This window comes from Miniimonas sp. S16, from assembly GCF_057748195.1.
Genome location: NZ_CM173242.1, coordinates 3,619,586 through 3,677,256, shown reverse-complemented (window position 1 = coordinate 3,677,256; position 57,671 = coordinate 3,619,586). Strand labels below are relative to the sequence as shown.

The following is a 57,671-nucleotide window of genomic DNA, read 5'->3' as shown; positions in this document are numbered from 1 at the left end:
CACCGCGATCCAGTTCGTGCAGAACAGCACGACGCTCGCGATGCCCAGGCTCATGGCCACGACGCCGACGGCGTTGCGCGGCGGGCGCTGACCCTGCGTCGCGTACGGCGCGGCGTACTGAGCCGGGGCGCCGTAGGGGCCGCCGGACTGTCCGTACCCGGGCTGCTGCGCGTAGGGGTCGAACGTGCCCTGCCCCGGCGCTCCGCCCTGCCCGCCCCAGGCGGACTGGGGCGGCTGGGTCGGGGGCGTCGGCGAGCCGTACGGGTTCGCTCCCGGTCCCGACTGGGGTCCCTGCGGGCTCTGCGCGCCCTGGCCGGCGGGCGCACCCGGTCCCGCGCTCCCCCACGCCGGCTGCGGCGCGGCGGGGCGCTGGTCCTCGGGCAGGCGGACGCCGTAGCGCGGCTCCTCGGGCGGGGTGGGCGGGGTCGGGGAGTAGCTCATCGTGTGGTGTCGTTCCCGTCGAACGGTCGGGACGCCCGGTCGGGGCGTCGGGATGCTGGGGCTGGTGTGCGGGTGCTTCAGGGTCCGTCTCGGGCCCGACGCGGGATCGACCACGTCCGGCCGGGCCGGGGCCCGTCCCGGGAGGGTGGCCTAGTCGCGCGAGCGCGCGTGCGGCTGACCGTGGCCCGCGGCGCGGAGCGCGGCGCTGCCGATCAGCGTCACCACCACCCCCACGAGCCCGGCGATCGTGAGCGGCATGACGTGCGCGATCAGCCCGGCGCCCACGAGGGCCGAGGTGATGATGAGGCCCCACGTGAGGAACCACCCGGCGAGCGTGCGGCCCTCGTTGTGGAACGGCGACGCGGGCGGGAGCTTGTCGCCCTCGGGTGAGACGAGCTTGAGCTGGCGCTCGGTCACGGGGTCCTCCAGGAGTTCTCGGGCCAGGTGTCAGGCGAGGTCGCGGGCAGGTGTCGGGGCGATCACCGGCGGCTCGGTGGCGTCGACGACCGTCGACTCCCCGCGGGCGCCGGTACCCCTCACCCTACTGGTCAGCCCCGGGCGGACGGGTCCTCGCCCCGCGTCAGCGCGTCCCAGTCGTCCACGGCCGCGCGCGTCGCACGCGCGCGGTCGCTCGCCTCGGGCGGGCCGGCCGCCGTCGCCCGCCCGGTCGCGCCGGTCGCCCCGCGCGAGGCGACACCCTCGCCGTCGGGCGCCTCGCCGTCGGGCACGACGCCGTCGGGCACCTCCGCGACGGCGAGCGACGGCGCGGCGGCGCCGACGCGCTCGAACCGGTCACCCCGGACCGGCCGCGCCGGGGCGAGGGCGAGCAGCACGGCGCCCGCGAGGAGCAGCACCGAGCAGCCGACGGCGACGCCCGGCCACGGCGTCGCGCTCGGCTCCCCCGCGAGCACCGGGACGCCGGTCGCCTCCGCCGCCGCGGTCGCCAGCGCCGACTCGGCCCGGCCCGCGCCGGCCACGAGCTGCTGGACGAGCCCGGCGGCCGCGAGCACGACGAGCCAGTCCACGATCCGCGCGAGCACGCCGCGCGCGAGCAGTCGCGCGACCACCCCGGCCGCGACGACGAGCAGCAGCGGGCCGGCGAGCGGCACCGCGGTGAGCCCGTCGGCCGACACCGTGGAGGACCCGACGGCGTCCACGGGCGCGGTCCACCAGGTCGCCGCCGCGGTCGCGAGGGTGCCGAGGGCGCCCGCGACGAGCAGGAGCACCCCGAGGCGACGGGTGCTCATGCCGGGTCCACGAGCCGCGCCGCGACCTCGATCGCGCGCAGCACCGCCGCGGCCTTGTTCCGGCACTCCTCGTGCTCGGCCTGCGGGCGCGAATCGGCGACGATCCCGGCGCCGGCCTGCACGTACGCGGTCCCGTCCTTGACCAGCGCCGTGCGGATGGCGATGGCCATGTCGAGGTTGCCCGCAAGGTCGAGGTACCCGATCGTGCCGCCGTACACCCCGCGCCGCGCCGGCTCCAGGTCGTCGATGATCTCCACCGCGCGCGGCTTCGGCGCACCGCTGAGAGTCCCGGCGGGGAACGTCGCGACGAGCGCGTCGAGCGCGCCGGCACCCGGCCGCAGCGTGCCCGTCACGGTGGAGCAGAGGTGCATGATGTGGCTGAACCGCCGCACGTCCATGAACTCGCTCACGCGGACCGTGCGCGGGTCGGCGACCTTCGTGAGGTCGTTGCGGCCGAGGTCGACGAGCATGAGGTGCTCGGCGCGCTCCTTCGGGTCCGCGAGCAGCTCCTCCTGCAGCTCCACGTCCTGCGCGGCGTCCTTCCCGCGCGGTCGGGAGCCAGCGATCGGGTACGTCATCACCGCGTCGCCCGTCACCTGGGCGAGCGTCTCGGGACTGGAGCCGACGACGGCGTAGGGCTCGCCGTCAGGCCCCGCGAGGTGCACGCAGTACATGTACGGACTGGGGTTGAGCGCGCGCAGCGCGCGGTAGACGTCGATCGGCTCGGCCGGGCAGTCCACGTCGAAGCGCTGGGACAGCACGACCTGGAAGACGTCGCCGTCGCGGATGTGCTCCTTGGCGCGCAGCACGGCCGCCTCGTACTCGGCGGGCGTGCTCCGCGCGCGCACCTCGAGGGGGGCGCCGCCCGCGGGACGCACCGCGTCGACGGCGGCCGGCACGTGCGCGAGTCCCGCGTGCATGGCGTCGAGCCGTGCGAGCGCCGCGGCATGCGCCTCGTCCACGCGCGCGTCGGTGCCGTCGCCGTTGATGGCGTTGGCGATGAGCCACACCGCGCCGTCGCGGTGGTCGACCACGACGAGGTCCTGCACGAGCGCGAGCGAGACGTCGGGCACGCCGAGCTCGTCCGGTGAGGAGGGCACGAGCGTCGGCTCCCAGTACCGGATCGCGTCCCACCCGATCGACCCGACGAACCCGCTGGTCAGCGGCGGCAGGCCGGCGACCGGCTCGGTCCGCAGCAGGCGCAGCGCCTCCCCGAGCACGTGCACCGGGTCGCCCTGGGTCGGCAGGCCGGCGGGGACGTCACCGCGCCAGACCGCCTCGCCGTCGCGCGCCGTGAGGATCGCGCGCGAGGACACGCCGACGAACGAGTACCGGCTCCACGTGCCGTCCGCGGCCGCGGACTCGAGGATGAACGTGCCGGGCCGCGCGTCGGCCAGCGCGCGGTAGATCCCCACCGGCGTCAGCGAGTCGGCGAGCAGCTTGCGCACCACGGGGATGACGCGGTGGGTGGTCGCGAGGTGGCGGAACTCCGATCGACCCGGCCAGGTGCCGCCCCACTCGAGGTCGGCGGGCAGAGACACGCTCGCGTGGGTCGGGATCGTCACGGCGCGCTCCCGACGACGGCGCCGAGGTCGCCGCCGACCTCGAAGCAGCTGCGCGTGCCGGTGTGGCACGCCGCCCCGACCTGCTCGACCCGCACGAGGAGCGCGTCGCCGTCGCAGTCCAACGCCACCGAGCGCACGTGCTGCGTGTGCCCCGACGTGTCGCCCTTGCGCCAGTACTCCTGGCGTGAGCGGCTCCAGAACGTCACGCGACCGGTGGTGAGGGTGCGGCGGACCGCCTCGTCGTCCATCCAGCCGAGCATGAGGACCTGCAGGGAGACGTCGTCCTGGACGATCGCGGCGACGAGGCCGTCGGCGTCCCGCTTGAGGCGCGCGGCGACGCCGGGGTCGAGCTGTTCGGTCACCGGATCATCCTTCCACGCGGGCGCGGGGCGGCCGGTGGCGTCGCGGTGGAGCGCGGGCGGGGCGCGGACGGAGCACGGGCGGGGCGCGGGCATGGCGCGGCGGAGCGCAGGCGGGGCGCGGTCGCGGCACGGGCGGGGCATGATCGGGTCATGAGCGACGCCCCCACCCTCGACGACGACCTCACCACCGGCCCGCGCGGCACACTCGTCGCGGCGCTGCGTGGCGTCCCGCCCACGGCGCCCACGCTGTGCACCCTGTGGCAGGCGCGCCACCTCGCGGCGCACGTCGTGATGCGCGAGCGCTCGCCGCTGCGGATCGCCGGCGCGACCCTGCGCCACCGCGACGCCGCTCGTGAGCGCGGCGACGAGGTGGCGACCCTGGCCGACTACGAGCGGCTGATCGAGGACGTCGCCGCGGGTCCCTCACGACTCCTGCCGACCGCGTGGTTCCCGATGACGAACGTGCTCGAGTTCCACGTCCACGCGCTCGACGTCGTACGCGCACCCGCCGAGGACGCCGCGCCCGCCGCCTCCGCGCCGGTGCCGCTCGGCCCGCGCACGCGCGCGGCGATCTGGCGCTCGGTGTCGGGGATGGCCCGACTGCGGTACGGCCGCCCGGCGTCCCGGGGCGGCGTCGGCGTCGTGCTCGTCGTGCCCGGCGGTCCGCGCGCCGTCGTCGCGCGCGGGGACGCCTCGGTCGTGGTGACGGGCGAGGAGCTCGAGCTGGCGATGGTCGTCACCGGCCGCGAGCGTGCCAGCCTCGCGACGCTGTCGGGCCCGGACGACGCCGTCGCCGCGTTCCGCGCCGCGACCGGGTGGGACGCCCCCGGATCGGACGCCGCGGCGGGCTGACGAACGCGACCGAGCCCGGCGACGAGCCCGCACGCCGCGCTCGTCCCGGCCCGACTCGTCCCGTGCCGTCTCCTAGGTCGTCGACACCAGCCACGACCGGAACAGGTGCGCGTACACGCCGTCGGCGGCGACGAGCTCCTCGTGCGGCCCGACCTCCACGACCCGCCCGTCGTCGACCACCACGACGAGGTCGGCCTGCTGCGCCGTCGAGAGCCGGTGCGCGATCGTCACCGAGGTCCGGCCCGCGACGACGCGCGCGAGCGCGCGCGAGGTGCGCAGCTCGGTCGCGGGGTCGACGGCGGAGGTCGCCTCGTCGAGCACGAGCACCGGCGCACCCGCGAGGTGGGCGCGGGCGAGCGCGACGAGCTGCCGCTCCCCCGCCGAGAGCTGCTCGCCGCGCTGCCCCACGGGTGAGTCCAGCCCGAGCGGCAGGGTCTCGACCCAGTCGGTCAGGCCCAGCTCGGCGACGGCGCGCACCACGTCCTCTCGCGTCGCGTCGGGCCGCGCGTAGGCGACGTTGCGTGCGAGCGTCGTGTCGAACAGGAACCCCTCCTGCGTCACGGCGACGACGTGGGCCCGCAGATCCTCCTCCGCGACGTCGCGCAGGTCGACGCCGCCCACGCGCACCACGCCGGCGGCGGGGTCCACGAGCCGGGTCAGCAGGCGCGCGATCGTCGTCTTGCCCGACCCGGTGCGGCCGACGACGGCGACGCGCGCCCCCGCGGGCAGGCGCACCGACACGTCGTGCAGCACGGGTGGGGAGTCCGGGTAGGCGTACGTCACGCCCCCCAGCTCGAGGTCGAGCGGGCCGTCGGGCAGCGGGCGGGGCCGCCGCGGCGGCGGCACCGCGAGCGGGGTCTCGAGCAGCGAGAGCACACGGCGCCAGCCGGCGACGGCGTTCTGCAGCTCGTTGAGCACCTCGGTCGCGTTCTGCACGGGGCCCACGAACAGCTGCACGAGGAACAGGACGGCGAGCAGGTCGCCGACGCTCAGCTCGCCCGCGATCCCGAGGAACGCGCCCGCGACCACCACGACGGCGAGCGCCAGTCCGCTCAGCAGCACGCCGACGGAGAACGCGAGCGCGGCGAGCGTCTGGGCGCGCACGGCGGCGTCGCGGTGCTGCGCCACCGCGTGGTCCAGGCGGCGTGCGGTGCGGTCCGCGGCCCCGTACGCGCGGATGGTGTGCGCCCCGACCACGGCCTCGCTGACCGCCGAGAGCATCGCGCCGACGCGCAGGCGGACCTGCCCGAAGGCCGCCGTGAGCCGGCGCTGCGCGCGCGGGGCCACGACCGCCATCGGCAGCAGGCACAGCCAGACGAGGGCCGCGAGCTCCCAGGAGTACCAGGCGATCGCGACCGTCGCCGCCGCGATCTGGAGCGAGGACAGGATCAGCGTGATCCCGCCCCACTGCACGAACATGCTGATGGTGTCGACGTCGGAGGTGACCCGGGACGTCAGCGAGCCGCGCCGCTCGGCGTGCTGGGTGAGCACGGCCAGGTCGTGCACGTGCCGGAACGCGGCGACGCGCAGCTGGGCCAGCCCCGCCTCGGTCGCGGCGAACAGCCGCGCGTTCGCGATGCCGGACAGGACCGAGGCGACGACGAGGACGAGCGCGGCCCACGCCGTCGTGCGCAGGACCACCCCGAGGTCGACGCCGCCCGCGGCGAGCAGACCGTGGTCGGTGGCGCGCTGCACGGAGAACGGGACGACGAGCCGCCCCAGGGTCGCGAGCGTCGCGAGCAGGAGCGTCACGCCGAGGCCGCTGCGCAGCGCCGGGGACTCGCGCAGGCCGCGCCGCACGGTGGCGAGCACGCCCAGCTCGGACGCCGGCGCGATCGTCGCGGCGCTCACGAGCGGTCCCGGTCGTAGGCGGTGAGCAGCGCCTCGAAGCCCGCGTCGCGGGCGAGGAGCTCCGCGACGGTCCCGACGTCGACGACGGCGCCGGCCTCGAGGTGCACCACGACGTCCGCCTGGGCGATGGTCGCGGGCCGGTAGGCCGCCATCAGGACGGTGGGGCCGCCGTCGTGAGCTCCGTGCTGGTCGGGTGCGCCGTCAAAGGTCGCGAGCTCGGCGAGGATCGCGCGCTCGACCACCGGGTCGAGCGCGGACGTCGCATCGTCCAGCAGCAGCAGGCGGGGGCGGCGCAGCAGCGCGCGGGCGATCGCGAGCCGCTGGCGCTGACCGCCGCTCAGCGTGGTGCCGCGCTCCCCGAGCGGGCTGTCCAGGCCGAGCGGCAGCGCGCGGACGACGTCGTCGACGTGCGCACGCCGCAGCGCGTCCCACACGAGCGCATCGGGCACGGGTGCGTCCCCGGGCGCACTGAGCGTGACGTTCTCGCGCACCGTGTCGTCGAAGACGAACGCCTCCTGCGCGACGTAGGCGACGTCGCGGGCGAGCCGGGTGCGAGGGATCGCGCGCACGTCCTCGCCGTCGAGCTGCACGACGCCCGACGTCGCGGGCGTGAGCCGGCCGACGAGGTCGAGCAGCGTGGACTTGCCCGACCCGGTCGGGCCGACGACGGCGACACGTGCGCCGGACGGCACGGCGAGCGTGACGTCGCGCACGAGGTCGAGCGGCCCGGCCGGGCCGGGCACGCGCAGCCCGACGCCGCGCAGCTCGAGCCGGGCGCCGCGGGGCCGGGCGCCGCGGGGCCGGGAGGCCGAGGAACGTCCACCGGGTCCCGCCGGGTGGGCACTGCCTCGGGCACCGGGTCGGCGACTGTGTCGGGCTGGATGTCGGGCTCACGCGGCGCGTCCAGGACGCCGGCGATCCGGGCGTGCCCCACCAGCGAGCGCGGCAGGTCCCCGAGCACGAACCCGATCGCGCGGACGGGGAACGTCATGACGCTGAGCAGGTAGGCGGCCGTCACCACACCGCCCGCCGCGACCCGGCCGACGTGCACGCCCTCCGCGCCGACCACGAGGACGAGCAGCGTGGCGAAGGCGGGGATCGCGTCGAGCACGGGGTCGAACACCGAGCGGATGCGGCCCACGCGCGTGTTGGCGTCGCGCAGCTGCTCGGTCGCGTCGCGGAAGAGCGCGACCTCGTGCGCCGCCGTGCCGAGCGTCTTGACCACGGACGCGGCCTCGAAGCTCGCGTGGGCCACGTCCGCCACGTGCGCGCGCTCGGCCTGCGCGCGCGAGACGGCCGGCGTCATCGCGCGGCGGTACACCGCGTTGGCGACGAGAACCGCGGGCAGCACGGCGATCCCGATCACGCCGAGCCAGACGTCCGCGGCGAGCATCGCGCCCGCGGCCATGACGAGCATGACGGCCACGCCGATCGCGAGCGGGAGCGGGACGAACACCTCGCCGGCCGCCTCGGCGTCGGCGCTGGCGTGCGAGAGGAGTGCGCCCGTGGGGTGGCGGCGGTGCCACGCCATCGGCAGCTCGAGGTAGGCACGGGAGACCCGGCGGCGGTGGTCGGCCTGCACGTCGAACGCCGCGATCCCCGCATAGACGCGCCGCAGCGCGACGCACGCGGCGGTGACGAGGCCGACGATCAGGAGCGCGCCGCCGGCGAGCCAGATGTCACGGTCCGCGACGCCGTCGCCGGTGAGCGCGGGCACGATGACCCCGTCGGTGATCCGCCCGAGCAGCCAGCCGGCGGCCACGCTCGCGCCGCCCCACAGCGCCGAGGCCGCGATGGCGACGGCGAACGCACGCGGGCTCGCGGCGATGCCGCGCCGCAGCAGCGTGAGGGAGCGGCGCAGGAAGCCACCGGTGATCGTCGCCGGCTGGCGAGACGGTTCGTGGGCAGCCCGATGCGTGGAGCCGGGCTCGGCCTCGGGGGTCGGGGCGGTCACTCCCCGGTCACCGGACGACGTGGCCGGCGGCGCGCAGCGCGTCCTTGACCTCGCCGACCGACAGCGTGCCGAAGTGGAAGACGCTCGCGGCGAGCACGGCGTCGACGCCGGTGGCCGCAGCCACGACGAAGTCCTCGACACGTCCGGCGCCGCCGCTCGCGACGAGCGGGACGTCGACGACGTCGCGCACCGCCGTGAGCATCTCGACGTCGAACCCGGCGGTGGTGCCGTCCGCGTCGATCGAGTTGAGCAGGATCTCCCCCGCCCCGCGGTCGGCGGCCTCCGCGGCCCACGCGACGGCGTCGAGCCCGGTGCCCCGGCGTCCGCCGTGCGTGGTCACCTCGAAGCCCGACTCGGTGCGTGTGCCCGCCGGGCAGCGCCGCGCGTCCACCGACACCACGACGACCTGGGCGCCGAAGCGCCGCGCGATGTCGGTGATGAGCTCGGGTCGGGCGATCGCGGCGGTGTTGACGCCGACCTTGTCGGCGCCGGCACGCAGCAGCGCCTCGACGTCGGCCACGGTGCGCACCCCGCCGCCCACGGTGAGCGGCACGAACACCTGCTCGGCCGCGGCCGTCACCGTCTCGAGCGTGGTCGCCCGGCCGTCGGAGGACGCCGAGACGTCGAGGAACGTGATCTCGTCGGCGCCCTCGGCGTCGTAGCGGCGGGCGAGCTCGACCGGGTCGCCCGCGTCCCGCAGGCCCTCGAACCGGACGCCCTTGACGACCCGCCCGGCGTCGACGTCGAGGCAGGGGATCACACGCAGGGCGACACTCACCCGTCCACCCTAACGGGGCACGAGGGCCTATCCGGTGGGTGCGTCGGTGGCGCCCGCGGTGGGGTCGCCACCGGGCTGGCCCTCGGTCCCGGACGGGCCGACCGCGACGTCGCCCGTGGCGAGGATGTCGGCGACGTAGACGAGCGTGTCCTGCCCGTTGCCGTCCGCCGGCGGCACGACGACGAGGACCTGCGAGCCCACCGTCTGCTCGACGAGCCCGGCCAGGAGGCCGGTCGGCAAGTCCGCGAGCGCGACGGCGCGCGGCGCCACGCCCCACGTCGAGTCCGCGACGGCGCCGTCGGACCAGCGCACCGCCACCAGCTGCAGCACCACGGACTGGCCGAGCGTCACCTGGGGGCCCGCACCCTTGATGAGCACGGTCGAGGTGACGCTGACGGGCGGCGCGGCGTCGGGGATCGCGACGGTGGGCGCGCCGTCGTCGGCGAGCGTGACGGTCGGCATCGCCGGGAGCGGCTCGAGCGGCTCCCCCTGCGCACGCAGCGGGAGCAGGTCCAGGACCAGCACGTGGGGGTTCGGGTCGGCGTCGGTGCCGAGCTCCACGCGGAGCAGGCGCGAGCCGATCGTCGCGCCCTCGAGCAGGTCGTACAGCGGCTGGCCGAGGTCGTCGACGCTGAACGTGCGGATCTCGGGCAGGCCCTCGTACGTGTCGGCGACCACCTCGCCCGTCGTGACGTTCTCGGCCAGGTAGTCCGCGAGGACGCTCTGACCGTCCACGAGGACCGGGCCGTCGCCCGTCACGAGCGTGGCGGTCGACGTCTCCCCCACCGTGAAGCCGTCCGGGATCGTGATCGTGGGCCGGATCCCGAAGTCCCCCGCCACCTCGATCGTCGGCGCCGCACCCGGCTCGGGCGCGGTCGTCGGCGTGCAGCCGGCGACGGCGAGCACGAGGGCGCCCAGCACCGCAAGTCCGCCCAGCGCACGCCGGCCGCGGCGCACCGACCGCGCACTCGGCGCGCCCGTGGAGCGGCCGCGCGGCGTCGCGACGGCGGCGCTCACGACCGCATGCTCTCGATGAGCCGGTCCACCCGCTCGTCGTGCGACCGGAACGGGTCGGCGCACAGCACGGTGCGCTGGGCCGCGTCGTTGAGCTTGAGGTGGACCCAGTCCACCGTGTGGTCGCGCCGCGCCTCCTGCGCGGCGCGGACGAACGACCCGCGCAGGCGTGCCCGCGTGGTCTGCGGGGGCTCCTCGGTCGCCGTCTCGACCTCCTCGGGGGTGGTGAGGCGCCGCACGAGCCCGCGTGCCACGAGGGTCCCGAGCAGGCCGTCCGCGGGCGAGATGTCGTGATAGGCCAGCAGCAGCCGGGCGATCCGCGGGTCGGTGAGGCCCACGCCGTGCCGCTCGGTGTAGCGCTGCACGAGGCGCTCCTTGATCGCCCAGTCCAGCTCGGTGTGCACGAGCGTGTGGTCGCCGGTCGCGACGGCGCGCAGGCCCCGCTCCCACAGGTCCAGCACCCAGGCGGTGCTCGCCGAGTCGTCACCCGTGCTCGCGACGAAGTCGCGCGCCTTGCCGAGCAGCTCGTCCTGGATGTCCAGCGCCGTGATCGTGCCGCCCCCGCCACGCGCGAGGCTCGCGCGCCCGGTGATGTCGTGGCTGATGTCGCGGATCGCCCGGACCGGGTTCTCCAGCGTGACGTCGCGCAGGTGCACGCCGTTCTCGAGCATCCGCAGGACGAGGTCGGTGGTGCCGAGCTTGAGCATCGTGGTGGGCTCGGCCATCGTCGAGTCGCCCACGATGACGTGCAGGCGGCGGTAGGCCTCAGCGTCGGCGTGCGGCTCGTCCCGGGTGTTGATGATGGGCCGGGACCGGGTGGTCGCCGAGGACACGGTCTCCCAGATGTGGTCGGCGCGCTGGGAGAAGCAGTACCGCGCCCCGCGCGGACCCTCCAGGACGTGCCCGGCACCGGTGAGCAGCTGCCGCGTGACGAAGAACGGCACGAGCACCTCGGCGGTGCGCGCGAAGTCCGAGCGCCGGCGCAGGAGGTAGTTCTCGTGGCACCCGAACGAGTTGCCCACCGAGTCCACGTTGTTGCGCAGCAGGTGCAGCCGCCCGGGCAGACCCTCGGCGGCCATCCGGTCGTTCGCGTCCTGGGCGAGGTCGGCGAGGATCCGCACTCCGGCGGCGTCCTGCACGACCGCCTGGTGGATGTCGTCCGCCTCGGCCGTGGCGTACTCGGGATGGCTGCCGACGTCGAGGTAGAGGCGGGCTCCGTTTCGCAGGAACACGTTGCTGGACCGGCCCCACGCCACGACGGTGCGGAACAGGTAGCGGGCGGCCTCGTCGGCCGACATCCCGCGGTCGTCGGGGCTCGCGCAGGTGATCCCGTACTCCGTCTCGAGCCCGAAGATCCGCCGCGTCTGCACGCTCGGGCGAGCCACGCCGTCGGGAGCCGCCGCCGCGGCCGGCGCGCTCACGCGAGGTCCTGCGACGTGCCCCGCGAGACACTTTGCAGCACCGGGTCGTGCGGGCCGAGGCGACGGAACGCCCGGCCGGGCACGCCGCGCTCGAGCACCGCGGCCTCGAGCTGCTGCGCCTCGATCGGCGCCGGCGCCTCGCCTTCGCGCGCCTCCAGCGCGGTGCGGGCCAGGGCGAACGCGTCCGCGAGGCTGAGCCCGGCACGCCAGCCCTCGCCCACGAGGCGCGTGCGCAGCTCGGCGTCGCCGCCGATCACCACGAACCCGGGCTCCTCGCCCAGCGCACCGTCGAACGAGAGCCGGTAGAGCTGGTCGTCCGCGGGGGTCGGGCCGACCTCCGCGACGACGAGCTCGACCTCGTACGGCTTGGTCTCGGACGTGAACACCGAGCCGAGCGTCTGCGCGTAGGAGTTGGCGAGCGCGTGCACCGTGACGTCGGAGCGGTCGTAGGAGAAGCCGCGCAGGTCCGCGTAGCGGATGCCTGCCACCCGCAGCGACTCGAACTCGTGGTACTTGCCGACCGCGGCGAACGCGATCCGGTCGTAGATCTCCGAGATCTTGTGCAGCGCGCGGGAGGGGTTGTGGGTGAGGAACAGGATCCCGGCGTCGTACGTGAGCACGACGACGGAGCGACCCCGCGCGATGCCCTTGCGCGCGTAGTCGGCCCGGTCCTTCATGAACTGCTCGGGCGAGACGTAGAACGGCGTGCTCATCGGGTCGCTCCTCAGTCCCGTCGCGCCTGGCTGCGCAGCGCCAGGATCCGTTCGACGTGCCCGGCGAGCTCGAGGTCGCCGATGCGCCGGTACCCGCCCTCGTCCACGACGGCGACGACGGGGAAGATGCCGCGCACGAGGTCGACGCCCCCGGTCGCCGAGTCGTCGTCGGCGGCGTCCAGCAGGGACGCGACGGCGATCTCGACGCCCTCGGACTCGGTGAGGTGGGTGTGCCAGAGGTTCTTCAGCGTGCCGCGGGCGAAGATCGCGCCCGACCCGATCGCGTGGTGGTTGCGCTCGGCGTAGCGCCCGCCGACCGCGTCGTAGGAGTACAGGCGGGCCGCGGCCGCCGCGGCGTCGAAGCCCGCGAGCAGCGGCAGGGCGAGCAGCCCGCGCGCCGCGAGCTCGAGGTTGGCGCGCACGAGGTGCGCGAGGCGGTTGGCCTTGCCCTCCAGCGACAGCGGGGTGCCGACGATCTTCTCGTAGTGCTCGAGCTCGAGCTGGAAGAGGCGGACGAGCTCGAGGCCGATGCCCGCGGTGCCCGCGATGCCGATGACGCAGGAGCGGTCGGCGGGGAACACCTTCTCGATCTCCCGGTGCGCGATCATGCTGCCGGCCGTGGCGCGCCGGTCCCCCGCCATCACCACGCCGCCCGCGTAGGACAGCGCGACGATCGTGGTCGCGTGGGTCTGCTCCGGCGCCGGGGCGACGTCGAGCCGCGCACTCACGACGTCGGGCGCCACGACGCGGGCGAAGTCGAGGAACGACGTGCCGGACACGTCGAGGTAGGCGGGTCCGAGCCCGCCGCGGGCGCCCGAGCCGTGACCGGCGGTCACTGCCCGCCCTTCTGGACGAACCCTCGCACGAACGACTCCGCGTTCTGCTCGAGGACGTCGTCGATCTCGTCGAGCAGGTCGTCGACCGCCTGCGTGTTGGCCTGCACAGCCGCGGGGACCGGGGCGTCGGGCTCCTCGCCGTCGCCGCGGGCGGGGGTGTGGTGCTGCTGGGTCATGGCCGTCTCCTCCTGCCGAACGGGCTCGTCGATCCTATGCCGAGGCGGGCGCGGCGGACGGGGGGATCGCCTCCGGCGTCGCGCCGGTGAGGCGCGCGAGCAGCGCTCCCGCGTCGGGCGAGGCGTCCAGGAGCGGCCCCAGCAGCGCGCGCGTGCCGCGGGTCGGGTCCGTCATCGGCACGCGCACCAGCGTGGGCTCGCTCGGCACGTCGAGCACGAGCCCGTTCCAGCCGGCGGCGGCCACGGCGTCGGGGTACCGGCGCACGGCCTCGCCGCGGAAGTAGGCGCGCGTGTCGACCGGGGGGTGCACGACGGCGTCGCTCACCTCCTGCTCGGTGGCGAGGGTCGCGACGGCGCCGGCGGCGCGCAGGCGGGCGTAGAGGCCGCGCTCGGGCCGCACGTCCGACCACTGCAGGTCCACGGCGGCGACCTTCGCGTGGTCCCACGCGAGGTGGTGCCGCGCCCGCAGGGCCTCGAGCACCTGGAGCTTGGCGAGCCACTCGACCTCGCGCGCGGCCGCCGGGCGGTCGCTGCGCAGGAGCCCGAGGAGCCGGTCCCAGGTCGCCACGACGCGCGCCTCGTCCTCGTCCAGCCGGTCGGTCAGCACCTGGCGCACCCCGTCGAGGTAGGCGCGCTGGATCTCCCAGGCCGTCGCCGTGCCGCCGTCGGCCAGCTCGAGCCCCTCCTCGAGGGTGAGGTCGCGGCTGACCCGGTGCACGGCGTCGACCGGGTCGGCCAGCGCCAGGCCGGCCCACGCGTCGGGCACCGCGAGGACGCCGGGAGTGTCGCCGTCGGCGGCGGGGTCTGCCGAACCGCCCAGGACCGCGGCCTCGAGCACCCCGAGCACGAGCGACGTCATCCCGAGCTTGAGGTAGGTCGCCGTCTCGGAGCAGTTGGCGTCGCCGATGATGACGTGCAGGCGGCGGAACCGCTGCGGGTCGGCGTGCGGCTCGTCGCGGGTGTTGACGATGGGGCGCCGCAGGGTCGTCTCGAGCCCGACGTGCGCCTCGATGTAGTCGGCCCGCTGCGAGAGCTGGAAGCCGGGCTCCTCCCCCGCCTGGCCCAGGCCCACCCGGCCCGCCCCCACGAGGATCGTGCGGGTGACGAGGAACGGGGTCAGGTAGCGCACGAGCTCGTCGAACGGCACGTCGCGCCGCACGAGGAAGTTCTCGTGGGTGCCGTAGCTGGCGCCCTTGCCGTCCACGTTGTTCTTGTACAGGTGCACCTCGGGCGTGTGCGGGTTCGCCGCGAGCGTGCGCACGGCGGACAGCATGACCTCCTCGCCCGCGCGGTCCCACCGCACGCCGTCCAGGGCCGAGGCGACCTCGGGGCTGGAGTACTCGGGGTGGGCGTGGTCGACGTAGAGCCGTGCGCCGTTGGTGAGCAGCATGTTTGCCGCCGCGGGGTCGTCACGCTCGAGGTCCTGCGGCCGGTGCCGCCGCAGCAGAGGGCCGTCCAGGTGGCCCGGGTCCGCGTCGTCGCCGCTGGGCGCGGGCCGGTCCGGGTCGTCGGTGAGCTGGCTGGGGTGGGCCGCGGCGCGGTCCAGGCGCCACCCGCGCGCGTCGCTGAGCGGGTCCTCGCCCTCGTAGCTCCACCGCGTCCGGCTGCGCCGGCCGCTCGCCTGCGCGTACGCGGCCACGACGAGCGCCGAGAGCGCCATCGGGTTCTGCCGCACGCCGTCGCCGCCGAGGATGCCGTACTCGGTCTCGATTCCCATCACCCGCACCCGACCAGGCTACGTCTCCGCCGACACCGACCCTCCCGCTCGGGCGCGACGCCCTCGCGGAGCGGCGCGACGCCCTCGCGGAGCGGCGCAACGCCCTCGAGGAGCGGCGCAACGCCCCCGCGGAGCGGCGCAACGCCCTCGCGGACAGGGAGGAGGGTCAGAGGTACTGGCCGGGGTTCGCGATCGTCTCCACCGAGCGGGGCGCCGGCACGGCGGCCGAGCCCGCGATCTTCTGCACGATGGTGCGCACGAAGACGATCCGCTCACCCTTGCGGCCCGAGACACGCGCCCAGTCGTCCGGGTTGGTGGTGTTCGGGAGGTCCTCGTTCTCGTGGAACTCCGCCGTCACCGCGGTGAGCAGGTGCTGCACCGAGACCCCGCGCGGAGCGCCCGCGAGCACGTCCTTGATGGCCGACTTCTTCGCGCGGTCCACGATGTTGCGCATCATGGCGCCGGACGCGAAGTCCTTGAAGTAGAGGACCTCCCGGTCCCCGCTCGCGTACGTGACCTCGAGGAACTCGTTCTCCGCGCCCGTGGAGTACATCCGCTCGACGGTGGCGTCGATCATCGCGGCGACCGTGGCGTCGGCGTCGCCGCCGTGCCGCGCCAGGTCGTCCGGGTGCAGCGGCACGGTGGGCAGCAGGTACTTGGCGAGGATGTCGCGCGCGGCCTCGGCGTCGGGCCGCTCGATCTTGATCTTCACGTCGAGGCGCCCCGGGCGCAGGATCGCCGGGTCGATCATGTCCTCGCGGTTGGAGGCGCCGATGACGATGACGTTGTCGAGGCGCTCCACGCCGTCGATCTCGGCGAGCAGCTGGGGCACGACCGTGGTCTCGACGTCGGAGGAGATGCCGGTGCCGCGGGTGCGGAAGAGCGACTCCATCTCGTCGAAGAAGACGACGACCGGCACGCCCTCGGCGGCGCGCTCGCGCGCCCGGGCGAAGATCAGCCGGATGTGCCGCTCGGTCTCGCCGACGAACTTGTTGAGCAGCTCGGGGCCCTTGACGTTGAGGAACGACGAGCGCACCGCGCCCTCGCCCGCCGCCGCCGAGACGGTGCGCGCGAGCGACGCCGCGACGGCCTTGGCGATGAGCGTCTTGCCGCACCCGGGCGGCCCGTACAGCAGCAGGCCCTTGGGCGGGGTGAGGCCGTGCTCGCGGAAGAGCTCGGGGTTGCCGAACGGCAGCTCGACGGCGTCGCGGATCGCCTCGATCTGGTCGGCGAGGCCGCCGATGTCGGTGAACTCGACGTCGGGCACCTCCTCCAGGACGAGCTCCTCGACCTCCGAGCGCGGGATCTTCTCCAGCACGAAGCCCGATCGCGTGTCGATCGTGAGGGCGTCGCCCACGCGCACGCCGGTCTCGGCGAGCTGTCCCGCGAGGCGGGCCACCCGCTCCTCGTCGGCGCGGCCGACGACGAGCACGCGGTCGGCGCCCATGACCTCCTTGACGCTGACGATCTCGCCCACGTTGTCGAACCCGCCGACGGCGACGAGCGCCATCGCCTCGTTGAGGCGCACCTGGACGCCGGGCGTCAGCCGCGCGCGGTCGACGGCGGGCGAGACCTGGACGCGCATCGTGCGGCCCGCGGTGACCACGTCGGCGGAGGAGTCCTCGTTCGCGGTCAGCAGGACCGCGTAGCTGCCCGGCGGCGTGGTGAGCTTCTCGACCTGCTCCTTGAGGTCGACGAGCTCCTGGCGCGCCTTGACGAGCGAGGCGACGAGCCGCTCGTTCTTGGCCGCGATCGACGCGAGGTTACGCCTGGCCTGCTCGATGTCGTCCGACACGGACCTCTCCTCTCGGCTGGCGGTCAGGGCCTGCCTCCAGGGTAGGCCGACTCGCGCGGGGAGTTCAGTCGGTCTCGTCACCTGGGCGGGCCGTCGCGGCCGACCGGGCCGCTGCGGCCCGCAACGCCGCGCTCTCCCGGCCCGCCTTGCGCGCCTTCTTCTCGGTCACCACGGGCTCGCCGAAGTCGGCCGGGCTCCAGTCGTCCCCGATCTGGACCCGGGCCGCGTCGGCCGTGAGCTGCTCGGCGGCCGCGGCGTCCTCGGTCTGGGTGGCCTTCTGCGGGCGACGGCGCCGCAGCGGCGGCTCGACCCCGGGCGCCATCCGGCGCGCCGTGACGAGGAACCCGGTGTGCCCGACCATCCGGTGCTCCGGCCGCACGGCAAGCCCCTCGAGGTGCCAGCCGCGCACGAGGCTCTCCCACGCCGTCGGTTCGGTGAACCGCCCGTCGGCCTTGAGGTCCTCGGCGAACCGGGACAGCTGCGTGGCGGTGGCGACGTACGCGATCACCACCCCGCCGGGCGCCAGCGCGTCGGCGACGACGTCGATGTTCTCCCACGGTGCGAGCATGTCGAGCACCACGCGGTCCACGCTGCCGGGCACGCGCAGGCGCGGCAGGACGTCGGCGAGGTCGCCCGTGGCGAGCTCCCACGCGGGGTGGTCGGCGCCGAAGAACGCCTCGACGTTGCCGCGCGCGATGACCGCGAAGTCCTCGCGGCGCTCGACCGACAGGAGCGAACCACCGTCGCCGACGGCGCGCAGCAGCGACATCGTCAGCGCACCCGAGCCGACGCCCGCCTCGACGACGCGGGCGCCCGGGTAGATGTCGGCCATCGCGACGATCTGGCCGGCGTCCTTGGGGTACACGACCGCGGCGCCGCGCGGCATCGACAGCACGTGGTCGGCGAGCAGAGGGCGCAGCGCGAGGTAGGCGACCCCGAGGGTCGTCTCGACGACGGTACCCTCGGGCCGGCCCACGAGGTCCTCGTGCCGGAAGTAGCCGCGGTGAGTTTGGAAGGACCCGCCCGGGGTGAGGGTGATCGTGGCGGGCCGGCCGCGCGGGTCGGTGACCTGCACGCGGTCTCCCCAGCGCAGCGGGCCGCGGCGCAGCGCGGCTCCGGTGGGCTCGGCGCGCGGCTCGCCGTCGTGCGCGGCGCGCGGCTCGCCGTCGTGCGCGGCGGCCGGCTCGCCGTCGTGCGCGGCGGTGGACGCGCCGTCGAGAAGGTCCACTGCCTCGTCGTCGTGCTGGTCGTCGCTCGGGTCGGTCACGGGCGACGAGCCTACGGGAGGCCTCCGGCGGCTCGAACGCGCACCTCGAGCACCCCACCCATTCTCGCGACGGGTGGGCGCACGATCGAGCCACCCGATCAACGGTCCATCCGCTCATCCGTGCCGCGAAGGCGCTGCGCGCTACCGCCCCGGCGGCTGCAGCGCGGCGAGCAGGACGTCCCGCGGAACCACGCCGAGCACGCCGTGCTCCGAGACGGCGACGAGAACGTCGCTCGCCCCGATCCCCCGCGCTACCTGGCCGAGCGCGGCCGATCCCTGCAGCGCCGTGACCACCGCGGTGGCCGGCAGCGCGCGCGCCACTGCGGTGAGCGGCGTGCTCGGCCGGACCGGCCCCGGGACCGCGGCGAGGGCAGCGGGATCCGCGACGCCCACGACGCTCCCCGCGGGGTCGACGAGCACGATCGCCGGCGGGGCCACGCCCCACGGCGCGGCCGGGACGGCGGCCACGCTGGCGCGCACGTCCACGACCTGCGCGGGCCGCAGCAGAGGTCGCAGGTCGAACCCGGCGGCCGACCGACGCGCGCGGCCCAGCCGGATCGACTGCGAGGCGCCGCTCCAGACGAGGTACCCGATCACGGCGGCCCACGCCGCGCCCGTGAGAGTGGGCTGGCGACCCTGCGCGAGCGGCACGAGCAGGAACCACGCGACGATCACGCCGGCGAGCACGCGTCCGACCCAGCCGGCGCCGATGGCGCCGGTGTCCCGGTCGCCGGTGACCTTCCAGACGAGCGCCTCGAGAATGCGTCCGCCGTCCAGGGGGCTGCCCGGCAGGAGGTTGAACACCGCGACGATCGCGTTCGTGTAGGTCAGCGACGCGAGGATGACGGCGGGCAGGCCCGGCTCGACCACACGCAGCAGACCCCAGCCGACGACGGCGAGCACCCCGTTCGCCAGCGGTCCGGCGGCCGAGACCAGGGCCGAGACGCCCGGGGTGCGCAGGTCCGACCCGAAGCTCGTGTGACCGCCCCAGAACGTGAGCACGTACTCGCGCACCGGCAGCCCGAGCGCCTTCGCCGCCCCGCCGTGGGCGAGCTCGTGCGCGAGAACGGAGGCGAACAGCAGGATCGGGAAGCTCGTCGCGGCCAGCACGGCCACCGGGGTGGACAGCCGCGGCGCCGCGAGTTGCACGGTGGGCAGGAAGAGCAGCGTCAGGACGGCCGCGACGAGGAGCCAGCTGGGCGCGAGGTAGACGGGCGTGCCGCCCACGCTGCCCAGTCGCCAGCGTCGGGCGCCACCCCCACCGGCGATCGTCACGAGAGCTCGGCGGGCGGGGTGCTGGGCTCGTCGGGAGCGTCCGCTGCGTCGCCCGCGTCTTCCGCGCCGGCGGCGGCCGCGAGCAGCCCGGCCAGGTCAACGCCGTCCAGCGTGCTCAGCCGCGCGAGGCCGGGTCGGGCGGGTACGTCCACGAGGTAGGGCACCGCGACGGTGCGGGCGCCGGACGCGAACGCTGCCTGCACCCCGGTCGCCGAGTCCTCGACGGCGACGCAGTCCGTGATGGCGACCTCGAAGAGCTCCGCGGCCCTCAGGTACGCCTCGGGGTCGGGCTTGCCCCGGGTGACCATGTCCCCGGCGACGATCTCACCGATCGCACCCGCCGGCAGCACCGCGGCGACCACCTCGGCCTGCACGCGCCAGGACATCGTGACGATCGCCTGCGGGATCCCGGCAGCGTGTGCCTCCTCCACCAGGGATCGGGCGCCGGGGCGCCACACGGGCCCGTCTCGCTCGACCCTCGCGTTCACCTCGCCGACGAGCCGGCGGGCGATCTCGAGCGGGGGCAGGTCGACGCCCCGGTCGCGCATGATCTCGGCGCTGACGAGGAGGTCGTTGCCGACGAGGGTGAGCCCGTCCTCGTGGCTCCATGGCACGCCGTGCGAGGCCATGAAGTCCGTCTCGGCCTGGATCCAGATCGGTTCGGTGTCCACGAGAGTGCCGTCCAGGTCCCAGAGGATCGCGGCCGGGCGGGGGGTGCGGAAGGCGTCGGTCACCGGGCCATTCTCGCAGCCGCGCGGCGCCCTCCCCGAGCTCCGGGGACCGACTCGTACGCTAGGCGGGTGACCGACCTGAAGCCGATCCTCGTGCTCGCCGCCTTCGAGGGGTGGAACGACGCCGGGAACGCCGCGAGCGACGCCGTCGCCCTGGTGGCGACCGCCTGGGACGCCCGCACCGTGGCCACGCTCGACCCGGAGGACTACTACGACTTCCAGGTGAACCGGCCGATGGTGACGCGCGGCGACGCCGGGGCCGAGCTCGCCTGGCCGTCCACCCGCGTCTCGGTCGCCACCTCGCCCGTGACCGGCCGGCGGGTCCTGCTCGTCCAGGGCATCGAACCCTCCATGCGCTGGCGGCAGTACACGGACGCGCTGCTCGACGTCGTCGCACAGTGGTCCGGCGAGGCGGAGGGCGTCCCGACCGTCGTCGGGGTCGGCGCGCTGCTGGCGGACGTCCCGCACACCCGGCCGATCCCGGTGCAGAGCACCTCGGACGACCCGGCCGTGCAGGAGTCGCTCGGCCTGGACGCGTCGGAGTACGTCGGCCCGGTCGGGATCATCTCGGTGCTCACTCACCTCGCGGCGCAGCGCGGCATGCAGAGCCTGTCGGTCTGGGCCGCCGTGCCCCACTACGTGGCGCAGCCGCCCAGCCCGAAGGCGACCCTCGCGATCGTGTCGGCGCTCGAGGAGGTCCTGTCCGAGCCGCTGCCGGTCGCCGACCTCGTCGACGAGGCGCGGGCGTGGCAGCGCGGCGTGGACGAGCTCGCCGAGGAGGATCCAGAGATCTCCGAGTACGTGCAGCAGCTCGAGGAGGCCAAGGACACGGCCGAGCTGCCCGAGGCGACCGGCGAGGCCATCGCCCGGGAGTTCGAGCGCTACCTGCGCCGCCGCGACCCCGGCCGCTGAGCCGGTGCGCTAGAGCGCGACGCCGAGCAGCGCGTCCACGGCGTCGCGCACGAGCCGCGGGGCATCGGGGTCGACCGGCTCCCCGACCGCGGTCCCCATCCCCCCTGCCGACGGTCCCGTGACCTCGCCGACGACGGCGCAGCGCGCCCAGGCGTCCACCGCCACCAGCGCGCGGGGTGCGTCGAGGTCGTCCGCGAGCGCGGCGCGCACGGCGTCCAGGAGCGCGGCGCCGTCCGGACCGGAGGGCTGCGCGACCGCGGCGCGCCAGAGCGCGAGCCGCCCGCGCGCCGCGAGGAGGTCGCTGTCGGCGTACTCCCAGCCCTCGCGGTAGTGGTGCGCGAGCACGGCGAGGCGCACGGCCATGGGGTCCTCGCCGTCGGCGACGAGCCGGGAGACCAGCACGAGGTTGCCGCGCGACTTGCTCATCTTGTGGCCCTCGTACGCGATGAGCCCGACGTGCACGTGCGCGCGCACCGGCCGCGCCGCTCCGGTGAGCAGGCGCAGGTGGCTCACCGACATGGCGTGGTGCGGGAACGCGAGGTCGGCCCCGCCGCCCTGGACGTCGAACGGCGCCCCGAGCGTGCGTGCGGCGATCGTCGCGCACTCGATGTGCCAGCCCGGCCGTCCCGCACCGAGGGCGTCCCCGTCCCAGGCGGGCTCGCCGTCGCGCTTCGTGCGCCACAGCAACGGGTCGAGCGCGTCGCGCTTGCCCGGCCGCTCGGGGTCCCCGCCGCGCTCGGCGAACTCGGCGAGCCGCTGCTCGCGCCGGGCGGGATCGGCGACGTCGAACGCCGGGTCCGCGGCGAGCGCGGCGTACACGTCGCCCTCCCCCGCGCCGTCGGCGGCGTCGGGCGGGGCGGGCACGGCGTACCCCGCGCCGTCGGCGACGAGCCGCTCGACCGCGCGCACGACGTCGGGAATCGTCTCGACCGCGCCGAGGTAGTCGGTGGGCGGGAGCACGCGCAGGTGCGTCATGTCGGAGCGGAAGAGGTCGGTCTCGCGCTCGGCGAGGGCGCGCCAGTCCTCGCCCGTGGCGGCGGCGCGCTCGAGCAGGGGGTCGTCGACGTCGGTGACGTTCTGGGTGTAGCGCACGTCGTAGCCCAGGTCGCGCCACGTGCGCACGAGCAGGTCGAACGTGAGGTAGGTGGCGGCGTGCCCCAGGTGCGTCGCGTCGTAGGGCGTGATGCCGCAGACGTAGAGGCTGGCCCGCTCGGGGCCACCGACCGGGAGGCTCGCGCCCGTGACGGTGTCGGTCACGCGGACGGGCCGGGAGGGGCCGGCGGGCAGGACGGGGACGTCGGGGGTCGGCCAGGAACGCACCGGAGAACCCTAACCGCGCGGCCGCGCCAGCTCCGCATCGCGGGTGCCGCGGGCCGCCACCTCGCGGATCGGCTGTGCGACCACGTGCGCGACCACGTGCGCGACCACCGGCATGGCCGCCCGCACGACGGCGGCGCCCCGTCCGTGCCGAGCCGAGCGCCTCTGCGCGTCGCGCGCGGCGGCGCACACCGCCGGTCGCCGCCGGGCGCACAATGACCCCGTGCGCACCGAGTACCGACTGACCGACGAGGGTGAGCTCCTCGACCCGCGCACCACGCCGCCGGAGGTCTTCGCCGCGGCGCGGCGCCGGTGGATCGTCGAGCTCCTGCCCACGGACCCCCGTCGGTGGCGCTCGATCCAGACGGACGCGCTCAGGGAGTGCGGCATCAGCACCGATGCCGGGATGTCGCTCAAGCACCTCGCGGACACCGTCCTGGGCGCGCACGTGCCCGCGTCGATGCCCGACGACGTGATCGCCATGCGGGTCGCGATGCCGAAGCTGTCCGACGGCGTCTCGCCCGTGAAGGCGCCGATCGTGAACATCATCACGCAGCGCGACCGCGCCGTGACGTCCTCGACCGACTCCGGCGCGCTCAAGAAGCTCGTGGAACGCGTGCGCAGCCTGCCGCCGGCGCGCCGGCGGGGCGCGTTCGTCGTCGTCCGCTCGCTGCTGTCGCTGTCCCTCGAGCACGCGACCGACGTCGCCGACCGCGTCACCGCGCGCACGGCCGAGCTCGAGGACCAGGTGTTCTCCGACGTCGACGACGACGACGTCACCACCGACATCTACCGCCTCAAGCGCGCGATCGCCGACGGTCGCCGTCGCCTGCTGCCGGTCATCAACCGGCTCAGCCTCGTCACGGAGGTGGACGACGCCGAGCTCGGCGAGGACGCCGTGGCCCACCTCGAGCGCATCGAGGCCGGGTTCCGCCGGGTGGCCGACGCGCTCGACACCGACGACCGCCTGCTCGGGGACATGCTCACCGCGCAGATGACGCTCGTCCAGGTGCAGCAGAACGGCGACATGCGCCGCATCTCCGCCTACGCCGCGCTCATCACGGTGCCGACGCTGATCGCCGGGATCTACGGGATGAACTTCGACCACATGCCCGAGCTGCACTGGCTGCTGGGCTACCCGGCCTCGCTCGCGCTCATGCTGGTCGTGGTGCTCCTGCTGCGGCGCGCGTTCCGCCGGTCCGGCTGGCTGTAGCGCGCCTCGACGCCGGGCCGCCCGGCGTCGTGCCTCAGCTCCCCGCGGTCGGCGTGAGCGCCCCCGTGAGCAGGAGCAGGACGATGAAGCCCGCGAGCGCGAACCGGTAGACCGCGAACGGCACGTAGCTGCGGGTGGAGACGAAGCGCAGGAACCACACGATGACCGCGAAGCCGACCACGAACGCCACGATCGTCGCGAGCAGGGTGGCTCCGCCGCTCACCGCGAGCGTGGTGTCGGTGTGCCCGCCGAGCGCCTTCGCCAGCTGGTACAGGCCCGAGCCGAGCACCGCGGGGATCGCGAGGAGGAACGAGTACCGCGCGGCCGCCTCGCGGGTGTAGCCCATCGCGAGGCCGGCGGTGATGGTGCCGCCGGACCGGGACACACCGGGGATCAGCGCCATCGCCTGCGCGAAGCCGTAGAGGATGCCGTCCCGGCCGTCGAGCGCCGTGAGGTCCTTCGTCTGGCGCCCCCACCGGTCGGCCAGCCACAGCAGCGCACCGAAGAACGCGAGCGTGAACGCGGTGAAGCGCAGGTCGCGCAGCGCGCCCTCGATCGCGTCCTGGAAGAGCACGCCGAGCACGACGATCGGGATCGAGCCGGCGATGATCAGCCAGCCCATCCGGGCGTCCGGGTCCTCGAGGCGGAAGGGGCTGCGCCAGCCGTCGGGACCGCGCAGCTCGCGCAGCGTCTGGAACCAGCGCGTGAGGATCCGCCAGATCGTGTACCGGAAGTAGACGATGACCGCCAGCTCCGTGCCGATCTGGGTCACCGCGGTGAACGTGGCGCCCACGTCCTGCCCGTCGAGCATGAGGGCCCCGACGATGCGCAGGTGCGCCGACGAGGAGATGGGGAGGAACTCCGTCAGGCCTTGCACCAGGCCGAGCACGACTGCTTGCCACCACGTCACCCGGTCAGGGTAGGGGTCTCGTAGGCTCCAGGGATGCAGCCACGGCGATCAGGATCCAGTGGGCTGAGTCTCTCCCCCGTCGGCCTCGGCACCATGACCTGGGGCCGCGACACCGACGTGCACGAGGCTCGGGCCCTGCTCGAGGCCTACCTGGACGCGGGCGGAAAGCTCCTGGACACGGCCGCCGGCTACGGCGAGGGGCGCGCCGAGGCGACCGTCGGCGAGCTGCTGGGCGACGTGGTCGCCCGGCGCGACGTCGTGCTGTGCAGCAAGGCGGGCGTGCGCACCACGCGAGACGGGGTGCGGATCGACGCGGGCCGCGGAGCGCTGCTGGACGACCTTGACACCACTCTGGCGCGCCTGCGCACCGACCACCTGGACCTCTGGCTGGTCCAGGCGCCCGACCCGCGCACTCCGGCGGAGGAGACGGTCGGCGCGCTCGTGCACGCCGTCGCCACGGGGCGCACCCGGTACGTCGGCCTGTCCAACCACCCGGGCTGGGCGACGGCGCAGCTCGCCACCCTCGCACGCGCCGCGGGCGTGCCGTTGGCGGGGGTGGAGGTGGAGTACTCGCTGCTCGAGCGCGGCATCGAGCGGGAGGTGCTCCCCGCGGCGGACGCGCTGGGGCTAGGGGTGCTCGCCTGGTCGGCGCTGGGGCGCGGGGTCCTCACCGCCAAGTACCGGCGGGTGCGCCCCGCCGACTCGCGCGCGGCGTCCGCGCACCTGCGTGCGTTCGTGGAGCCCTACCTCACCGAGCGCGCCGCGCGCGTCGTCGAGGCGGTCGCGACAGCGGCGTCCGGGCTCGGGCGCAGTCCCGCCCAGGTGGCGCTGGCATGGGTGCGCGACGCGCCCGGGGTGACGTCCGCCCTGGTCGGGCCGCGCACCGCGGCCCAGCTGGCGGACGTCGTCGACGCGGCCGACCTGGTGCTGCCCGAGGAGATCCGGGCGGTGCTGGACGAGGTGACCGCGCCGCCCGCGGGGTACCCCGAGCGTCGCTGACGCGTCGTCGCGAGGACGAACGGCGGGGCGTCAGGCCTCGTCGCCGTCGAAGTCCTCGTCGTCGTAGTCCTCGTCCGAGTCGCCGTCCTCGTCCTCGTCACCCTCGTCGTCGTCCTCCTCCTCGTCGTCGTAGACGTCAAAGGGGGTGTCCACCCCGTAGGCGGTGAACAGCGCGTCGTCGTAGGTGTCGAAGGCGTCGGCGAGGGTGCCGGCGGTGGTGAGGACGGGTTCGGCGTCGGGATCCCGGTTGATGCGGGCCGCCTCCAGGTGTGCCTCGAAAGCGGCGACGAGGCGGTCGAGGGCGGCGCGCGGGTCCGTAGCCATGCCACAACCCTATCGGTCCGTCCGGCACAATGGCACGACCACGACCCCGCGGGAGGAGCCACCTTGGACGCAGTGCCCACGACCTCGTCACGCGGCGCCACACCGCCGCCGCCGCAGGAGTTCCGCGTGCTGACGCTTCCGCGCGAGGCAAGCCGCTCGGAGGTCAGGACACTGCTCACCCAGGAGGCCGAGTACGGCCACTGGGAGCTCGCGCGCTCGGTGCTCTACGTCGGCGGGGTGCGCAAGGTCTGGCTGCGCCGCCGACTGCACCGGGTCGCCTCCACGCTCTGAGCCCGGCCAGCCGGCGACGCACCGGGTGCGCGGCCGGCAGCCACAACCCCGCGCCGGGCACGCGCCGCGCAGCAGTCAGCAGGTGCGCAGCAGCCGGTCCAGCACCCGCGTCCCGAACGTGATCGCGTCGACCGGCACGCGCTCGTCCACCCCGTGGAACATGCCCGCGAAGTCCAGCTCGGGCGGCAGGCGAAGCGGCGCGAACCCGTAGCCCTCGATGCCCAGCAGCGAGAGCGACTTGTTGTCCGTCCCGCCCGAGAGCATGTAGGGCAGCACCCGCGCACCCGGGTCCTCGGCGTCGATCGCCGCGACCATCGCGTCCACGAGGTCGCCGGTCGCGGGCGCCTCGAGCCCGATGTCGACGTTGATCTCCTCGATCCGCACGCCGTCGCCCGCGAGCGTGCGCAGCGTCTCGAGCGTCTCGCGCTCGCGCCCGGGCAGGAACCGCACGTCCACGACGGCGGAGGCCTGGCCGGGCACGACGTTCGCCTTGTAGCCCGCGGTGAGCTGGGTGGGGTTGGCCGTCGTCGCGAGCGTCGCGCCCACGAACTTCGACGTCGTCCCGAGCGCCGCGATGAGCCCGTCCGCCGAGGCGGGGTCCTCGGGATCGAAGGACGTCCCGGTGAGATCCGCCACGCCGTCGAGCAGGGCGCGGACGGTCGGGGTGAGCTCGCGCTCCCAGCGGTGCGCGCCGATCCGCGCGACCGCGCCGGCGAGGCGGACCACGGCGTTGTCGACCGGGACCTGCGAGCCGTGCTGGGCCGTGCCGTCGGCCACGAGGCGCAGCCAGGCGAGGCCCTTCTCGGCGGTCTGCAGGAGGTAGGCGCGCCGGCCGTCGATCTCGACGGAGAAGCCGCCGACCTCCGAGATCGCCTGCGTGGCGCCCTCGAAGTAGTCCCGGTGGTGCTCGACCGCCCAGTGCGCGCCGAACCGGCCACCGGCCTCCTCGTCGGCGAAGAACGCGACGACGAGGTCACGCGGAGGCTTGCGCCCCGTGCGCGCCATGTCGCGCAGGACCGCGAGCATCATCGCGTCCATGTCCTTCATGTCGACGGCGCCCCGGCCCCAGATCAGGCCGTCCATCTCCTCACCGCCGAACGGGTCCATCTTCCAGTCGCTCGCCTCGGCCGGCACGACGTCGGTGTGGCCGTGCAGCACGAGCGCCGGGCGGGAGGAGTCCTCGCCGTCGATGCGGAGCAGGACCGTGGTGCGCCGCGGCTGCGACTCGACCACGAGGGGGTCGTAGCCGACCTCCGAGAGCAGCGCGGCCACGTGCTCGGCGGCCGCGCGCTCCCCCGGCCCGGACCCGTCGCCGTAGTTGGAGGAGTCGATCCGGATGAGCTCGCGGCAGATCCGGACCGCGTCGGCCTCGACGGCGCCGAGGCGGCCCTGCTCGCCCCTCGCCTCGCCCGCGCTCACTGCAGGCCCCGGCGCACGAGCAGCGGCGTGAGGTCGGCGTCCCGGCCGCGCAGGTCGCGGAAGAAGCCGAGCGGGTCGCCGGTGTGGCCGCGGGACAGCAGCACCTCGCGGAAGCGTCGCCCGCGCGCGGCGTCGAGCCCGCCGTTCTCACCCTCCTCGAACCAGGCCTGCGTGTCGGCGTCGAGCACCTCGCTCCAGATGTAGGAGTAGTAGCCCGCGTCGTACCCCCCGCCGAACGTGTGGTTGAAGTACGTGGACCGGTAGCGCGGCGGGACCTGCGGCACGTCGACGCCGTACCGAGACAGCGCCTGCACCTCGAAGGCCGCGACGTCGGCGACGTCGGTCGGGACCTCCTCGGGCGTGAGCTGGTGCCAGGCCTGGTCGAGCAGCGCGGCGCCGAGGTACTCCGTGGTGCGGAAGCCCTCGCCGTACCGGGCGGCCTCCTGCAGGCGCGCGACGACGTCGGCGGCGAGCGGCTCGCCCGTGGCGTGGTGGCGGGCGTAGCGCGCCATGACCTCCGGGTGCGTGGCCCACATCTCGTTGACCTGCGACGGGTACTCGACGAAGTCGCGCGGCACCGCGGTGCCCGAGAGGCTGGGGTACGTCGCGTCGGACAGCAGGCCGTGCAACGCGTGGCCGAACTCGTGGAACGCCGTGTTGACCTCGTCCCACGTGAGCAGGGTGGGCTCGCCCTCGGGCGGGCGCGGCACGTTGAGCGTGTTCGTCACGACCGGCCGGGTCCCGAGCAGGCGGGACTGGTTGACGAAGCTCGTCATCCACGCGCCCCCGCGCTTGCCCTCGCGTGCGTAGTAGTCGCCGAGGAAGAGACCCAGCCCGGCGCCGTCGGCGTCGCGCACCTCCCACACCCGCATGCCGTCGGCGTAGGTCGGCAGGTCGAACCGCTCGGTGAAGGTGAGCCCGTAGAGCTGGGTCGCGGTCCAGAACACGCCGTGCTCGAGCACGCGCCCCAGCTCGAAGTAGGGCCGCAGCGCCGCGAGGTCGACGTCGTAGCGCTCACGCCGCACCCGCTCGGCGTAGTGCGCCCAGTCGGCCGCCTCGAGCGTGGCGCCGGGGACGTCGACGGCGAGGCTCACCTGCAGGTCCTCGGCCTCGGCCCGCGCGTTGCGCACCGCGGGCGGGGCGAGCTGGGTGAGGATGCCCATGACGGCCTCGGTGCTGCCCGCCGTCGCGCCGGCCGCGACGTACGCGGCGTGGTGGGGGTAGCCCAGCAGGCGGGCCCGCTCGGCGCGGGCCCGGGCGAGCGCGAGGATCGCCTCGCGGGTGTCGGACGCCGGGTCGACGCCGCTGCCCCTGCTCTCCGAGGCCCGCTGGACTCGACGGCGCAGCTCGCGGCTGTCGGCGTCGACCAGCACGGGCTGCGGGGTCGGCAGGATGAGGGTGACCAGGTGGTCGGCCGCGCTGCCTCGGTCGACGGCGGAACGGTGCAGCGCCGCGCGGTCGCCCTCCGACAGGCCCGCGAGCTCCTCCCCGGAGTCCACGGCCACGGCGGCCGCCGCCATGCCCGCCACGACGCGCTGACCGAACTCGGTCTGGCGCGCGGTGATCTCGGCGTTGAGCTCGCGCAGCCGCGCCGTACCGGCCTCGTCCAGGCCGACACCAGCCCGCCGGGCGACCTCGCGCCGGCGGTGCAGCAGCCAGGCCGCCTCTGGCTCGAGCGGGGGGTGGGAGCCGTCCTCGACGGCGGCCGCGAGCGCGTCGTAGCGCGCCAGCAGACGGGGGTCGAGCTCGAAGGAGTCCCAGTGCGCCGAGAGCAGCGGGCTCAGCTCGGCGTCGAGCGCGTCCAGCTCCGCGCCGCCGACCGAGGACGTGTACACCCAGAACGTGCGCGTCGCCCGCGCGAGCAGCTCACCCGAGCGCTCGAGCGCCTCGAGGGTGTTGGCCAAGGAGGCGGGCGCCGGGTCGGTCGCGATCGCCTCCCACTCGGCGCGCTGCTGCGCGATGCCGGCGAGGATCGCGGGACGGAAGGAGTCGACGTCGACCCGGTCCAGCGGCGGGAGCCCGTACGGCAGGTCCGACGGCTGCGCGAGCGGGTTGCTCGGGTCGAGCTCGACCTGCCCGTCGAGCGCGTGTGTGAGCGAGGGCACAGGGTCGGTGGGGACGGCGTCGGGCAGTGCTGCGGACTCGGTCTCGGCGGGCATGGCTCCATCTTGCCGCGCGGACCGACCTGACCGTGCGATGACCGAGGGCGCACCGGACGTTGCCGGACCGGGGATCCCGCACAGACTCACGCTTGACCTGGGCTCGACCAGGCCCGCACGACGTCGACGAACGACCCGCGCTCAGCCCTGGTGTCCACGTGACGAGACGCCGCTCTCACGAGCGTGACGCACGTCTCGGGGCCGGTAACCGGCGGGTTTCGCGCGTGTGGAGATCCGGCGCGCGCGCTTGCACAGGCACCGAAGTCCTGTCACTTTGGTAGCGGCCGGGGGGTCGCCGCTGCGGAGTCCCACCGACCGTGACACCCAGCACGACCGGAAGCAGGCGGCACCGTCTGCTCGAATCAGCACCACCCGCACGACCTGTACCGCGGTCCCCGTGCGGACCGCGGTCGGCACCGGAGCCAATGCGAACGGCTCCGAGGAGTCGGTCGCCGCCCGACTTCTTCCAGCCGACAGGAGCGCCGCCGTGACGACGTCCCCGACCCCTTATGACCGCCTGATGGAGCGCGAACGCCTGCGCGACGCCGACGGCGCGACCGATCTCGAGCCGCGACGCCGCTCGACCTCACCGGTCGAGTCGCCGTCGCTCATGATGCTGGTGTTCCTCGCGACCGCCGGCGTCCTGGCCTACTGCATCTTCCTGCTCAACCCGGCGAACCGCGGTGACCTCATCCCGTACGTCCTGGTGATCACCGCCGAGAGCGTGGTGGTCTTCCACGCCCTGCTGTCGATGTGGACGATCCTCAGCTCCGGCTACGATCCGCGGCCGTTCGGCTTCTACCAGGCGCAGCGCACGCTGTACGACACCGCCCGCATCACGCGGCGCCAGCAGCAGCTCAAGCCTCACGAGTGGCGCATGTTCCTGGACCAGAAGGAGATCTCGGTCGACGTCTTCATCACCACCTACGGCGAGGACCTCGAGACGATCGAGCGCACGCTGCGCGCCTGCCTGGCGCTGCAGGGCCGGCACGAGACGTGGGTGCTCGACGACGGCCGCAGCGACGAGGTCCGTGACCTCGTCGCGCGCGTCGGCGGCCGCTACGTCCGCCGGCTGTCCAGCCACGGCGCCAAGGCCGGCAACGTCAACCACGCGCTCTCGATCACGAGCGCGCCCTTCTACGCGATCTTCGACGCCGACTTCGTGCCGGAGCCGGAGTTCCTCTACGAGACCGTCCCGTTCTTCGAGGACGAGAAGGTCGCGTTCGTCCAGACGCCGCAGACGTACGGGAACCTGCGCTCGGCGATCTCACGCGGCGCGGGTTACATGCAGACGGTGTTCTACCGCTTCATCCAGCCCGGCCGGAACAAGTTCAACGCGGCGTTCTGCGTCGGTACCAACGTGATCTTCCGGCGCAGCGCCATCGCGTCGATCGGCGGAATGTACACCGACTCCAAGTCCGAGGACGTGTGGACCTCGCTCAAGCTGCACGAGCAGGGCTGGAAGAGCGTGTACATCCCGATGGCCCTCGCCGTCGGGGACACCCCCGAGACGATCGAGGCGTACACCAAGCAGCAGCAGCGCTGGGCCACGGGCGGGTTCGAGATCCTGATCACGCACAACCCGTTCTCCCCGAGCCGCAAGCTCACGTTCGACCAGCGGCTGCAGTACTTCGTGACGGCCACGCACTACCTCACGGGCATCGCCCCGCTCGTGCTGCTCCTGGTCCCGCCGCTGCAGATCTACCTCGACCTCGCGCCCATGAACCTCACGATCTCCACCGGGCAGTGGGTCCTGTACTACTGCGGGTTCTACGTCATGCAGATCATGATCGCGTTCTTCACCCTCGGCTCGTTCCGGTGGGAGGTGCTGCTGCTCGCGAGCGTCTCGTTCCCGATCTACGTCCGCGCATTCTGGAGCGCACTCACGCGCAAGGACCAGAAGTGGCACGTCACCGGCGCGACCGGTCGGCGCACCACGCCGTTCGCCTTCATCGTGCCGCAGCTGCTCATGTTCGTGTTCCTGCTCGTCACGTCGGTGGTGGGGATCCTCAAGCAGGAGCAGACCGGCATCTTCACGTTGGCGCTGGCCTGGAACATCACGAACACGCTCATCCTGTTCGGCTTCCTCCTCCAGGCCATGCGTGAGGAGAGCGAGCGCCGGCGCCCGACGGCGAGCACCACCGCCCCGGTCGTCAGCGGTTCGCGCCGTGGTCGCCGCGCCGCGGGCGGCCGTCCCGATGCCGGCCAGACGACCGAACCGACCACCGACCCGACCGACCCGACCACCGACCCCACGCTCGACCCGGCATCCGAACCGATCGACCTCGACGACGAGACCCCCTCCCCCATCGCCGCCGCCACCGCGACCCCTCGTTCGGGTCAGGGCGGTCTGGCCCAGCCCCAAGGAGTGTGACTCGCCATGTCCCTTCGATCTATCCTCTCGCTCACCGTCGGGCTGCTGCTCGTGCTCGCGGTGACCGCCGGCGGCACACTGCTGCTGGACCGTCGCCTCGCCCAGGCAACCAGTGAGACAGCGTCCGTCGCGGCCGGCACGCTCGACGTCGGCACCGACTTCTCCGGAACGGTGAGCGACACGCTCGTCGCGACCGGCGACGAGGTCACCGTCGGTGAGCCGCTGTTCACCGTTCAGGCTCCCCAGCTGCAGAAGGCGCTCCGCGAGGGCTCCTCGATCAGCATGAGCACCGAGGCCTACCAGGTCGCCGACGACGGCACGGTCACGTACCTGTCGCCGGGCAACGGCGTCGTCACTGCCCTGACCGCCACGGACGGCACGTTCGTGGCGACCGGGACGACGATGGCGACCATCGCCGTCGACGACTCGCTGTACGTGTCCGCGACGTTCGACCTCACGCCGCGCGAGTACGCCCGGATCGAGCAGGGCGCCGCGGTCGAGATCGCGCTGCCGAACGCGACCACCGTGGCCGGCGCCGTCGAGTCGGTCACCGTGCAGACGATCGAGGGCCGCGCCCTCGCCACCGTGACGGTCGCCTCGCCCGAGCTGGCCGCGGAGTCGATCTCAGGCTTCTACTCCCCCGGCACCCCCGTCGTCGCACGGATGGCGTTGGAGGACACCGGGCCGCTGGCGGTGCTCGCGGATGCGATCACCAACTTCGGGAAGAAGATCGGCCTATGAGGCGCGCACGCGTGATCGCGCTGACCGCCGGCTGCTCGCTCGCCCTCGCGGCGTGCACGACGTCGGCCGCGGAGCCCGGCACCGACGCCGCGTCGAACGCCGGCGCAGCGGGGTCGTCGGACGCCGGCTCGGCGCTGGCGGCCGGAGACCTGGGCGTGCTCGCTCCGGCGAGTCAGGACGAGGCGCTCGAGGCACTTCCGGCGGTGTCGCTCGCCGAGCTGCCCACGCCGCGCCTCGCCGACGGCGTGACGCCGCCGACCAACCGGTGGTACTCGAGCCTGGCGTTCGGCGAGGTGGGGCTGCCCGTCTTCCCCCTCCCGATGTCCGTCAAGGCGACCGAGGCGGGGTTCGCCGTCGGGCTTCCCGAGGTGACGGCGACCGAGACGACCATCGCGGGCGCGCACGTCGACCGCGTGGCGGTCGACCTCGGCGCCACCTCGTACGTGGTCTCGGCCGCGGACCCGGTCTCGGTGACGCTGGACTACCTCGACGGCGCCGGGACCGTGCTCGCGCACGTCCACCTGGCCGCGGGCTCGCCGTACGTGTCGGTGACGGCCGCGTCCGACCTCGACCTCACCCTCGCCTCGGCGGACGGCACGGCGTGGACCGAGCAGGACGCCGGCGACGCCGACGGAACGCTCGCGACCACGACGTCGGGCACGGGCACCTACGCGGTGCTCGCGCCCCAGGCGCCGTCGGCCGACGGCGCGCTGTCGCTGGCTGCCGGGGCCTCAGCCGTGCTCTGGGCGCTCCCGCCCGACGGCGAGCCCGCCGACCTCGCGCCGTACGCCGCGGTCGTCACGGGCGTCGACGTCGGGGGCAGCGTCTCCGACTCCGGCGCGACCACGACGCTCACGTACCGCACCGAGGGGGACGCGACGACCGCCGTCGTGCGTCTTCCCCACCAGGGCGGCTGCACGGACGGCGACCCCGTCGGCACCTACGAGGGGATCTACGGGCCGATGCCCGTGTGCGTCGGCTCGGCGCCGTCGTGGCAGGTGCCGACGGTCGACGTCGCGACGGGTCTGGACGTGTCCGGGCTGACCGGCGACGAGCGCGCGGAGCTGGCCACCCAGGTGGCGGCCGACCTCGACGCCACAGACGTCGCGGCGCTGGCCGCCGACACGTACTTCGGCGGGAAGGCGCTCTACCGCCTGGCGCAGCTCGCGGAGCTCGCCCAGGGCCTCGGTGACGACGAGCTCGCCACGCGTGCGCTCGGGATGCTCAAGGACGGGATGGAGCCGTGGACGCAGGTCGACGGCTGCACGGAACGCTCGGAGCGCTGCTTCGGCTACGACGCGACGTGGAAGGGCGTGGTGGGACAGGCGACGGCGTTCGGCTCGGAGGAGTTCAACGACCACCACTTCCACTACGGGTACTTCCTCTACGCCGCGGGCGTGCTCGGCTCGCTCGACCCGAGCACCGTGTCCTCGATGCAGCCCGTGATGGACGCGCTCGCCGCGGACATCGCGGCGACCACGGGCTCGGACCGGGTGCCCGCGCTGCGGGTGTTCGACCCGTACCAGGGCCACTCGTGGGCCTCGGGCATCTCGCCCTTCGCCGACGGCAACAACCAGGAGTCCTCCTCCGAGGCCGTCACGGCCTGGGCGGGCCTGGAGCTGTGGGGCGAGGCCAGCGGGAACGCGACGCTGGCGGACCGCGGGGCGTGGCTCGTGGCCAACGAGGCCGCCTCGGCGCTCGCCTACTGGGTGGACCCGAACACCGCGGACATCCCGGGCGCCGAGACCTTCTCGCACGAGGTGGTCGCCATGAACTGGGGCGGCAAGCGGGACTACGCCACGTGGTTCTCGCCCGAGCCGGCCGCGATGGCGGCGATCCAGCTGATCCCGCTCTCGCCGTCGGCGGGGTACCTCGGGACGTCGGACCCGGAGCACATCCGGGCGGTCGTGGCGGAGGCGTTCGGGGGTTCGGTGGACCTGCCGAGCTCACCGCCGCAGTTCAGCGACTACCTGCTTGCCTACCGCGGGCTCGCAGGAGCCGACGACGCGGCGACGGCGCTCGAGCAGGCGCGCACGCTGCCGGAGGACTCGATCGACGACGGGTTCTCGCGCTCCTACCTGCTGGCGTGGCTCATGGTGCTGGCGGCGCAGTAGTCCTCTGCAGCGAGCGCGCCGAGGTGATCGCGAGGGGCGGGTGTCCGGCGGGGCGCCCGCCCCTCGTGCGTCGGGGCGGCGTCGAGCGGTCAGCCGCGCCGAGCTGTGCCGCGCCCGTCCGCTGGTGCCCGACCCCGCGAGCTCGCCCGGGCCGCCGCCGATTTCAAGTCACGGCTTCCCGCGTGCTAGGGTCTTACCCGCTGCCTGGGGCCCGACGGGGCCCAGGAAGCACCACTCGTCCGGGTGGCGGAATTGGCAGACGCGCTAGCTTGAGGTGCTAGTGCCCGTATAGGGCGTGGGGGTTCAAGTCCCCCCTCGGACACGGTGAAAGGCCCGGAACCGCAACGGTTCCGGGCCTTCGTCGTACTACCCGGGCCGGCGTGGGTGCACCCGCCTCGCCCGCAGCAGCCCGACCGCCGCGTCTCCCGGCGGCCCCTGCGGTTCCGGCCTGTCCAGCCGTTCGCGTGCGCTCTCTCGGCCGCCACACCGTGGCGCGGCACGTGCGACGCAAGCGCGTTCTCCACCCGTCGGACAGGCGCGGCAGGATGGCGCACGTGGAGACCAATGTCCGGACCCCGATGCAGATCTTCAGCCTTCCGCAGCAGCTGGTGGTCCCGCTCTTCCAGAGGCCGTACGTGTGGGAGCAGGAGGAGCAGTGGGCACCCCTGTGGAGCGACATCCGTCGTCTCACCGATCTGCGGCTCCGCGACCCGTACTCCACGGCCACGCACTTCCTCGGGGCAGTCGTCGTCCAGGCCCACGAGGGCCAGCTCGGCACCATGCAGTCCAGCAACATCATCGACGGACAGCAGCGGCTCACCACCCTCCAGGTCGTCATGGACGCCACAGCGGCTGTCCTGGAGTCGGTCGGCCTCGACTCCCTCGCCGGGCAGCTCCAGAGCCTGACCCACAACCAGGCCACCTTCGTGCCGGCGGGCGAGTCCAGCCTGAAGATCCGTCACACCAACCGTGACCACGCCGTGTTCGACGAGGTGATGGACGCCGACCCGCCCGTCGACCACTCGGCCCTGAAGCACGCCACCTCCAGGATCACTCGAGCGCACGAGTACTTCACCGACGAGATCACGACGTGGCTGGGCGAGACCGACGAGGCAGACCGCGCCGTGCGGGCGAACGCCCTCGTCGCTGTCCTCACCAGCGGGCTTCAGCTGGTCGCGATCAACCTGACCGCGGCGGAGAACTCCCAGGAGATCTTCGAGACCCTCAATGCGCGGGGCACTCCGCTCACGGCCGCGGACCTGATCAAGAACTTCGTCTTTCAGCGGCTGGCCCTTGAACGCGCCGACACCCACCGCGCCTACGCGGAGCACTGGCCGTTCGACACCAAGTTCTGGGAGACCGAGGTCAGCGTCGGGCGTTACCGGGTCAGCCGCGGCTCCCTGTTCCTCAACCAGTGGCTCGTGTCCCGCCTGGGTGAGGAGATCGGCCCGCAGCAGACTTTCACCCGGTTCAAGGCGTACGTCGAGCACGACGCCGTCCAGACGATGACCGACCTGCTGCCGACCATCAAGGAGCAGGCCGATCTTTACCAGGCCTGGACCGTCGCCGCGGATGAGAAGGACCGGCAGCTGTCCGTGGTGGAGATGTCCGTCTACCGGATGAGGGCGAGCGACCTGGAGCTGCTGAAGCCCCTCCTGATCTGGCTCCACGCGCCCGGGCGGCAGCTGCCGCAAGCCGTGGTCGATGGTGTCGTTGCTGCGGCCGAGAGCTGGATCATGCGTCGCATGTTCCTTCGCCTGACGACGTCGGATCTCGGTCGCGTCGTCGCCGAGCTGATCCGGGTGCACGGCGACGCCCCGGCAGTTGAGTTGGTGGAACGGGTCCGCGGCCACCTGTCCCGGATCAACGTCACCAGCAGCTACTGGCCTGGTGACGAGGAGATCCGAGCGGCGTTCGCCGAGGAGGCCGTCTACCGCCGGTTCAAGGTGGCGCGCCTGCGCCTGTTCCTCGAGGCGGTCGAGAACGAGTACCGCCGTGGCACCAACCAGCCGCAGGTGTCACGCCGCGGATACCCCATCGAGCACGTCCTCCCGCAGAGCTGGCAGGAGAACTGGCCCGTCAACGGACTCGACGCCGAGCTCGACCGCGCGGCCCACGTCCACCGACTGGGCAACCTGACACTGCTGACCACCTCGCTGAACTCGAAGGTGTCGAACTCGGCGTGGAGCCACAAGCGTGAAGCCCTGCGCGACCACGACACGCTGCTGCTGAACAGTCGGCTGCTGAGCCAGTCAGCCGACCAGGAGTGGACGGAAGGCCTGATCGATGCCCGCTCGACGCAGCTGATCGAGACCCTGCTGGCCGTGTGGCCCGTCCCCGAGGGTCACACCGGGGAGGTGGTCGACCCCCGCGACAAGACTCAGGAGTGGGTCGAGGTGAAGCACCTCGTCGCAGCGGGGCTGCTCGAGCCCGGTACCCGCCTCACGCCGCGTCAAGGAAGCTGGGCGTCTCGAGATGCTGTGGTCGGTGCAGACGGGCTGCTGGACGTCGACGGCAAGCTCTTCGGCTCACCCTCCGCGGCAGGCCACCACGTGAAAGGCAGCGTGACGAACGGCTGGACCTTCTGGCGCATGCCCGACGGCCGCCGGTTGATCGACGTCCGAGCCGTGTTCCAGGGCGAGAAGCCCTCGGAGATCCGCTGGGCCGCCGCGCTGCCGCGAGTCGAGTGGACCGAAGAAGACCTCGCGCAGTACGCCAGCGAGGCCCAACCGCTGACTCTGCGGCTGCTCGACCACGTCGCCCTCGAGCGACCCGACGAGCTGCTCACGGGCGCGGACTTCGCGGCCCTCGGACTCGCTCCCGAACAGTTCGCCGGGTTCACCGGCGCGATGGCACGCAAGGTCTACAACGACTACGAGCGGTCGAACCCGCCGATCGAGTTCGTGGACTCCGACGGACGCTGGCACTACCGAATGCCGCGAGACACCGCCGAGGCCTGGCGTTCGGTGCGCATGCTCGGGACCACCTCGCGAAGCTCGAGCACGGCCTGAACTCTCCTAGTCGCTCCTCGGCGACGTCAGTGGTCTGTGCCGCTTGCGGATCTCGGGACGGCGTGGATCCCGGTCTTGAGCGGCACCGAACGCGCACCGTGCGCGCCGCACCGATGGCGCCGAGTCTCGCCTCAGCCCGGATCCGCCGGTGTGGTTGGCGGGTCGTGAGACGCGAATGCCCTTCTGACCTGGAACGATAGGACTTGTCGACGGTCCTGTTCGTGCCTGGAGAAGGGCATCCGGTAAGTGAGAGTCTGCCACGTGAAGTCCGCGGTCTTCGATGATCCGAACCTGGTGTCGGCCGCTGGTTTGGTGCCGGTGATGGCGCTGGCCGATCGGGCCGGTCTCGGCGCGCTGGTCGCCGAGCACGTGCGGGTGCCGGGGTCGGCCGGCGCGAACGGCCCGGGCAAGGTCGCTGCCGTGGTCGCGGGGATGGTTGCCGGTGCGGACAGCTTCGAGGACTTGGCCGTGCTGCGCCACGGCGGGATGGGCCGGCTGCTGGCCGCGGCGCCCGCGCCGACAACGCTGGGAACGCACCTTCGGGCCTACACCTTCGGTCACGTGCGTCAGCTCGACGCGGTCGCCTCCCGCCTGCTGGCTGCGCTCGCCGCGAGGACCCCGGTGCTGGCCGGGGTCGGTCAGGTCGCCTGGATCGACGTGGACGACACGATCAAGGCGATGCACGGCTACCAGCAGCAGGGAGTGGCCTACGGGTACTCGGGGGTCAAAGGGCTCAACGCCCAGCTCGCGGTGCTGTCCACCCCGATGGACGCGCCGCTGATCGCGGGTGTCCGGTTGCGCAAGGGCAACGTCGCCTCCGCGCACGGGGCACCCAAACTCATCGGCGACGCGGTCGCCACCGCCCGCCGCTGCGGCGCCGTCGGGCTGCTCACCGTCCGGGCGGACTCCGCGTACTACCAACGTGCGGTGGTGGCCGCGGCCCGCGCGGCAGGCGCCCGGTTCTCGATCACCGCCCGGGTCAACCCCCAGATCACCAAGGCCATCGCGAGCATCGCCGAGCACGCGTGGACGGCGATCAGGTACCCGAACGCGGTCTTCGACGAACAGGCCGGTGGGTGGGTCTGCGACGCGAGCATCGCCGAGGTCGCGTTCACCGCGTTCACCTCTCGGCCCGCCGCCGAGCACGTCACCGCCCGACTCATCGTGCGCCGCGTCAAACGCCTCAACCCGAGAACGAGCGCCGGGCAGGGCGAGCTGTTCCAGACCTACCGCTACCACGCGATCTTCACCGACTCACCCGAACCGATGCTGGACGCCGAGGCCCACCACCGCGACCACGCCATCGTCGAGCAGGTCATCGCCGACCTGAAGGCCGGGCCGCTGGCCCACCTGCCCTCGGGGACGTTCACCGCGAACGCCGCCTGGACCACCCTGGCCACCATCGCGTTCAACCTCACCCGCGCCACGGCAGCGATCGCCGGCACCACCATGGCCAGGGCAACGACAGCGACCATCCGCCGCCGCCTGATCCACATCGCAGCCCGCGTGGCCAGCACCGCCCGCCGCCTCCACCTGCACCTACCCGCGGCCTGGCCCTGGGCGCCCGCGTTCACCACCGTGTTCGAGGCGACCTGCCGACCACCACGAGCAGCCTCACCCTGACCACCCCGACCGAAACGGCCCCGAGGAACGACCCGCAGTGGAAACGCCGGGCACACCGGCGAACCCCACACGCCCCACACTCCCGACGACGATCAAGCCCCGATCAACGACCCCCACGAAACGACACCGGCGGATCCGGGCTCAGCCGAACGGCCAGCGGCGTCGCTTCTTCTCGGGCTCCGCGGGCGCCGCGGCCTGCGCGGGCTCCGCGCGCGGCGCGGGTGCGGCGGCAGGCACCAGCTCGAGAACCGGCAAGCCGGAGGTGAGGCTCACGCCGTCGACGGCCTCGTGGTGGACGCCACCGACGTCGAGCACGTCCCCGACGGCGAGCAGTCGGTCAGCGCGGAGGCAGTCGGCGAGCGCGAGGCGCAGGTGCCGGTACAGCAGCGCCGGCTCGCCCGACCGCCGAATCTGCACCTCGGGACTGCCCAGCCCGTGCAGCCCCGCGCTGAAGGCGAGCGAGGTGCCCGCGGCCTGGTCGAGCCACATCGCGTGCACGCCGGCGAGCACGAGCGCGGGGTCCCGCTCCATCTCTCCGATGAACAGGACGTCGGTGGTGACGGTCCGCTGCTGCGGCAGCCACACCACCTTCGCCCCCAGGTTGTCCACGAGGTACGCCAGCACGTTGGCCCACGTGACCATCGGCCCGAAGAACCCGGACGTCGGTGGTGCGATCTCGAGGGTCACGGCGCCCCGATGGGCGGCGACGTGCGGATCGAGATGCTCGCGCATCGGACTGACCGAGAGGTCGGCGAGGAGCCGGTCGTTGGTCACGGCGCCACCGAACGCGCCGATCCGCAGGTCCGCCCCGTTGACCGTCAGCCCGAAGGCCGGGAGCAGAGGAGTGCCGGCCAGCGGGTCCCCCATGCCGGGCTGGATCGCCGAGAGCACGACTCCCATGTCGGCAGGCGGCTCCGCGAGAAGAACGATCGCCTGGATCGCCGAGCTGGGCCGGGAGTCGGTCATCGGTCCTCCACGGTCGACGAGCCGGGCTTGACTGCCTACGGTACGAGCCGGCCCGCTCGACCGACAGTGCGAACGCCCACCGAAGCCTCGACCCCACCCTCCCGACCCACCGAGACGGCGCATCCCGCGTCGTGGCTCCGCTGCCGACGGCGTCATCGTCGACGGCCCGCTCGACGGCAGACCCGCTCTCACACCGGCGGCCACGGGATGGCCGGCATGTCACCCTCGGGCGCCGGGAACCGCCGCTCGCGCACCAGCCGCTCGCAGCGCGCGGCGAACGCCTCGACCTCCTCGGGCTCGAGCAGCTGCGCCAGCCGCGCGCCGAGCGCGCCGTCGAGGTCGGCGAGAAGCCGCCGCACGCCATCGACCTCCTCGTCGTGCAGCGACTCCCCGACCCAGCCCCACAGGATCGTGCGCAGGCGTGGCTCGACGTTGAACGTGAGCCCGTGGTCGACGCCGAACCGGTGCCCGTCGGCCTGCTCGAGCACGTGCGCGCCCTTGCGGTCGGCGTTGTTCGTCACGACGTCGAGCACCGCCATCCGCCGCAGCGGCGCCGAGTCCTCGTGCAGCAGAGAGACCTCGCGGTCCTCCTCGTCGAGCCCGTCCAGCACGTGGCGCCAGCCCGGCTCGAGCGGCGCGCCAGAGGGAACGACGCGGACGGCCGGCGTCACCACGCCGTCGGGCTCGCACCATCGCTGCAGCATCCCCGGCCCGTACGGACCCTCGCCCAGCCACGTGGGCGGCACGACGTTCCAGCCGAGGGCCTCGGAGACCTCGTACGTGGCGACCTCGCGCAGCGCGAGGGTCGCGTCGGGGAAGTCCCACAGTCGCCGCTCCCCCGCCGTGGGCTTGTAGACGACGTCGACGCCGTCCAGCCGGGCCAGGAACGTCGCGTTCGACGCCGAGACGATCCGACCGACCAGCTCCACCTCACCGGTCGGCGGTCCGGCGTCACTCACTCGAGCTCGTCGGGGACCGGGCAGATGTGGCCAGCCGGGTCCATCGGCTCCTCGCAGATCGGGCACAGCGGCCTGCCCTGTGCGATCACCGACCGCGTGCGCGCGGCGAACGCCCGCGCCGCACCGACTGGGATGCGGACCACGAACATCTCCTCGACCGGCTCCTCGCCTGCGAGGCCCGCGAGTGCCGCGAGCTCACCCGCCTCGGCGAGCGTCGCCTCCTCCTCGTCCGTACGCAGCCGCATCGCCTGGACGACGATCTGGTGGGTCGAGGCGTCCCACGACAGGCGCATGTCGCCGACCCGGAACAGCTCCTCGACCGGTTCGGTGAGCGGGCCGTCGTCCGCGAGCCCGGCCGGCGCCTGGGCGGGGATGCCGTACGGGTTCCCGTCCGCCATGAGCTGGTCCAGGACGGCGTCGACGCCGTCGGCGAGCGCCGCCGACTGCTGCTTCTCCAGCGCCACGCTCACGACCCGCCTGCCCTCCTCGGCCTGCAGGTAGAAGGTGCGGGCGCCCGGTTCGCCGACGGTTCCGGTGACGAAGCGGTCCGGCCAGTCGAATCCGTGCACGAGAGCGGCCATGTGTCCATGCTAGGTCGTGCTGCTAGGTCGTGGCTCGGCCGGCCGGCCCCGCCCCGCCGCCGACCTGCGGCGCCTCGGGTGCGCCCGCGCCGAGCCAGGACAGGTCGCCGGCCAGCGTGTTGACGCCGAGCACGTGGGGCCGCGGGCCGCCGTAACGCACGATCGAGATCGAGGCCGGGGCGACGTCGAGCCGTTGGAAGACGTCGAGGTGCATCCCGAGCGCGTCGGCGAGCACCGCCTTGATCACGTCGCCGTGGCTCACCGCCACCCAGACGGCCTGCGGTCCGGCGGCGCTCACGACGCGCGCGTCGTGCGACCGGACGGCCGCGACGCCGCGCGCCTGCATCCGCGCCATCGACTCACCACCGGGGAACGCCGCCGCCGACGGCTGGTTCTGCACGACCTCCCAGAGCGGCTCCTTCGCGAGCTCCGCGAGCGCCCGGCCCTGCCACTGGCCGTAGTCGCACTCCGTGAGGTCGTCCTCCACGACCACCTCGCCCGCGCCGTCGGCCGGCTGCTGGGCGAGGATCGCCGTGGCGGTCTGTCGGCACCGTTCGAGCGGGCTGCTCACGACGTCGGCCAGCGGCAGCGCCGCGATCCGCCGGCCGGCGTCGCCGGCCTGCGTGCGCCCGGACTCGTCGAGCTCGACGCCCGGGGTGCGCCCGGCGAGCAGCCCGGAGGCGTTGGCGGTGGTCCGGCCGTGCCGGACGAGAAGGACGGTCGCCACGAGCGTTCCCTGACCCGGCGACGCGGTCAGGCGACCGGCAGGTGCGCGGCGAGGAACGCCTTCGTGCGCTCCCAGGCCAGCGCCGACGCGTCGGCGTGGTGGAAGGCCGGGTGGGGGTTGTCGAAGGCGTGGTTCGCGCCCGGGTAGGTGAACCACTCGAGGGGGTGCTCGCCGTCGAGCACCGCGCGCGTCGCCTCCTGCGCCTCGCCCGGGATGAAGGCGTCGACCTCGCCCCAGTGGTGCAGGCTCGGCACGGTGACGGCGCCGGCGCGCTCGGCGTCGGCCTCGGCCTGCGCCGGGATCGACGAGCCGTAGTACGACACGAGCACGGCCGGGTCTGCCGCGTCGGGGTCGGCGGCCCGCGCCGCGGCGACGGCGAACGCGACTCCCCCGCCGAAGCAGAACCCGATCAGCCCGACGGGCCCGGTGACCGCGGGGTGCGTGGGCAGCCAGGCGAGCGTGCGGTCGGTGTCGGCGACGGCGTGCTCGAGGCCGAGCCGTTCGGCGGCGGACATGCCGGCGCCGAGGACGTCCTGGATGTCGCCGTCCTCCGGTGTCGCCGCGAGCCCGATCCGCCAGTAGAGCTCGGGCACGGCCACGACGTAGCCGAGGGCCGCGAGGTCGGCGGCGCGCGCCTCGACGTAGCGGGAGACCCCGAAGATCTCCTGCACGAGCACCAGGCCCGGTCCCGTGCCCGACGACGGGAGGTACAGCCGGACGGGGAGCTCGCCGTCGGGCGTGGGGATCGAGGCGATGTCGTCGGCGGGCGCGCTCGCTGCGCCGGGGCTGCTCGGAGTGCTCGGAGTGCTCATGCGCGTGATCCTCGCACCTTGCGGCTGCTCGCAACTGCCGGGCACCTGGGCGGGTGCACCGGCCCAAGCCTCGCGACCGTCCACCGACGTCCCGTCAGGGACCGATGGACCCAGGGTTCTCCCAGCCTCCGTGAGGCATTCTTGGATCGTGACCTCCACCGCGCCGCCCGCTCAGCCCGACGACGCCCTCGGCTCCGAGGGGACGCTCGACCCGCACGAGGTCGCCGACGGTGACGACGACCTCGACGACGCGTACGACGACGAGCTCGACGACGACCTGACCGTGGCCGACGGCGCCGGACGCTTCGTCGGGTGGCGGCACTCCCACAGCTTCCTGTTCGCGCTCATGGGCCTCTCGGCGATCGCCTGCATCATCGCCTCGGCGGTCCTGTCGGTCGAGGCGTACCACCTCGCGCTGAACCCGGACGCGGTGCTGGGCTGCGACATCAACGCGGCGATCAGCTGCGGAACCGTCGCCCAGTCGTGGCAGGCGCAGTTCTTCGGGTTCCCGAACGCGTTCATCGGGCTGGCGACCGAGCCGGTGGTGCTGACCATCGCCGTCGCGGGCTTCTCCGGGGTGCGCTTCCCGCGCTGGTTCATGTTCGCGGCCCAGATCGGCTACACCCTCGGCCTGATCTTCGCGTACTGGCTCTTCTACCAGTCCTACGTCTACATCGGCGCGCTGTGCCCGTGGTGCCTGCTCATCACCGTGTTCACCACGGTCACGTTCTTCACGATGCTGCACATCAACGTGGTGGAGAAGAACCTGTTCCTCGGTGCACGCGCACAGGCGGCCGCGGACCGGCTCGTCCGGATCGGCCTGGACCTCGTGATCCCCACCGTGCTCATCGCGGGCATCATCATCGCGATCCTGCTCAAGTACGGGACCGTCATCTTCAGCTCGTGACGCGCGTCGGCTCCCCGTCCGCCGCCCGTCCCCATCCGTTCCCGCCCGTGCCCAGCGTGGAGGTGCCGCCGTGCTGACGACCGTCGCCGTCGCCGGCTACCGCTCCCTGCGTGACGTCGTGCTGCCGCTCGCGCCGCTCACGGTCGTCACGGGCGCGAACGGCGCGGGCAAGTCCAGCCTCTACCGTGCGCTGCGCCTGCTGGCGTCGGCCGCCGAGGGCGACCTCGTCCGCGACGTCGCCCGGTCCGGCGGCCTCGAGGCGCTGCGCTGGGCCGGGCCGGAGAACCCCCGCGGCGCCATGCGCCGCGGGGAGGTCCCCGTGCAGGGCACCGTGCGGTCCGGTCCCGTGCGCCTGCTGCTGGGTGTGGGCACCGACGAGCTGGGCTACGCCGTCGACCTCGGGCTCCCGACGCCGAGCGAGGCCGGGCGGTTCCCGCACGATCCCTCAGTGAAGGCCGAGGTGGTGTTTGCCGGCTCCTTCGCGCGGCCCGCGAGCGTGCTCGTGGAGCGCCGAGGGGCGCGCGTGCGGCAGCGCGGCGACGGCGGTTGGGAGCCCGTGCCGGACCCGGTCGCGGCGAGCGCGTCGATCCTCACCGAGCTCGCCGACGCGCGTACGAGCCCGGAGGTGGTCGGGGTGCGCCGGATGCTGGGGCGCTGGCGGTTCCACGACCAGCTGCGCGTGGACGACGGCGCACCCGCCCGCCGCCCGCAGGTCGCCGTGCGCTCGACGGTGCTCGCCGACGACGGCGCGAACCTCGCCGCGACGCTCGCCACCATCGAGGAGATCGGCCGCGCGGACGTGCTGGCGGCGGCCGTGGCCCGCGCGCTCGACGGGTCGAGCATCGAGGTGCGCGACGTGCGGCTCGGGCACGGCGACGTGCGTGTCGGGCACGAGGGCGCGGGCACCGGGCACCTCGAGCTGGTTCTGCGCCAGCCCGGCCTGCTGCGGCCCGTGCGGGCTCCGGAGCTGTCGGAGGGCACGCTGCGCTTCCTCATGCTCGCGGCCGCCCTGCTCTCGCCCCGACCCCCGGAGCTGCTCGTCCTCAACGAGCCCGAGGGCAGCCTGCACCCGACGCTGCTCGCGCCCCTGGCTGCCCTCATCGCCGACGCCGCTCAGGAGACACAGATCCTCGTCGTCACGCACGCCTCGGCGCTCTCGGACGCCCTCGCGCGACACGGCGCCGAAGGCGTCGAGCTCGTCAAGGAGGGCGGAGAGACCCGGGTCGCGGGCCTCGGGACGCTCGAGCAGCCGCCCTGGCGCTGGCCCGAGCGCTGACCGGCAATCGCCCGGTCCTACGATCGAACCGATGTCCCAGCCGCACGCCGCTCCCGAGCGCACCCGCCGTCCGATCGCGCACGTCGTCTTCTACGAGCCGTGCATCCCCAGCAACTCCGGCGCCGCGATCCGGCTCGCCGCACTGACCGGCGCGGTGCTGCACCTCGTCGAGCCGCTCGGGTTCGACATGTCCGAGGCGAAGCTGCGGCGCGCCGGGCTGGACTACCACGACCTCGCGCACGTCGAGCTGCACCCCGACCTCGACGACGCGCTCGCGGCGTGCGGGGTCGGGGTGGCCGACGGGGCCGACGGAGTGGCCGGCGGGGCCGACGCCGAGTCAGCGGTGGGCGGACGCGCGGGCACGGGCGGGGGCACGGGCACGGGCACAGGCGCCTCGACGCCGAGCGTGTGGGCCTTCACCGCGAACACGGACGTCACCCTGGCCGACGCCGACCTCGCGCTGGGCGACGTCCTGCTCTTCGGCCCCGAACCGACCGGACTGCCCGACCACGTGCTCGAGGACCCCCGGGTCACCGCGCGGGTCCGGATCCCGATGCGCCCGGGGCTGCGCTCGCTCAACCTCGCGAACGCCGCCACGGTCGCGCTGTACGAGCTGTGGCGGCGTGCGGACTACGTGGGGGGCGCGTGACCGGATCCCCCGGCCTGCCCGCGAGCCTCCCCGACGGCCTGGCGCGCCTGGTCGCGACGCCCGAGGGCGCAGCCTGGCTCGCGCGCGTTCCTCACCTCCTCGCCCGCGCCGTCGAGCGGTGGGACCTCGAGCTGGCCCCGCCGTTCTCGGCGGGCAGCGCAAGCTGGACCGCTCTGGCGCGCCCGCGTGGTGGCCGGACCTGGCGCTGGGTCCTCAAGATCACGTACCCGCACCCCGAGGCCGCCCGCGAGGCCGACGGCCTCATGCACTGGCACGGGCACGGTGCGCCCCGGCTCGTCGACGTCGAGCCCGACGACTGGGCGCTGCTCATGGAGGCGGTCATCCCGGGCACCCCGCTTGCGGCGTCGCTCTGGCCAACCGAGCAGGCGCTGCGCACCGGAGCCCGCACCCTCGCCGAGCTGCACGCCGTGCCGCTGCCGGAGCGGCACGCCTTCGAGGACCTCGGCGCCACGACCCGCGCGTGGGCGCAGCTCGTGGCGCAGAGAGCCGAGGCGATGCCGTGGGCCGGCGCCGACCGCGACCTCGTGGCGGACACGGTCACGCTGCTTGCCGAGCTGCCGGCGACGACGACTCGCCGTGCCCTGCTGCACGGCGACTTCAACCCGGGCAACGTGCTCGCCGCCGAGGACGAGCACCGCACGCGCTGGGTGGCGATCGACCCCAAACCGGTGGTGGGCGACCCGGCGTTCGACCCGTGGCCTCTGCTCGAGCAGGTCGGCGACCCGTTCGCGGCCCGCGACGTGCCGGCGGAGCTCGCCCGCCGCTGCTCCGCCGTCGCGCCCCTGCTCGAGGTCGAGGCGTGGCGCGTGGCGGCGTGGTCGTTCGCCCGGCGCGTGGAGTCCAACCTGTGGCTCGCGGCGACCACGCCCGCCGATCAGCGCGAGGAGCTCGAGCTCCCGCGGCAGTGGGCGGAGGCCCGGGCGTGGCGCTCGACCGTCGCGCTGCTCGACCCGTCGCGCGCGTAGCCGCACGGCTGAGCGCCTGGCCAGACCCCGCAGCAGTGCGCGGGCGTAGCTGGTCGCGGCGCGTTCGGAGCCGTTCCCCCGGACGGGGCGTAGGTTCAGACACCATGAGGCTCAACTCCGCAGGGGTCCGCCGGGCATTCGCCCGACAGGGAGTAACGCAGCACGACCGAGACGAGTCCGACGTCGTCGATGCGGCGGTGGACACGGCGTCGTCGGGTTCCGCGTCCAGCCGAGGAGCCGCGCGCAGCGGACAGCGATCGCGCTGGGTCACCGAGCAGGGCTCCCAGACCATGCGGCCCGGTCGCGCGTCGCGTCGGGGAGGCCACGACCAGGTGGTGTCCGCCGCCAGTCTCGGTGACGGGACGCCGCTGTGGCTCGTGAAGGCCGGTGGCTACTCGTGGCGTTTCCTCGTGGTGGTCGCGGCGGTCGCGATCACGGTCTTCGCCGTCCTTCAGGTCAAGCTCGTCCTCGTCGCGGTGTTCCTCGCCCTGGTGATCACGTCGGTGCTCGAACCGGCGGTCACGTTCCTCGCACGCTTCATGCCCCGGGCGCTCGCGACCGCCCTCTCGCTGGTGTTCTCGATCCTGTTCTTCCTCGGCCTGCTCACGTACGTCGTCTACTCCGTCTCGATGCAGGCCTCCTCGCTCGCGCGGCAGTTCAACAACGGCATCAACCAGATCGTCGACTGGCTGCAGAACGGTCCGCTGCCCTGGAAGATCACCAACGACGACATCACGGGGTGGATCTCGGACGGCCAGACGTGGCTGCTGCAGCACTCCGGCGACATCGCCAGCACGGTCTTCGCGAACGCCGGCGGGGTGTTCGAGGTCTTCACGGTGCTCGCGCTCGGCACCTTCACCACGATCTTCTTCCTCGCCGTCGGGCCGAAGATGTGGGTCTGGTTCATCAACCAGCTGCCGTCGCGCAACCGGATGACGATGCACAGCGCGGCAGGCGCGGGCTGGTACACGTTCGCCGGCTACGCCCGCGGGACGGTGATCATCGCCGTCATCGACGGGATCCTCGCCTATCTTCTGCTCACGATCGTGGGGGTGCCGCTCGCGGCCCCGCTCGCGGTGCTGGTCTTCATCGGGGCGTTCATCCCGCTGATCGGTGCACCCGCTGCGATGATCGTCGCCGCGGTCGTCGCACTCGCGGCCAACGGTTTCATCGCAGCGCTGATCGTGACGGTGGGCATCGCACTCATCGGCCAGATCGAGGGTCACCTCCTGCAGCCGCTCATCATGGGCAAGCAGGTGTCGCTGCACCCGGTGGTCGTCGCGCTCGGCGTGACGGCGGGCACGTTCCTCGGCGGTCTGCTCGGCGCGATCGTGGCGATCCCCGTGATCGCGGTGACGTGGACGGTGTTCAGCCAGCTGCGCACGGTCGACCCACCGATGGAGGAGCCGCTGCCCTCGGTGCGCAGCGTCGCCCGGCCAGCCGTCGACGACTAGCCTCCCTTCGCCTGACCCGCGCCGACCTGGAGACCGATGCCGGCGAGGAGGAGGTCCAGTCCCGCGGCGAACTGCTCGGTATCGTCGTGCGCGGCGAACTCGTCGGCGATCTGGCGGAGGAAGGGGAAGTCGTCCGCGTCGCTCGACCGCATCTCCGCGCGAAATTGGGACACGAAGTCCTCCAGGTCCACGCGACCGTCCCGCACCTCAGGCGGCGGGTCCTGACCGCGATCCGCTGCTACCCCGACGGCGTACCCCATGAGCGCAGAGACCGCATCGAAGCGCTGGCGCACCGTGAGGTCGAGCCGCATGAGCTGCCGTCCGACGCGGTCGTAGAAGACGAGGCCGTTGGGCTGCGTCCCGGCGTCGCGCATGAACCACGCGCCGAGCCAGGGTCGGCTCGCCGTCGCGCGGTAGAACGCCATCATGAGCGCGCGGGTCTCGGCGAGCGGATCCGTCCCACGGCCGACGTCGGCGGTGTCCTCGAGGATGTCGGCCAGCACGCTGTCCGCAGCGCGGCCGAGCAGCTCGTCCTTGCTGGAGACGTACCAGTAGATGCTGGCCACCCCACCGCCGAGCCGGCTCGCCAGGGTGCGGAACGTGAGCGCCGGCTCGCCCTCTTCGTCGAGGATGGCGACGGCCGCGCGCACCACGGAGTCGAGCGAGTGGCTCGTGCGGCGCCGGCCTCGTGACCGCGATGCCGCGGCGTTCGGGGCCGGTGCGGTCGCGGCCGGTGCGGTCGGGGCACCCACTCTCGCGGCACGCGCAGCGAGGGCTTTGGACGTCTGGTCCGTCACATCTCCACCGGTCACGGTTGCACTCTATCGAACGACGTTCTAGAGTCTCGAACAGCGTTCGATACTCGAACGCCGTTCGATAGGAGGACGTCATGACCAGCACCCTCAGCACCACGTCGTTCGTCCCGTCCCGGCAGCTGAGCTACTCGTCCCTCCGAGCGGCCTGGATGCCCCTGGCTGCCCTGTGCCTCGCGTTCTTCGTCGAGATGGTCGACAACACCCTGCTCACGATCGCGCTACCGACGATCGGCCGTGACCTCGGTGCCGGCACGACGGCGTTGCAGTGGGTCACCGGCGCCTACTCGCTCACCTTCGGCGGGCTCCTGCTCACGGCTGGGTCTGCTGCCGACCGGATCGGCCGCCGCACGGTCCTGCTCTGGGGTCTGGCGGCGTTCGGCGCCCTCAGCCTCCTCGTGCTCGCCGTGCACACGTCCGGTCAGCTCGTCGCGCTCCGTGCCGCGCTCGGCATCGCCGCCGCCGCGATGGCCCCGATCACCAACTCGCTCGTCTTCCGGCTCTTCGACTCCCAGGAGCTGCAGATGCGGGCGATGACCGTGATGATCGTGGTCGGCATGAGCGGCTTCGTGCTGGGTCCGCTGCTCGGTGGCACGGTTCTCGCTCATCTCAGCTGGCAGTGGCTGCTCCTCGCCAACGCACCGATCGCCCTGCTCGCCTGGATCGGGGTGCGCCGGGGCGTCGCTGCCGACGATCCGGCCGGGCTCACGAGCGACCGGCTGGACCTGGCGGGCTCGGCCCTGAGCATCGCCACGATCGGCCTCGTCTGCTACACGGCCACCAGCGGGGTCGAGCACGGCTGGGGATCGCCGATCACGTGGGCCCTCGGGGTGGGTGCAGTCCTCGCGCTGGGCGGGTTCGTCTGGCGTGAGCGCACCGCTGCCCAGCCGATGCTCGACCTCTCCGTCTTCCGCAGCGGGATCGTGCGTGGCGCGAGCATCGCCCAGATCGGCACCTCCGTCGCGATGGCCGGCGTGATGTTCGGCATGATCCTGCACTTCCAGTACGCGTTCGGCTGGAGCCCGATGCGGGCGGGTCTCGCGAACCTCCCGCTCATCGTCACGATGGTCGCCGCGACCCCGATCTCGGAGGCGCTCGCGCGCAGGTTCGGCCATCGGATCGCCTGCCTCGTCGGCTCGGTGCTGCTCGCGGGCTCGCTCGCGGGCTTCGCCTGGGGTGTCGAGCACGGGTACGTCGCCATCGCTGCGCTCATGGTCACGTTCACCATCGGGCTGCGCACGGTGATGACCATCTGCGCCGTCGCGCTCGTCGATGCGATGCCCGAGAACCGCACGTCGCTCGGCGCCGCACTCAACGACACCGCGCAGGAGGTCGGCACGAGCCTGGGCACGGCTGTGGTCGGCACGCTGATCGCGGTCCTCGTCACCACCGTCCTGCCCGACGGGGTGTGGAGCAGCGAGCTCGTGGCGTCCTTCTTCCATGGTGAGCGGATCGTGTACACCGTGCTCGCCGTGGTCGTGGGGATCATCGCGGTGGGCGGTTCGCTCAGCCTCAGCAGCTCACGGTCGGCGGAGGAGGCGCACTGAGCCATCCCGCGCACCCCGCCCGTGTGACACCCCGCGCGGTTCACCCCCTCCCAACCGCGCCGGGCGTCACACCGGTGGGGCCTCGGGTTCCCGTCGGCCTCACTGGAAGTCCCGGGACGACGTCGCGACGCTGAGCGGGAGCGGACGCATCCCGTCCGCCAGCAGGTTCACCACCCCGTCGGTGCGCTCCACGACGCCGCGGACGATCAGTCCACGACTGCGCACTGCTGTGCGGCGGTGCCGCGCCCACAGACCCGCCGAGCAGACCACGTTGAGCATCCCGGTCTCGTCCTCCAGCGAGAGGAACGTGACGCCCTGCGCGGTGCCGGGGCGCTGACGGTGCGTCACCACCCCGCCGACCTCCACGCGTGTCCCGTCCTGGACCATGACGAGCGAGCTGACCGGGCGCACCCCCTCGCGACGCAGTCGTGGCCGGCTGAAGTGCGTGGGGTGGTGGTCCGGTGAGACGCCACTGGCCCAGACGTCGGCGACGGCCGTCTCGGCCGCGCCCATGCCGGGCAGCGGGGGCGCCTGCGTGCCGACCGTCGTGCCGACGAGGACGTCCTGGACCCAGGTGCTGCCGGCCACGCTGCTGGAGCGGCCTCCCTCGTCGGCGAGCGCACCGGCCGTCCAGAGCGCCTGACGACGGGTGCCGCCGAAGCAGCGCAGCGCACCGGCCGTGGCCAGCGCCTCGAGCTGGGCAGCGCTCAGTCGGGCACGACGGGCGAGGTCGGCGGCGTCGGTGAACGGCGCGTGCTCGCGCGCCGTGACGATCCGCTCGGCCGTCCGCACGCCGATGCCCCGGATCGGGGCGAGCCCCAGCCGCACGGCGAAGGCCCGACGGCGAGCGGCGCCCGAGGAGGCTTCCTCGCCGTCGTGCGGCGCACCATCGCCCGGTTCGGCTGAGTCGCCCGGGTCGGCGAGGCTGCCTGCGATGCCGGTGGGGTCCGGGCGGTCGGTTCCGGGCGAACCGGCACCGACCGGGACGGCCGGCATGGCTGCGACGCTTGCGGGACCCGGGTGGTCCGCCGGGTCGTCGTCGGGGACGTCCCACGTGACCGTGTCGGTGTCGTGGTCACTCTCGGCGAGCCGGCCCGCGTCCTCCAGCCAAGTGGCCCGCGCGAAGGTGGGCCGCGGGACGAGGCCGCGCTCGCCGTCGGGCACGCCGTCGGGAGCGTCGGGGGGGCGACCGATGTGCTCGACGTGCGCGTGCACGCGCGAGTCGGCCACCGTGGCGCGGCGCACCACGATGCCGTGCCGCCGCGCATCGGCCACGAGCGAGGCCGGGGAGTAGAACCCCATCGGCTGGGCGCCGAGCAGCCCGGCGTAGAACGCCTCCGGGTGGTAGCGCTTGAGATAGGTGGACGCGTAGACGAGGTAGGCGAACGAGAACGCGTGCGACTCGGGGAAGCCGAAGTCGGCGAACGCCTTCAGCTTGTCGTAGATCTGAGCGGCGACGTCGCGGGAGACGCCGTTGTCCGCCATCCCCTGCATGAGCCGGTCCTTGAGCGCCTCCATCTTGTCGATCGACCGCTTCGACCCCATCGCGCGGCGCAGCTGGTCGGCCTCGGACGCGCTGAAGGAGGCGACGTCGATCGCGATCTGCATGAGCTGCTCCTGGAAGAGCGGCACGCCGAGGGTCTTGCTCAACGCCGGTTCGAGGAGCGGGTGCAGGTACGTGACCGGTTCCTGGTGGTTCTTACGGCGGATGAAGGGGTGGACCGAGTTGCCCTGGATCGGGCCGGGTCGGATGAGGGCGACCTCGATGACGATGTCGTAGAAGCACTCGGGCTTCAGCCGCGGCAGGGTGGCGATCTGGGCGCGCGACTCGACCTGGAACACCCCGACGGTGTCTGCCGTCTGCAGGAGCGCGTAGACGCCGGGGTCCTCCTGCGGCAGGGAGTGCAGCTCGAGCGGACGCTCCAGGTCCGGCTCCGTCTCGGTCACCAGGTCGAACGCGAGGCGGAGCGCGGTGAGCATGCCGAGCCCGAGCAGGTCGAACTTCACCAACCCGGCGTCGGCGCAGTCGTCCTTGTCCCACTGCAGCACGGTGCGGCCCGGCATGGTGGCCCACTCCACGGGGCAGACCTCGATGACGGGGCGGTCGCACATCACCATGCCGCCGGAGTGGATGCCGAGGTGCCGCGGGAGGCGCAGCATCCGCTCGGCGACGTCGATGACGTGCTCGGGGATCTCGCCGATGTCCTGCGCGCTGGCGGGGGCGTGCCGCGGCGGGGCCGGGTCGTGCGGGTCGACGCCCTTCTCCCGTGGGGCGGGAACGGCGGCGGCACGGCCGGCGTCACGGTCCGAGGGGGCGCGGTCGGGCGACTCCCCCTGCCACCACGGGCTGCTGGGGGCGGTGCCGCGCAGGCTCCCCCACCGCTCCAGGCCCTTGGACCAGGCGTCGCGCTGCCCGATGTCGTAGCCGAACGCGCGGGCGGCGTCGCGCACCGCGGAGCGCGGTCGGTAGGAGATGACGTTGGCCACCTGCGCCGCGTACTCGCGGCCGTAGCGGTCGTAGACGAACTGGATCGCCTCCTCCCGCCTGCCGGACTCGATGTCGAGGTCGATGTCCGGCGGGCCGGCACGACCGTCGGAGAGGAACCGCTCGAAGAGCAGCCGGTGCTGCACGGCGTCGACGGCGGTGATGCCGAGCGCGTAGCAGACGGCCGAGTTCGCCGCGCTGCCTCGGCCCTGGCACAGGATCCCGCGGCTGCGGCAGAAGTCCACGATCTCGGCCACGATGAGGAAGTAGCCCGGGAAGTCCAGCCGGGTGATGAGCTCGAGCTCCTTCTCCAGGGTCGGGTACGCCTGGGGGTGGCGGGGGGACCCGGGCGGTCCGTACTTCTGCCGGGCGCCCCGCATCGTGAGGGCGCGCAGCCAGCTCGCCTCGGTGTGCCCCTCCGGCACAGGGTGCGGTGGCAGGTTGGGGGCGACCAGTTCGAGGTCGACGGCGCACTCCGCGCCGAGCCGGGCGGCCGCGGCCACCGCCTCGTGGTGGCGGTGATGCCGGGCGAGCATCTCGACACCCGAGCGCAGGTGCGCCGGGGCCGGGGGCAGCCAGGGGTCGATCTCGTCGAGGGTGGCGCGCGCGCGGACGGCCGCGAGCACGTCCGCGAGCGCAGCGTCGCGGGGCCGCGCGGCATGCACCGCACCGGTCACGACGGCGGGCAGGCCGGCGCCCCGTGCGAGGTCGACCAGCACGTCGCACCGCTCGGGATCGTCCGGTCGGCCGTGGTCGGTCACCTCGACCGCGACGTTGTCCCGGCCGAACAGCGCGGTGAGTCGATCGAGCTCGGCGCGGGCGGACGGGACGTCGAAGCGTCGCGGGGCCGGCTCGAGCGCCCTGCGGACGGGTCCCTTGCGACACCCGGTGAGCACGAGCCAGTGACCCCCCGCCTGCTCGGCGAGCACCTCCATCGGGTCCAGCCCCACGCCGCGGCCGTAGTCGCACTCACCCTTGCGCCCGGTGGCCAGATGCGCGGTGGCGATGGCCCGGGAGAGCCGTGTGTAGCCCTCGATCCCGCGGGCGAGGACCACGAGATGGGTGGCGTCCGGGTCCGGCACGCCGGTGGTGGCCGTGCGCTCCGCCAGGCTCAGCTCGGCCCCCAGCACCACCGGCAGCTCGGCCGCGCGCGCCGCCTTCGAGAACCGGACGACGCCGTAGAGGCCGTCGTGGTCGGTGAGAGCGAGGGCGTCCAGCTCCAGCCGTACGGCCTCGGCCACCAGCTCCTCGGGCTGGTTGGCACCGTCGAGGAAGCTGAACGCGGAGTGGCTGTGCAGCTCGGCATACGGAACGCGCGCGGACGGGAAGCCCCTAGTCATGAACGCCCTCCACCCACCAGGCGCCGTCGTGGAAGGCGAGCAGCACGACCCCGCCCCGGGCAGCTCCGCTCCGCACGACCCCGTCTCGGACGACACCCTCTCGCTCGGCCGCACCTCGCACGGCCCCGTCGTCGACGACGCCTTCCCCGACCCGGGCCACCTCGACCTGAAGCCAGGCTCCCGCGCGGCCGCGTGCGGTCCACCACCGCTCGGTGACCTGCCACGGGCCTGCGCTCGTGAGCACGCGATGGACCCCGGGGACGAGCCAGCCCACGCCACCCGCGCCTGCCGCACCACCCGCACCAGGTCGCGCCGCGACGCCGCCGGCACCAGCGGCGCCGCCGGCGCCAGCGGCGCCGCCGGCACCAGCGGCGCCGCCGGCACCCGGTCGCGCCGCGGCGCCGCGCCCCCGCGATGCGGCAGCCGCCGGTCCCGCCGTCACGTGCAACGTGGCGGGCACGCCGAGGAGCCGACCGCGCGCGTCCACCGTGACGTCGGACCCGACGGCGTCCCGCAGCTGCACTCGCGGCGGGTCCAGCGGGACCACGCTCGGCAGCGGCGGGGGGATGCTGCCCGGCCAGGGCGCGTCCGGCCGACGCAGTGGCGTGGTCTCGTCCCCCCACGCCACCAGGCGCACGCGATCCCGTGGCGCCCGACCACCCTCGCGGACCGGCACGAGCACGCGTTCCGGACCGAGCAGCCCCTGCACGCGCAGGGCCGCCCGCGACGCCTGGAGCTCCCCGCGCGCTTGCCTCCCCCACAGCCCGTCCTGAGCCATGCCCGCCGCGCTGACCTCCTGCGCGTGCAGCTCGATCCGCGCGAGCGGTGCGCTCGGTGCCCGGCCGCTGCGGCCCCCGAGCCACCCCTCGAGCTGCCACCGCACGCGGTCGGTGAGCTCGCTGACCGTGAGGGCACCCTCGATCCGCCAGGTGCGGGTCAGCTCCGCCCCGGTCGTGGCGCGCGCGGTCACCGCCAGGCGCGCACACACCGCGCCGCGCCGCATGAGCCTGCTCTGCAGGTCCTCCGCGAGCCGACGGGCCGCGAAGGCGGCGGTGTCGATCCGCGCGGCCGGCGGGTCGAGGTCGGCGCGGACCGCGATGTCGGGGTCCGGCCGGTGCACGACGGGCCGCCGGGCGTCCAGCCCGCGGGCGAGCCGGTGTGCCTGCACCCCCAGCTCACCGAACCGGGCGGCGACGTCGGCGGACCGCAGCGCGGCCACGTCCCCAAGCCGCATCAGGCCGAGCCGACGCAGCAGGTCCACGAGGTCGGTCCACGCCGCGCTCGCCTCACGGGTGGTGGCGGCGTGCAGCAGGGCGCGTACGTCCCGGCCGGCGAGGAACTCCCGCGCCGTCCCCGGCGCGACCGTGACGCCGTCGCGCGCCGCGAGCACCGCCGTGAGATAGCCCTCGGCGACCCCGACCTGGCACTCGACCCCCACCTCGTCCGCCACGGCGCCGACGAGCGCGTCCCCGAGCGCCGACTCCCCGCCGAGGTAGCGGCTCGGACCGGCCGCGGCGAACAGCACCATCCCGGGCCGGACCACCTCGAGGTCGGCGACCAGGCCCTCGATCGTCTGCACCACCTCCTCGAACGCGCGCACGTCCCGACCGGGATCCGCCGGCACCAGCACCAGCTCGGGGCAGATCTCCTGGGCGCTGCGTCGGCGCATCCCGCGACGCACCCCGAGGGCGCGGGCGGGGGCGGACGCCGCGAGGACGCCTCGCGCGTCGTGCACCGCGACCGGGAGGTCCGCCGGGAGCTGGCGCTCGGTGGCGACGGCGACCACCGGCCAGTCCGGGACCCACAGCACCCCGAGCCGCGGGGCCACGTCGGCACGTGCCGCCGTGCTCTGCTCCGGCAACGACGCCATCAGCCGGCCATCCTCTCGAGCTCGGCCGATCCCGTGGACGCGACGAGCGCCACGACCCCGGCACCGGCACCGTTCCCCGCGACCTCCGTGCCACCCGAGGTGACGTCGGGCAGAAGGCGGGTTCCGCCGTCGTGCTCGCGCACCCGCAGCACCACCGACCGTGGTGCGCCGCCCGCTCGCCCGGTCGCGCGCACCACGATCTGCGCCTCGGTGAGGCGCCCCGTGGCCAGGCCGTACCACGCGCTCTCCCCCGCCTCGAGGCTGACCTCCGCGCCCGGCCACGGGAGCGTGCTCACCAGCACCGCACCGCGGTGGCGCACCCGCTGACCGATGGCGCGCCGGTCCCGATCGCCGAGCGCCGCCCGACCCACCACGACCACGTCGAAGCCGTCCACGACGGCGCCGATCACCTCCGGCGCCGACGGCCCGGGATCGGGGACCAGGACCAGGCGGGCCGGGTCGAGCCCGGCGTCCAGGGCCGCGGCCAGGCCGAGGTCGGGATGTCCGACGACGGCCGTCCACCCGCCGTGCTCCGCGAGGGACGCGACGACGTGCAGCAACAGCGTGGTCGACCCGAGCACGCTCAGGCTCGACCCGCGTCGCACCGCACCGTGCGGGACGACGCCACGCAGGACCGGGGGAACCGCGAGCCACCCACCGTCGAACCTGGCCGGGACGGTCCTGTCCCCCGACGGCGCCGCGTCCGGCTCACGACGCGCCGCTCGCTGGTCACCCGGAGACCGAGCGCCGCTCGCCACCGACTCGCCGGGCGACGCGGACGGTGGGGCGGCCGCCGCCCAGTCCACGTGTCTGACCCCCGTCGCCGTCTCGGCCCGCACGAGGGCGCGCCTGACCAGGTCCAGCCGTTCTGCACGGGTGGCGAGCTGCGCCGTCATGT

At 73.9% G+C, this 57,671-nt stretch carries 48 protein-coding genes, 1 tRNA gene and 1 pseudogene (1 of these 50 cut by a window edge); 17 read left to right on the top strand and 33 right to left on the bottom strand.

The features are described from left to right. From AC3AQ1_RS16170 to hisI, 5 genes are all read right to left on the bottom strand, one after another. Positions 1 to 441, bottom strand: partial view of a DUF308 domain-containing protein gene (locus AC3AQ1_RS16170; protein WP_108719828.1) — the 5' portion only. It extends 192 nt beyond the left edge of the window; the window shows 441 of its 633 coding nt (coding positions 1-441); the start codon lies at positions 439 to 441; the stop codon falls past the left edge of the window. A gap of 150 nt (positions 442 to 591) precedes the next feature. Continuing rightward, positions 592 to 858 (bottom strand): hypothetical protein, encoded by a 267-nt coding sequence (locus AC3AQ1_RS16165; protein ID WP_108719827.1) that lies wholly within the window; start codon positions 856 to 858, stop codon positions 592 to 594. A 131-nt stretch (positions 859 to 989) separates the two neighbouring features. Beyond that, positions 990 to 1,688: a Trp biosynthesis-associated membrane protein gene (locus AC3AQ1_RS16160; RefSeq protein ID WP_108719826.1), complete on the bottom strand. Its 699-nt coding sequence runs from the start codon at positions 1,686 to 1,688 to the stop codon at positions 990 to 992. Beyond that, complete coding sequence (locus AC3AQ1_RS16155) at positions 1,685 to 3,253, bottom strand: anthranilate synthase component I (RefSeq protein ID WP_108719825.1); 1,569 nt, start codon at positions 3,251 to 3,253, stop codon at positions 1,685 to 1,687. The genes AC3AQ1_RS16160 and AC3AQ1_RS16155 overlap by 4 nt, the downstream gene beginning before the upstream one ends. Next, positions 3,250 to 3,615, bottom strand: a complete 366-nt coding sequence (gene hisI, locus AC3AQ1_RS16150) for a phosphoribosyl-AMP cyclohydrolase (protein WP_234417588.1) — start codon at positions 3,613 to 3,615, stop codon at positions 3,250 to 3,252. The genes AC3AQ1_RS16155 and hisI overlap by 4 nt, the downstream gene beginning before the upstream one ends. Positions 3,616 to 3,765: 150 nt before the next feature. On the opposite strand from hisI, the gene AC3AQ1_RS16145 reads away from it, so the two are divergent. After that, positions 3,766 to 4,467 carry a maleylpyruvate isomerase family mycothiol-dependent enzyme gene (locus AC3AQ1_RS16145; protein WP_108719823.1) on the top strand — a complete coding sequence of 234 codons (702 nt, stop codon included), beginning with the start codon at positions 3,766 to 3,768 and terminating at the stop codon, positions 4,465 to 4,467. 72 nt (positions 4,468 to 4,539) lie between these two features. Here AC3AQ1_RS16145 and AC3AQ1_RS16140 read toward each other — a convergent pair whose 3' ends face one another. From AC3AQ1_RS16140 to AC3AQ1_RS16075, 14 genes and pseudogenes are all read right to left on the bottom strand, one after another. Beyond that, complete coding sequence (locus AC3AQ1_RS16140; RefSeq protein ID WP_108719822.1) at positions 4,540 to 6,318, bottom strand: ABC transporter ATP-binding protein; 1,779 nt, start codon at positions 6,316 to 6,318, stop codon at positions 4,540 to 4,542. Continuing rightward, entirely contained in the window at positions 6,315 to 7,010 is a 696-nt protein-coding gene (locus AC3AQ1_RS16135; protein WP_234417587.1) for an ATP-binding cassette domain-containing protein, read from the bottom strand. Before AC3AQ1_RS16135 ends, AC3AQ1_RS16140 begins: the two co-directional genes overlap by 4 nt. 344 nt (positions 7,011 to 7,354) lie before the next feature. After that, positions 7,355 to 8,080: pseudogene (locus AC3AQ1_RS16130) on the bottom strand (ABC transporter transmembrane domain-containing protein); the annotation flags it as partial. A 199-nt stretch (positions 8,081 to 8,279) separates the two neighbouring features. After that, a complete protein-coding gene (hisF, locus tag AC3AQ1_RS16125; RefSeq protein WP_108719819.1) occupies positions 8,280 to 9,050 on the bottom strand; it encodes an imidazole glycerol phosphate synthase subunit HisF in 771 nt (256 codons plus the stop codon). A 27-nt stretch (positions 9,051 to 9,077) separates the two neighbouring features. Next, positions 9,078 to 10,067, bottom strand: coding sequence for an FKBP-type peptidyl-prolyl cis-trans isomerase (locus AC3AQ1_RS16120; RefSeq protein WP_108719818.1), 990 nt, complete (start codon positions 10,065 to 10,067; stop codon positions 9,078 to 9,080). After that, positions 10,064 to 11,434, bottom strand: a complete 1,371-nt coding sequence (gene pafA, locus AC3AQ1_RS16115; RefSeq protein ID WP_108720312.1) for a Pup--protein ligase — start codon at positions 11,432 to 11,434, stop codon at positions 10,064 to 10,066. Before pafA ends, AC3AQ1_RS16120 begins: the two co-directional genes overlap by 4 nt. 47 nt (positions 11,435 to 11,481) lie before the next feature. Further along, positions 11,482 to 12,198, bottom strand: a complete 717-nt coding sequence (gene prcA / locus AC3AQ1_RS16110; RefSeq protein WP_108719817.1) for a proteasome subunit alpha — start codon at positions 12,196 to 12,198, stop codon at positions 11,482 to 11,484. 11 nt (positions 12,199 to 12,209) lie between these two features. After that, positions 12,210 to 13,034, bottom strand: a complete 825-nt coding sequence (gene prcB / locus AC3AQ1_RS16105; protein ID WP_234417586.1) for a proteasome subunit beta — start codon at positions 13,032 to 13,034, stop codon at positions 12,210 to 12,212. Continuing rightward, the gene (locus AC3AQ1_RS16100; protein WP_108719816.1) at positions 13,031 to 13,210 is read right to left on the bottom strand and encodes a ubiquitin-like protein Pup; all 180 of its coding nucleotides are present in this window, start codon (positions 13,208 to 13,210) and stop codon (positions 13,031 to 13,033) included. Before AC3AQ1_RS16100 ends, prcB begins: the two co-directional genes overlap by 4 nt. A gap of 34 nt (positions 13,211 to 13,244) precedes the next feature. Further along, entirely contained in the window at positions 13,245 to 14,927 is a 1,683-nt protein-coding gene (gene dop, locus AC3AQ1_RS16095) for a depupylase/deamidase Dop (RefSeq protein ID WP_108719815.1), read from the bottom strand. 166 nt (positions 14,928 to 15,093) lie between these two features. Next, positions 15,094 to 16,722, bottom strand: a complete 1,629-nt coding sequence (gene arc / locus AC3AQ1_RS16090) for a proteasome ATPase (RefSeq protein ID WP_234417585.1) — start codon at positions 16,720 to 16,722, stop codon at positions 15,094 to 15,096. Positions 16,723 to 16,786: 64 nt separating this feature from the next. Continuing rightward, complete coding sequence (locus AC3AQ1_RS16085; protein ID WP_199916630.1) at positions 16,787 to 17,830, bottom strand: tRNA (adenine-N1)-methyltransferase; 1,044 nt, start codon at positions 17,828 to 17,830, stop codon at positions 16,787 to 16,789. A gap of 300 nt (positions 17,831 to 18,130) precedes the next feature. Next, a complete protein-coding gene (locus AC3AQ1_RS16080) occupies positions 18,131 to 19,264 on the bottom strand; it encodes a site-2 protease family protein (RefSeq protein WP_108719813.1) in 1,134 nt (377 codons plus the stop codon). Further along, entirely contained in the window at positions 19,261 to 19,998 is a 738-nt protein-coding gene (locus AC3AQ1_RS16075) for an HAD family hydrolase (protein WP_108719812.1), read from the bottom strand. The genes AC3AQ1_RS16080 and AC3AQ1_RS16075 overlap by 4 nt, the downstream gene beginning before the upstream one ends. Before the next feature lie 66 nt (positions 19,999 to 20,064). Between AC3AQ1_RS16075 and AC3AQ1_RS16070 the strand changes: the two genes are divergently transcribed. Beyond that, complete coding sequence (locus tag AC3AQ1_RS16070) at positions 20,065 to 20,907, top strand: PAC2 family protein (protein ID WP_108719811.1); 843 nt, start codon at positions 20,065 to 20,067, stop codon at positions 20,905 to 20,907. A 9-nt stretch (positions 20,908 to 20,916) separates the two neighbouring features. Here the strand turns inward: AC3AQ1_RS16070 and mshC are convergent, their stop codons facing one another. Beyond that, positions 20,917 to 22,227, bottom strand: coding sequence for a cysteine--1-D-myo-inosityl 2-amino-2-deoxy-alpha-D-glucopyranoside ligase (gene mshC, locus AC3AQ1_RS16065; protein ID WP_108719810.1), 1,311 nt, complete (start codon positions 22,225 to 22,227; stop codon positions 20,917 to 20,919). Between the two features lie 220 nt (positions 22,228 to 22,447). On the opposite strand from mshC, the gene AC3AQ1_RS16060 reads away from it, so the two are divergent. Beyond that, the gene (locus AC3AQ1_RS16060; RefSeq protein WP_159096601.1) at positions 22,448 to 23,437 is read left to right on the top strand and encodes a CorA family divalent cation transporter; all 990 of its coding nucleotides are present in this window, start codon (positions 22,448 to 22,450) and stop codon (positions 23,435 to 23,437) included. 34 nt (positions 23,438 to 23,471) lie between these two features. Here the strand turns inward: AC3AQ1_RS16060 and AC3AQ1_RS16055 are convergent, their stop codons facing one another. Then, entirely contained in the window at positions 23,472 to 24,347 is an 876-nt protein-coding gene (locus AC3AQ1_RS16055; RefSeq protein ID WP_108719808.1) for an undecaprenyl-diphosphate phosphatase, read from the bottom strand. Between the two features lie 33 nt (positions 24,348 to 24,380). On the opposite strand from AC3AQ1_RS16055, the gene AC3AQ1_RS16050 reads away from it, so the two are divergent. Further along, a complete protein-coding gene (locus tag AC3AQ1_RS16050) occupies positions 24,381 to 25,346 on the top strand; it encodes an aldo/keto reductase (protein WP_108719807.1) in 966 nt (321 codons plus the stop codon). 30 nt (positions 25,347 to 25,376) lie between these two features. Here the strand turns inward: AC3AQ1_RS16050 and AC3AQ1_RS16045 are convergent, their stop codons facing one another. Beyond that, positions 25,377 to 25,670 (bottom strand): DNA primase, encoded by a 294-nt coding sequence (locus AC3AQ1_RS16045; RefSeq protein WP_108719806.1) that lies wholly within the window; start codon positions 25,668 to 25,670, stop codon positions 25,377 to 25,379. Between the two features lie 72 nt (positions 25,671 to 25,742). On the opposite strand from AC3AQ1_RS16045, the gene AC3AQ1_RS16040 reads away from it, so the two are divergent. Further along, positions 25,743 to 25,961, top strand: a complete 219-nt coding sequence (locus AC3AQ1_RS16040) for a DUF5703 family protein (RefSeq protein ID WP_180359615.1) — start codon at positions 25,743 to 25,745, stop codon at positions 25,959 to 25,961. 75 nt (positions 25,962 to 26,036) lie between these two features. On the opposite strand, the gene AC3AQ1_RS16035 is transcribed toward AC3AQ1_RS16040, so the two are convergent. Both AC3AQ1_RS16035 and AC3AQ1_RS16030 read right to left on the bottom strand, forming a co-directional pair. Next, on the bottom strand, positions 26,037 to 27,380 hold the full coding sequence (locus AC3AQ1_RS16035) for a M20/M25/M40 family metallo-hydrolase (protein WP_108719804.1): 1,344 nt from the start codon (positions 27,378 to 27,380) through the stop codon (positions 26,037 to 26,039). Continuing rightward, complete coding sequence (locus tag AC3AQ1_RS16030) at positions 27,377 to 29,539, bottom strand: M3 family metallopeptidase (protein ID WP_108719803.1); 2,163 nt, start codon at positions 29,537 to 29,539, stop codon at positions 27,377 to 27,379. The genes AC3AQ1_RS16035 and AC3AQ1_RS16030 overlap by 4 nt, the downstream gene beginning before the upstream one ends. A gap of 487 nt (positions 29,540 to 30,026) precedes the next feature. Between AC3AQ1_RS16030 and AC3AQ1_RS16025 the strand changes: the two genes are divergently transcribed. From AC3AQ1_RS16025 to AC3AQ1_RS16000, 6 genes are all read left to right on the top strand, one after another. Further along, on the top strand, positions 30,027 to 31,913 hold the full coding sequence (locus AC3AQ1_RS16025) for a glycosyltransferase family 2 protein (protein WP_234417584.1): 1,887 nt from the start codon (positions 30,027 to 30,029) through the stop codon (positions 31,911 to 31,913). Between the two features lie 6 nt (positions 31,914 to 31,919). Further along, positions 31,920 to 32,654, top strand: coding sequence for an efflux RND transporter periplasmic adaptor subunit (locus AC3AQ1_RS16020; protein WP_108719801.1), 735 nt, complete (start codon positions 31,920 to 31,922; stop codon positions 32,652 to 32,654). Then, on the top strand, positions 32,651 to 34,768 hold the full coding sequence (locus AC3AQ1_RS16015) for a glycosyl hydrolase (protein ID WP_139985623.1): 2,118 nt from the start codon (positions 32,651 to 32,653) through the stop codon (positions 34,766 to 34,768). The genes AC3AQ1_RS16020 and AC3AQ1_RS16015 overlap by 4 nt, the downstream gene beginning before the upstream one ends. A gap of 237 nt (positions 34,769 to 35,005) precedes the next feature. Next, positions 35,006 to 35,090: transfer RNA gene (locus tag AC3AQ1_RS16010), tRNA-Leu, on the top strand. A 232-nt stretch (positions 35,091 to 35,322) separates the two neighbouring features. After that, the gene (locus tag AC3AQ1_RS16005; protein ID WP_199916489.1) at positions 35,323 to 37,779 is read left to right on the top strand and encodes a GmrSD restriction endonuclease domain-containing protein; all 2,457 of its coding nucleotides are present in this window, start codon (positions 35,323 to 35,325) and stop codon (positions 37,777 to 37,779) included. Between the two features lie 246 nt (positions 37,780 to 38,025). Next, positions 38,026 to 39,402: an IS1380 family transposase gene (locus AC3AQ1_RS16000; protein WP_108719798.1), complete on the top strand. Its 1,377-nt coding sequence runs from the start codon at positions 38,026 to 38,028 to the stop codon at positions 39,400 to 39,402. A gap of 141 nt (positions 39,403 to 39,543) precedes the next feature. On the opposite strand, the gene AC3AQ1_RS15995 is transcribed toward AC3AQ1_RS16000, so the two are convergent. The 5 genes from AC3AQ1_RS15995 to AC3AQ1_RS15975 form a co-directional block, all read right to left on the bottom strand. Next, positions 39,544 to 40,368, bottom strand: coding sequence for a hypothetical protein (locus tag AC3AQ1_RS15995; protein WP_108719797.1), 825 nt, complete (start codon positions 40,366 to 40,368; stop codon positions 39,544 to 39,546). Positions 40,369 to 40,556: 188 nt separating this feature from the next. Continuing rightward, positions 40,557 to 41,327, bottom strand: coding sequence for an SCO1664 family protein (locus tag AC3AQ1_RS15990; protein WP_108719796.1), 771 nt, complete (start codon positions 41,325 to 41,327; stop codon positions 40,557 to 40,559). Continuing rightward, positions 41,324 to 41,908, bottom strand: coding sequence for a DUF3090 domain-containing protein (locus AC3AQ1_RS15985; RefSeq protein ID WP_108719795.1), 585 nt, complete (start codon positions 41,906 to 41,908; stop codon positions 41,324 to 41,326). Before AC3AQ1_RS15985 ends, AC3AQ1_RS15990 begins: the two co-directional genes overlap by 4 nt. A gap of 22 nt (positions 41,909 to 41,930) precedes the next feature. Beyond that, positions 41,931 to 42,635 (bottom strand): histidine phosphatase family protein, encoded by a 705-nt coding sequence (locus tag AC3AQ1_RS15980; protein ID WP_108719794.1) that lies wholly within the window; start codon positions 42,633 to 42,635, stop codon positions 41,931 to 41,933. Between the two features lie 26 nt (positions 42,636 to 42,661). After that, positions 42,662 to 43,447: a dienelactone hydrolase family protein gene (locus tag AC3AQ1_RS15975; protein ID WP_108719793.1), complete on the bottom strand. Its 786-nt coding sequence runs from the start codon at positions 43,445 to 43,447 to the stop codon at positions 42,662 to 42,664. A 148-nt stretch (positions 43,448 to 43,595) separates the two neighbouring features. Between AC3AQ1_RS15975 and AC3AQ1_RS15970 the strand changes: the two genes are divergently transcribed. The 5 genes from AC3AQ1_RS15970 to AC3AQ1_RS15950 all read left to right on the top strand — a co-directional run bounded on the left by AC3AQ1_RS15970 (position 43,596) and on the right by AC3AQ1_RS15950 (position 48,719). Beyond that, entirely contained in the window at positions 43,596 to 44,354 is a 759-nt protein-coding gene (locus tag AC3AQ1_RS15970; RefSeq protein WP_234417583.1) for a vitamin K epoxide reductase family protein, read from the top strand. A gap of 70 nt (positions 44,355 to 44,424) precedes the next feature. Beyond that, on the top strand, positions 44,425 to 45,630 hold the full coding sequence (locus tag AC3AQ1_RS15965; protein ID WP_108719792.1) for an AAA family ATPase: 1,206 nt from the start codon (positions 44,425 to 44,427) through the stop codon (positions 45,628 to 45,630). Between the two features lie 31 nt (positions 45,631 to 45,661). After that, positions 45,662 to 46,279, top strand: coding sequence for a tRNA (cytidine(34)-2'-O)-methyltransferase (locus AC3AQ1_RS15960; RefSeq protein ID WP_234417581.1), 618 nt, complete (start codon positions 45,662 to 45,664; stop codon positions 46,277 to 46,279). Next, positions 46,276 to 47,265, top strand: a complete 990-nt coding sequence (locus tag AC3AQ1_RS15955) for an aminoglycoside phosphotransferase family protein (protein ID WP_159096600.1) — start codon at positions 46,276 to 46,278, stop codon at positions 47,263 to 47,265. Before AC3AQ1_RS15960 ends, AC3AQ1_RS15955 begins: the two co-directional genes overlap by 4 nt. A 335-nt stretch (positions 47,266 to 47,600) precedes the next feature. Next, positions 47,601 to 48,719: an AI-2E family transporter gene (locus AC3AQ1_RS15950; protein WP_234417580.1), complete on the top strand. Its 1,119-nt coding sequence runs from the start codon at positions 47,601 to 47,603 to the stop codon at positions 48,717 to 48,719. On the opposite strand, the gene AC3AQ1_RS15945 is transcribed toward AC3AQ1_RS15950, so the two are convergent. Beyond that, the gene (locus AC3AQ1_RS15945; RefSeq protein WP_246071863.1) at positions 48,716 to 49,372 is read right to left on the bottom strand and encodes a TetR/AcrR family transcriptional regulator; all 657 of its coding nucleotides are present in this window, start codon (positions 49,370 to 49,372) and stop codon (positions 48,716 to 48,718) included. The two genes, AC3AQ1_RS15950 and AC3AQ1_RS15945, sit on opposite strands and share 4 nt — an antisense overlap. A 236-nt stretch (positions 49,373 to 49,608) precedes the next feature. On the opposite strand from AC3AQ1_RS15945, the gene AC3AQ1_RS15940 reads away from it, so the two are divergent. Further along, positions 49,609 to 51,078 carry an MFS transporter gene (locus AC3AQ1_RS15940; protein ID WP_108719789.1) on the top strand — a complete coding sequence of 490 codons (1,470 nt, stop codon included), beginning with the start codon at positions 49,609 to 49,611 and terminating at the stop codon, positions 51,076 to 51,078. Positions 51,079 to 51,177: 99 nt separating this feature from the next. On the opposite strand, the gene dnaE is transcribed toward AC3AQ1_RS15940, so the two are convergent. From dnaE to AC3AQ1_RS15925, 3 genes are read right to left on the bottom strand one after another with little or no spacing between them, the layout of a single operon-like run. Beyond that, on the bottom strand, positions 51,178 to 54,903 hold the full coding sequence (dnaE, locus tag AC3AQ1_RS15935) for a DNA polymerase III subunit alpha (protein WP_234417578.1): 3,726 nt from the start codon (positions 54,901 to 54,903) through the stop codon (positions 51,178 to 51,180). Beyond that, on the bottom strand, positions 54,896 to 56,773 hold the full coding sequence (locus AC3AQ1_RS15930; RefSeq protein WP_108719788.1) for a DNA polymerase Y family protein: 1,878 nt from the start codon (positions 56,771 to 56,773) through the stop codon (positions 54,896 to 54,898). The genes dnaE and AC3AQ1_RS15930 overlap by 8 nt, the downstream gene beginning before the upstream one ends. After that, entirely contained in the window at positions 56,773 to 57,669 is an 897-nt protein-coding gene (locus AC3AQ1_RS15925) for a hypothetical protein (RefSeq protein ID WP_108719787.1), read from the bottom strand. Before AC3AQ1_RS15925 ends, AC3AQ1_RS15930 begins: the two co-directional genes overlap by 1 nt. Between the last annotated feature and the right edge of the window lie 2 nt (positions 57,670 to 57,671).

Excerpts from the sequence above, each read along its gene's own strand:
- AC3AQ1_RS16160 (WP_108719826.1), bottom strand. The coding sequence starts at position 1,688 with ATGAGCACCCGTCGCCTCGGGGTGCTCCTGCTCGTCGCGGGCGCCCTC.
- AC3AQ1_RS16145 (WP_108719823.1), top strand. The coding sequence starts at position 3,766 with ATGAGCGACGCCCCCACCCTCGACGACGACCTCACCACCGGCCCGCGC.
- prcA (WP_108719817.1), bottom strand. The coding sequence starts at position 12,198 with ATGAGCACGCCGTTCTACGTCTCGCCCGAGCAGTTCATGAAGGACCGG.
- AC3AQ1_RS16100 (WP_108719816.1), bottom strand. The coding sequence starts at position 13,210 with ATGACCCAGCAGCACCACACCCCCGCCCGCGGCGACGGCGAGGAGCCC.
- dop (WP_108719815.1), bottom strand. The coding sequence starts at position 14,927 with ATGGGAATCGAGACCGAGTACGGCATCCTCGGCGGCGACGGCGTGCGG.
- AC3AQ1_RS16050 (WP_108719807.1), top strand. The coding sequence starts at position 24,381 with ATGCAGCCACGGCGATCAGGATCCAGTGGGCTGAGTCTCTCCCCCGTC.
- AC3AQ1_RS16045 (WP_108719806.1), bottom strand. The coding sequence starts at position 25,670 with ATGGCTACGGACCCGCGCGCCGCCCTCGACCGCCTCGTCGCCGCTTTC.
- AC3AQ1_RS16030 (WP_108719803.1), bottom strand. The coding sequence starts at position 29,539 with ATGCCCGCCGAGACCGAGTCCGCAGCACTGCCCGACGCCGTCCCCACC.
- AC3AQ1_RS16020 (WP_108719801.1), top strand. The coding sequence starts at position 31,920 with ATGTCCCTTCGATCTATCCTCTCGCTCACCGTCGGGCTGCTGCTCGTG.
- AC3AQ1_RS16015 (WP_139985623.1), top strand. The coding sequence starts at position 32,651 with ATGAGGCGCGCACGCGTGATCGCGCTGACCGCCGGCTGCTCGCTCGCC.
- AC3AQ1_RS15995 (WP_108719797.1), bottom strand. The coding sequence starts at position 40,368 with ATGACCGACTCCCGGCCCAGCTCGGCGATCCAGGCGATCGTTCTTCTC.
- AC3AQ1_RS15985 (WP_108719795.1), bottom strand. The coding sequence starts at position 41,908 with ATGGCCGCTCTCGTGCACGGATTCGACTGGCCGGACCGCTTCGTCACC.
- AC3AQ1_RS15975 (WP_108719793.1), bottom strand. The coding sequence starts at position 43,447 with ATGAGCACTCCGAGCACTCCGAGCAGCCCCGGCGCAGCGAGCGCGCCC.
- AC3AQ1_RS15960 (WP_234417581.1), top strand. The coding sequence starts at position 45,662 with ATGTCCCAGCCGCACGCCGCTCCCGAGCGCACCCGCCGTCCGATCGCG.
- AC3AQ1_RS15940 (WP_108719789.1), top strand. The coding sequence starts at position 49,609 with ATGACCAGCACCCTCAGCACCACGTCGTTCGTCCCGTCCCGGCAGCTG.
- dnaE (WP_234417578.1), bottom strand. The coding sequence starts at position 54,903 with ATGACTAGGGGCTTCCCGTCCGCGCGCGTTCCGTATGCCGAGCTGCAC.
- AC3AQ1_RS15930 (WP_108719788.1), bottom strand. The coding sequence starts at position 56,773 with ATGGCGTCGTTGCCGGAGCAGAGCACGGCGGCACGTGCCGACGTGGCC.
- AC3AQ1_RS15925 (WP_108719787.1), bottom strand. The coding sequence starts at position 57,669 with ATGACGGCGCAGCTCGCCACCCGTGCAGAACGGCTGGACCTGGTCAGG.